Origin of the sequence: Dokdonella soli (assembly GCF_039523175.1) — a bacterium.
In the GTDB taxonomy this organism is placed as follows: Bacteria; Pseudomonadota; Gammaproteobacteria; order Xanthomonadales; family Rhodanobacteraceae; genus Dokdonella_A; species Dokdonella_A soli.
In genome coordinates this window covers 115,344-171,422 of the sequence record NZ_BAAAEU010000008.1, presented here as the reverse complement: position 1 = coordinate 171,422, position 56,079 = coordinate 115,344, and the positions used below count along the sequence as shown (strand labels likewise).

Annotated in this window: 60 protein-coding genes, 1 tRNA gene and 1 pseudogene (2 of these 62 running past the window's edge); 47 read left to right on the top strand and 15 right to left on the bottom strand. The window is 62.8% G+C overall.

Annotated features, from left to right (window positions below; genetic code table 11):
- The 3 genes from ABD002_RS10515 to ABD002_RS10505 all read right to left on the bottom strand — a co-directional run.
- Nucleotides 1–951: the 5' portion of a PAS domain-containing sensor histidine kinase gene (locus ABD002_RS10515; protein WP_343790631.1), read on the bottom strand. 537 nt of this gene lie to the left of the window's left edge; the window shows 951 of its 1,488 coding nt (coding positions 1–951); it begins with the start codon at nt 949–951; its stop codon lies beyond the left edge, outside the window.
- A gap of 261 nt (nt 952–1,212) precedes the next feature.
- Nucleotides 1,213–2,841, bottom strand: a complete 1,629-nt coding sequence (locus ABD002_RS10510; protein WP_343790628.1) for a glucosyltransferase domain-containing protein — start codon at nt 2,839–2,841, stop codon at nt 1,213–1,215.
- Between the two features lie 186 nt (nt 2,842–3,027).
- Nucleotides 3,028–3,609 (bottom strand): DUF4337 domain-containing protein, encoded by a 582-nt coding sequence (locus ABD002_RS10505; RefSeq protein ID WP_343790625.1) that lies wholly within the window; start codon nt 3,607–3,609, stop codon nt 3,028–3,030.
- Nucleotides 3,610–4,199: 590 nt separating this feature from the next.
- Here ABD002_RS10505 and ABD002_RS10500 point away from each other — a divergent pair.
- From ABD002_RS10500 to ABD002_RS10410, 19 genes are all read left to right on the top strand, one after another.
- Nucleotides 4,200–5,219, top strand: coding sequence for a cupredoxin domain-containing protein (locus ABD002_RS10500; protein ID WP_343790622.1), 1,020 nt, complete (start codon nt 4,200–4,202; stop codon nt 5,217–5,219).
- Nucleotides 5,220–5,411: 192 nt separating this feature from the next.
- Nucleotides 5,412–6,431: an amidohydrolase family protein gene (locus ABD002_RS10495; RefSeq protein ID WP_343790619.1), complete on the top strand. Its 1,020-nt coding sequence runs from the start codon at nt 5,412–5,414 to the stop codon at nt 6,429–6,431.
- A gap of 3 nt (nt 6,432–6,434) precedes the next feature.
- Nucleotides 6,435–6,947 (top strand): hypothetical protein, encoded by a 513-nt coding sequence (locus ABD002_RS10490; RefSeq protein ID WP_343790616.1) that lies wholly within the window; start codon nt 6,435–6,437, stop codon nt 6,945–6,947.
- 181 nt (nt 6,948–7,128) lie between these two features.
- A complete protein-coding gene (gene kynU, locus ABD002_RS10485) occupies nt 7,129–8,421 on the top strand; it encodes a kynureninase (protein WP_343790613.1) in 1,293 nt (430 codons plus the stop codon).
- Entirely contained in the window at nt 8,408–9,817 is a 1,410-nt protein-coding gene (locus ABD002_RS10480) for an FAD-dependent oxidoreductase (RefSeq protein WP_343790610.1), read from the top strand. The genes kynU and ABD002_RS10480 overlap by 14 nt, the downstream gene beginning before the upstream one ends.
- Before the next feature lies 1 nt (nt 9,818).
- A complete protein-coding gene (locus tag ABD002_RS10475) occupies nt 9,819–10,319 on the top strand; it encodes a DUF3293 domain-containing protein (RefSeq protein ID WP_343790608.1) in 501 nt (166 codons plus the stop codon).
- 124 nt (nt 10,320–10,443) lie between these two features.
- Nucleotides 10,444–11,097, top strand: a complete 654-nt coding sequence (ccmA, locus tag ABD002_RS10470) for a heme ABC exporter ATP-binding protein CcmA (protein ID WP_343790605.1) — start codon at nt 10,444–10,446, stop codon at nt 11,095–11,097.
- Complete coding sequence (ccmB, locus tag ABD002_RS10465; RefSeq protein ID WP_343790601.1) at nt 11,094–11,777, top strand: heme exporter protein CcmB; 684 nt, start codon at nt 11,094–11,096, stop codon at nt 11,775–11,777. Before ccmA ends, ccmB begins: the two co-directional genes overlap by 4 nt.
- Nucleotides 11,778–11,909: 132 nt before the next feature.
- The gene (locus ABD002_RS10460) at nt 11,910–12,698 is read left to right on the top strand and encodes a heme ABC transporter permease (RefSeq protein ID WP_343790598.1); all 789 of its coding nucleotides are present in this window, start codon (nt 11,910–11,912) and stop codon (nt 12,696–12,698) included.
- On the top strand, nt 12,691–12,867 hold the full coding sequence (gene ccmD / locus ABD002_RS10455) for a heme exporter protein CcmD (protein ID WP_343790595.1): 177 nt from the start codon (nt 12,691–12,693) through the stop codon (nt 12,865–12,867). The genes ABD002_RS10460 and ccmD overlap by 8 nt, the downstream gene beginning before the upstream one ends.
- Nucleotides 12,864–13,316 carry a cytochrome c maturation protein CcmE gene (ccmE, locus tag ABD002_RS10450; RefSeq protein ID WP_343790592.1) on the top strand — a complete coding sequence of 151 codons (453 nt, stop codon included), beginning with the start codon at nt 12,864–12,866 and terminating at the stop codon, nt 13,314–13,316. The genes ccmD and ccmE overlap by 4 nt, the downstream gene beginning before the upstream one ends.
- A 197-nt stretch (nt 13,317–13,513) precedes the next feature.
- Nucleotides 13,514–14,566: a DmsE family decaheme c-type cytochrome gene (locus tag ABD002_RS10445; protein WP_343790590.1), complete on the top strand. Its 1,053-nt coding sequence runs from the start codon at nt 13,514–13,516 to the stop codon at nt 14,564–14,566.
- Between the two features lie 354 nt (nt 14,567–14,920).
- Entirely contained in the window at nt 14,921–17,428 is a 2,508-nt protein-coding gene (locus ABD002_RS10440; protein WP_343790587.1) for an MtrB/PioB family outer membrane beta-barrel protein, read from the top strand.
- A gap of 11 nt (nt 17,429–17,439) precedes the next feature.
- Nucleotides 17,440–18,129 (top strand): c-type cytochrome, encoded by a 690-nt coding sequence (locus tag ABD002_RS10435; RefSeq protein WP_343790585.1) that lies wholly within the window; start codon nt 17,440–17,442, stop codon nt 18,127–18,129.
- Between the two features lie 445 nt (nt 18,130–18,574).
- On the top strand, nt 18,575–20,560 hold the full coding sequence (locus ABD002_RS10430) for a heme lyase CcmF/NrfE family subunit (protein ID WP_343790582.1): 1,986 nt from the start codon (nt 18,575–18,577) through the stop codon (nt 20,558–20,560).
- Complete coding sequence (locus tag ABD002_RS10425) at nt 20,557–21,102, top strand: DsbE family thiol:disulfide interchange protein (RefSeq protein WP_343790579.1); 546 nt, start codon at nt 20,557–20,559, stop codon at nt 21,100–21,102. Before ABD002_RS10430 ends, ABD002_RS10425 begins: the two co-directional genes overlap by 4 nt.
- 149 nt (nt 21,103–21,251) lie before the next feature.
- On the top strand, nt 21,252–21,677 hold the full coding sequence (locus ABD002_RS10420; protein WP_343790706.1) for a cytochrome c-type biogenesis protein: 426 nt from the start codon (nt 21,252–21,254) through the stop codon (nt 21,675–21,677).
- A complete protein-coding gene (ccmI, locus tag ABD002_RS10415) occupies nt 21,677–22,957 on the top strand; it encodes a c-type cytochrome biogenesis protein CcmI (RefSeq protein WP_343790703.1) in 1,281 nt (426 codons plus the stop codon). The genes ABD002_RS10420 and ccmI overlap by 1 nt, the downstream gene beginning before the upstream one ends.
- An 87-nt stretch (nt 22,958–23,044) precedes the next feature.
- On the top strand, nt 23,045–23,287 hold the full coding sequence (locus tag ABD002_RS10410; protein WP_343790577.1) for a hypothetical protein: 243 nt from the start codon (nt 23,045–23,047) through the stop codon (nt 23,285–23,287).
- A 51-nt stretch (nt 23,288–23,338) separates the two neighbouring features.
- Here the strand turns inward: ABD002_RS10410 and ABD002_RS10405 are convergent, their stop codons facing one another.
- From ABD002_RS10405 to ABD002_RS10395, 3 genes are read right to left on the bottom strand one after another with little or no spacing between them, the layout of a single operon-like run.
- On the bottom strand, nt 23,339–23,980 hold the full coding sequence (locus ABD002_RS10405; RefSeq protein WP_343790574.1) for a lysophospholipid acyltransferase family protein: 642 nt from the start codon (nt 23,978–23,980) through the stop codon (nt 23,339–23,341).
- A 10-nt stretch (nt 23,981–23,990) separates the two neighbouring features.
- Nucleotides 23,991–24,938, bottom strand: a complete 948-nt coding sequence (locus tag ABD002_RS10400; protein WP_343790571.1) for a phosphatidate cytidylyltransferase — start codon at nt 24,936–24,938, stop codon at nt 23,991–23,993.
- A complete protein-coding gene (locus ABD002_RS10395) occupies nt 24,935–25,555 on the bottom strand; it encodes a CDP-alcohol phosphatidyltransferase family protein (protein WP_343790568.1) in 621 nt (206 codons plus the stop codon). The genes ABD002_RS10400 and ABD002_RS10395 overlap by 4 nt, the downstream gene beginning before the upstream one ends.
- A 116-nt stretch (nt 25,556–25,671) precedes the next feature.
- Between ABD002_RS10395 and metX the strand changes: the two genes are divergently transcribed.
- The 5 genes and pseudogenes from metX to ABD002_RS10370 form a co-directional block, all read left to right on the top strand.
- On the top strand, nt 25,672–26,772 hold the full coding sequence (gene metX / locus ABD002_RS10390) for a homoserine O-acetyltransferase MetX (RefSeq protein WP_343790565.1): 1,101 nt from the start codon (nt 25,672–25,674) through the stop codon (nt 26,770–26,772).
- A gap of 55 nt (nt 26,773–26,827) precedes the next feature.
- Complete coding sequence (locus ABD002_RS10385) at nt 26,828–27,406, top strand: cysteine dioxygenase family protein (protein ID WP_343790562.1); 579 nt, start codon at nt 26,828–26,830, stop codon at nt 27,404–27,406.
- Between the two features lie 130 nt (nt 27,407–27,536).
- Nucleotides 27,537–27,623 (top strand) — tRNA-Leu (locus ABD002_RS10380).
- A gap of 193 nt (nt 27,624–27,816) precedes the next feature.
- Nucleotides 27,817–29,028 carry a tyrosine-type recombinase/integrase gene (locus ABD002_RS10375; RefSeq protein ID WP_343790559.1) on the top strand — a complete coding sequence of 404 codons (1,212 nt, stop codon included), beginning with the start codon at nt 27,817–27,819 and terminating at the stop codon, nt 29,026–29,028.
- Nucleotides 29,029–29,218: 190 nt separating this feature from the next.
- Nucleotides 29,219–29,350: pseudogene (locus tag ABD002_RS10370) on the top strand (tyrosine-type recombinase/integrase); the annotation flags it as partial.
- 98 nt (nt 29,351–29,448) lie between these two features.
- Here the strand turns inward: ABD002_RS10370 and ABD002_RS10365 are convergent.
- Nucleotides 29,449–29,970 carry a hypothetical protein gene (locus ABD002_RS10365; RefSeq protein WP_343790556.1) on the bottom strand — a complete coding sequence of 174 codons (522 nt, stop codon included), beginning with the start codon at nt 29,968–29,970 and terminating at the stop codon, nt 29,449–29,451.
- A gap of 152 nt (nt 29,971–30,122) precedes the next feature.
- Between ABD002_RS10365 and ABD002_RS10360 the strand changes: the two genes are divergently transcribed.
- The 14 genes from ABD002_RS10360 to ABD002_RS10300 all read left to right on the top strand — a co-directional run bounded on the left by ABD002_RS10360 (nt 30,123) and on the right by ABD002_RS10300 (nt 39,874).
- A complete protein-coding gene (locus tag ABD002_RS10360) occupies nt 30,123–30,329 on the top strand; it encodes a helix-turn-helix domain-containing protein (RefSeq protein ID WP_343790553.1) in 207 nt (68 codons plus the stop codon).
- 237 nt (nt 30,330–30,566) lie between these two features.
- Complete coding sequence (locus ABD002_RS10355) at nt 30,567–30,866, top strand: hypothetical protein (RefSeq protein ID WP_343790550.1); 300 nt, start codon at nt 30,567–30,569, stop codon at nt 30,864–30,866.
- 70 nt (nt 30,867–30,936) lie between these two features.
- A complete protein-coding gene (locus ABD002_RS10350) occupies nt 30,937–31,461 on the top strand; it encodes a hypothetical protein (protein WP_343790547.1) in 525 nt (174 codons plus the stop codon).
- A 661-nt stretch (nt 31,462–32,122) separates the two neighbouring features.
- Nucleotides 32,123–33,388 carry a hypothetical protein gene (locus tag ABD002_RS10345; protein ID WP_343790544.1) on the top strand — a complete coding sequence of 422 codons (1,266 nt, stop codon included), beginning with the start codon at nt 32,123–32,125 and terminating at the stop codon, nt 33,386–33,388.
- A 32-nt stretch (nt 33,389–33,420) separates the two neighbouring features.
- Nucleotides 33,421–33,615, top strand: a complete 195-nt coding sequence (locus tag ABD002_RS10340; RefSeq protein WP_343790541.1) for a helix-turn-helix transcriptional regulator — start codon at nt 33,421–33,423, stop codon at nt 33,613–33,615.
- 29 nt (nt 33,616–33,644) lie between these two features.
- A complete protein-coding gene (locus ABD002_RS10335) occupies nt 33,645–34,046 on the top strand; it encodes a hypothetical protein (RefSeq protein WP_343790538.1) in 402 nt (133 codons plus the stop codon).
- Between the two features lie 772 nt (nt 34,047–34,818).
- The gene (locus tag ABD002_RS19690; RefSeq protein ID WP_379989188.1) at nt 34,819–34,935 is read left to right on the top strand and encodes an HNH endonuclease; all 117 of its coding nucleotides are present in this window, start codon (nt 34,819–34,821) and stop codon (nt 34,933–34,935) included.
- Between the two features lie 319 nt (nt 34,936–35,254).
- A complete protein-coding gene (locus ABD002_RS10330; protein ID WP_343790536.1) occupies nt 35,255–35,407 on the top strand; it encodes a hypothetical protein in 153 nt (50 codons plus the stop codon).
- Between the two features lie 498 nt (nt 35,408–35,905).
- Nucleotides 35,906–36,865, top strand: coding sequence for a tape measure protein (locus ABD002_RS10325; RefSeq protein WP_343790700.1), 960 nt, complete (start codon nt 35,906–35,908; stop codon nt 36,863–36,865).
- A 78-nt stretch (nt 36,866–36,943) separates the two neighbouring features.
- Nucleotides 36,944–37,738 carry a hypothetical protein gene (locus tag ABD002_RS10320; RefSeq protein WP_343790533.1) on the top strand — a complete coding sequence of 265 codons (795 nt, stop codon included), beginning with the start codon at nt 36,944–36,946 and terminating at the stop codon, nt 37,736–37,738.
- A gap of 261 nt (nt 37,739–37,999) precedes the next feature.
- Nucleotides 38,000–38,317, top strand: a complete 318-nt coding sequence (locus ABD002_RS10315) for a hypothetical protein (RefSeq protein ID WP_343790530.1) — start codon at nt 38,000–38,002, stop codon at nt 38,315–38,317.
- 171 nt (nt 38,318–38,488) lie between these two features.
- Nucleotides 38,489–38,761 (top strand): hypothetical protein, encoded by a 273-nt coding sequence (locus ABD002_RS10310; RefSeq protein ID WP_343790527.1) that lies wholly within the window; start codon nt 38,489–38,491, stop codon nt 38,759–38,761.
- A 72-nt stretch (nt 38,762–38,833) separates the two neighbouring features.
- A complete protein-coding gene (locus tag ABD002_RS10305) occupies nt 38,834–39,208 on the top strand; it encodes a hypothetical protein (RefSeq protein ID WP_343790524.1) in 375 nt (124 codons plus the stop codon).
- A gap of 198 nt (nt 39,209–39,406) precedes the next feature.
- Nucleotides 39,407–39,874 carry a hypothetical protein gene (locus ABD002_RS10300; protein ID WP_343790522.1) on the top strand — a complete coding sequence of 156 codons (468 nt, stop codon included), beginning with the start codon at nt 39,407–39,409 and terminating at the stop codon, nt 39,872–39,874.
- An 18-nt stretch (nt 39,875–39,892) separates the two neighbouring features.
- Here ABD002_RS10300 and ABD002_RS10295 read toward each other — a convergent pair whose 3' ends face one another.
- Nucleotides 39,893–40,429, bottom strand: a complete 537-nt coding sequence (locus tag ABD002_RS10295) for a hypothetical protein (RefSeq protein WP_343790519.1) — start codon at nt 40,427–40,429, stop codon at nt 39,893–39,895.
- A gap of 12 nt (nt 40,430–40,441) precedes the next feature.
- Between ABD002_RS10295 and ABD002_RS10290 the strand changes: the two genes are divergently transcribed.
- From ABD002_RS10290 to ABD002_RS10265, 6 genes are all read left to right on the top strand, one after another.
- On the top strand, nt 40,442–40,759 hold the full coding sequence (locus tag ABD002_RS10290) for a hypothetical protein (protein ID WP_343790516.1): 318 nt from the start codon (nt 40,442–40,444) through the stop codon (nt 40,757–40,759).
- Nucleotides 40,760–40,965: 206 nt separating this feature from the next.
- On the top strand, nt 40,966–41,625 hold the full coding sequence (locus ABD002_RS10285) for a hypothetical protein (RefSeq protein ID WP_343790513.1): 660 nt from the start codon (nt 40,966–40,968) through the stop codon (nt 41,623–41,625).
- Entirely contained in the window at nt 41,570–42,346 is a 777-nt protein-coding gene (locus ABD002_RS10280; RefSeq protein WP_343790511.1) for an SOS response-associated peptidase family protein, read from the top strand. Before ABD002_RS10285 ends, ABD002_RS10280 begins: the two co-directional genes overlap by 56 nt.
- Before the next feature lie 63 nt (nt 42,347–42,409).
- The gene (locus tag ABD002_RS10275) at nt 42,410–42,886 is read left to right on the top strand and encodes a hypothetical protein (RefSeq protein ID WP_343790508.1); all 477 of its coding nucleotides are present in this window, start codon (nt 42,410–42,412) and stop codon (nt 42,884–42,886) included.
- A 110-nt stretch (nt 42,887–42,996) separates the two neighbouring features.
- The gene (locus ABD002_RS10270) at nt 42,997–43,584 is read left to right on the top strand and encodes a hypothetical protein (protein ID WP_343790505.1); all 588 of its coding nucleotides are present in this window, start codon (nt 42,997–42,999) and stop codon (nt 43,582–43,584) included.
- 31 nt (nt 43,585–43,615) lie between these two features.
- Nucleotides 43,616–45,289: a hypothetical protein gene (locus ABD002_RS10265; protein ID WP_343790502.1), complete on the top strand. Its 1,674-nt coding sequence runs from the start codon at nt 43,616–43,618 to the stop codon at nt 45,287–45,289.
- Between the two features lie 73 nt (nt 45,290–45,362).
- Here the strand turns inward: ABD002_RS10265 and ABD002_RS10260 are convergent, their stop codons facing one another.
- The gene (locus tag ABD002_RS10260; protein ID WP_343790499.1) at nt 45,363–46,088 is read right to left on the bottom strand and encodes a hypothetical protein; all 726 of its coding nucleotides are present in this window, start codon (nt 46,086–46,088) and stop codon (nt 45,363–45,365) included.
- Between the two features lie 272 nt (nt 46,089–46,360).
- On the opposite strand from ABD002_RS10260, the gene ABD002_RS10255 reads away from it, so the two are divergent.
- Complete coding sequence (locus ABD002_RS10255; RefSeq protein ID WP_343790496.1) at nt 46,361–46,696, top strand: helix-turn-helix domain-containing protein; 336 nt, start codon at nt 46,361–46,363, stop codon at nt 46,694–46,696.
- 22 nt (nt 46,697–46,718) lie between these two features.
- Here the strand turns inward: ABD002_RS10255 and ABD002_RS19685 are convergent, their stop codons facing one another.
- The 5 genes from ABD002_RS19685 to ABD002_RS10235 all read right to left on the bottom strand — a co-directional run bounded on the left by ABD002_RS19685 (nt 46,719) and on the right by ABD002_RS10235 (nt 50,465).
- Nucleotides 46,719–46,961: an excisionase gene (locus tag ABD002_RS19685; RefSeq protein ID WP_379989167.1), complete on the bottom strand. Its 243-nt coding sequence runs from the start codon at nt 46,959–46,961 to the stop codon at nt 46,719–46,721.
- A 50-nt stretch (nt 46,962–47,011) separates the two neighbouring features.
- Nucleotides 47,012–47,740, bottom strand: a complete 729-nt coding sequence (locus tag ABD002_RS10250) for a hypothetical protein (RefSeq protein ID WP_343790493.1) — start codon at nt 47,738–47,740, stop codon at nt 47,012–47,014.
- 40 nt (nt 47,741–47,780) lie between these two features.
- Nucleotides 47,781–48,500, bottom strand: coding sequence for a hypothetical protein (locus ABD002_RS10245; RefSeq protein WP_343790490.1), 720 nt, complete (start codon nt 48,498–48,500; stop codon nt 47,781–47,783).
- 336 nt (nt 48,501–48,836) lie between these two features.
- Complete coding sequence (locus ABD002_RS10240; protein WP_343790487.1) at nt 48,837–49,847, bottom strand: MBL fold metallo-hydrolase; 1,011 nt, start codon at nt 49,845–49,847, stop codon at nt 48,837–48,839.
- A 54-nt stretch (nt 49,848–49,901) separates the two neighbouring features.
- Entirely contained in the window at nt 49,902–50,465 is a 564-nt protein-coding gene (locus ABD002_RS10235) for a TetR family transcriptional regulator (protein ID WP_343790484.1), read from the bottom strand.
- A 179-nt stretch (nt 50,466–50,644) separates the two neighbouring features.
- Between ABD002_RS10235 and ABD002_RS10230 the strand changes: the two genes are divergently transcribed.
- Both ABD002_RS10230 and ABD002_RS10225 read left to right on the top strand, forming a co-directional pair.
- Nucleotides 50,645–52,300 carry a serine hydrolase domain-containing protein gene (locus ABD002_RS10230; RefSeq protein ID WP_343790481.1) on the top strand — a complete coding sequence of 552 codons (1,656 nt, stop codon included), beginning with the start codon at nt 50,645–50,647 and terminating at the stop codon, nt 52,298–52,300.
- Nucleotides 52,236–53,480 carry a serine hydrolase domain-containing protein gene (locus ABD002_RS10225; protein WP_343790478.1) on the top strand — a complete coding sequence of 415 codons (1,245 nt, stop codon included), beginning with the start codon at nt 52,236–52,238 and terminating at the stop codon, nt 53,478–53,480. The genes ABD002_RS10230 and ABD002_RS10225 overlap by 65 nt, the downstream gene beginning before the upstream one ends.
- A 129-nt stretch (nt 53,481–53,609) precedes the next feature.
- On the opposite strand, the gene ABD002_RS10220 is transcribed toward ABD002_RS10225, so the two are convergent.
- On the bottom strand, nt 53,610–56,079 hold the 3' portion of the coding sequence (locus ABD002_RS10220) for a TonB-dependent receptor (RefSeq protein ID WP_343790475.1). It continues 371 nt past the right edge of the window; the window shows 2,470 of its 2,841 coding nt (coding positions 372–2,841); the start codon falls outside the window, past its right edge; it ends in the stop codon at nt 53,610–53,612.

Genomic DNA, 56,079 nt, shown 5'->3' with positions numbered 1-56,079 from the left:
CAAATGCTTGCCGCTGTTCTGTACGGTGCGCAGTTGCTTGTCCTGCTCTTCGGTCAGGGGGCCGGGTAGCTTCATCAGCAGCGTTCCGGTAAAGCCGATGATGGCGTTGAGTGGGGTGCGCAGTTCATGGCTCATGTTGGCGAGAAAGTGATCTTTCGCCAAATTTGCCCGGGCCAGCTCGGCGTTCGAATCCTGCAGTTCTTTCTGGATCTGCTTGCGCTCGCTGATGTCGCGGATCGCGCTCAATACAAAGGCGCTTTCCTCGGTATGCAGCGGACTCAAACTGATTTCGATCGGAAACTCGGTCCCGTCCTTGCGCAGGCCTGACAGGTCGAGGCCCGAACCCATCGCCCGCTTTCGCGGCTGCAGAAAATACTGTGATCGATGGCCGACATGCGCATGGCGGTAACGTTCGGGAAGCAGCATGTCCACGGGTTTCCCGCGCAACTCACCCTCGGTATATCCGAACAGCTTCTCCGCCTGCGTATTCGCCAGCACGATGTAGCCCGTCGGATTTGCCATCACGATGCCATCAGGCGTCGATTCGAGAAGATCGCGGAACCGCGCATCCATCAGTTTCGAATCACGCAGAACCTTGATGTGAGTGACGTCTTTTTCGACAGACAGAATGCGCAATTCGCCAGTATCGGCGTCCACGAATTTCTTCACGGAAACATCCACGTAAACCAGCGAGCCGTCCTTTCTTCGGCGTACCGACTCGCAGATGGCGCCTCCATTCACGATGGTTTCATTGACCATCCGGTGATGTTCATCCGCCTGATCGTCGGGAACGATCAGTTCAACGATCGAACGATCGACAGCCTCCGACGTTGCGTATCCGAAAACTGAGCGCGCGCCATCGCTCCAATGAACAACGTTCCCCAGCGTCGTCCATACGATCACAGCGTCAGGAAGAACCCCCAGCACAAGCGCAGCAGCTTCCGGCTTCATGACTCGTCCCTCCGTAACGACGGCGGCAACAGTACGCAAAGAGCCCCTCTACCGCGCAGTATGCCCCCTTGAGGCGGCATAAAGAAGATTATGCCCCGATGGGATGGGAACAAGGGAACAAAGATAATGCCGAATTGGCCAACCGTATTTGCCGGATGGGTTATTCAGGCGACATCATCATCTTCGAACGCAGCTCGTAAGCGATTATCCAGATCGCCGTTCAGCCGCGTCCACGCGCATCATCGGACGGGCTGCCAGCCATCAAAGGGGAGGCTGGCTTCGGATGTCGTTCGACGGAATGCCTTTGTTGGCACCATCGATGGGAGCGCCGTCCGCAGCACAGCGGTCCGGGTGGACGGAGCGGAAAGCCACCACGATGACGTTGTCGATCACGTACAGACGATAGGCATTGGTGCTGCGCACAACGGGGGCCTGGCAGGTCTTTGCCAGAACCGCGGACGCCAACTGCACCGTCCCGGGATCGGTCTCGAGGCGCATGTCCACGAAATCGGGGATGTAGTACAGGAGGAAGATATGGGTATGGAATTTGTCTTCCGCCGAAATATAGGGCGGAACCAGCGAGCGCATGAGAGGAAATTGCTCGGCGATATGCGTCGTTATCGGTGAATAGCCAGCGGCGCCGTCAAGCAGGACGGAACGGGTGGAGTAGCTCGCTTCGAGCTCTGCGACATCGTCGGCGAGCCGGGTGGCGATTCGATCCTCGTAGTCTTTCTGCTCTCCGAGGGCATTTCCGTAGGCGCTGGCGAAGGAACACATGCCGAGCGCCAGCATTCCGGCGACCGACATGGCCCACTTCTCGGAACGGCGCCATTGCTGGAGCGCTGCGTGCATGACGATCAGCGCCGCCGCCAACAGCGCACCTATACCCACCAGCACGCGCGGCGCGATCAACGGGTTGGTCAGCAGCAGCATGGGACCGAAGACGCAGGCATAAGCAGCCACTGGCAGCAGGAAACTGATGGCGAACAAAACCGCGGTGACCCAGGCTGGCTGCGTGAGACGGGCCTTGACCGCGTAACGGATGCCGATCGCGATGGGAAACAGCGCCAGCAACGCGACAACGGGAGCGAAATACGCCCACCACTGGCCATTGAAGCTGGCGCCGATGAAGTGGGTGAAATCGACAAGGTTGGTCTTTATCAGTGGCAGGTCGTGCAGGCTGCTGATCTTTTCGGTTCTCTGTTTCACCCAGCCGTTGACGTGGATGCCGACGATGAATTGATAGGCCAGCATGGCGACGCCTGCCTGCAGCGCCCGTGAAAGGAATTGCATCATCAGGTCCCGTGGCGTCTTGTCATGGAGCATCGCAAGCAGGAGATCCAGCAGGACAAAGATCAGGAAAACGTTGATGGCCGGTTGGTAGAAATTGAGGCTCGCGAAAAGCGCCAGGATCCCCAGCCACCATTCCCGGCGGCTGTCCTTGAGCGCGACGATCGGAAGCAATGCGAGCAGCAGCGCAAGGCTCATGCTCAGGGCATCGAACTTGTAGGAGAGATTCTCCAGAAAGAAGGGCTGCGCGCCGAGCGGAAATGCCACCAGCGCCGCGACCCAGGGCGAGCGTATCGCGTACCGGCGCGCGATCAATACGCCGATCCATGCGAGGACTGCGACGGCACCGATTTGCGGCAGCGGCGAGATATCGACCAAGGCGTGGTCGTAGCACTGCAACAGTTTCATCAGCAGGGTCGTCAGCGGCCGGCCATTGGAATCCCAGCCGGTGCGACCGATCAGCGCGCGCTTCAGGTCGTCGTTGTAGTAGCGATTCGCACGCAGGATCGGAAACAGGACCAGAAAATAGAGCGCAAGAAGAGTGGCGAAAACGCCGCGTTCGTCACGCACGCGGTCAGAGCTGACGCTGATTGCATTCATGATGGGTCACGATCGGGCGACACGCGATGGCTTGATGGGTACCGGGTTTCAACCAGGTCGCAGCGGTCATCGGGCGCGGCGATGCCGAGCCTGCTGCAGAGCTTAGGAGTTGCGGGATGGCACTGGATGGCGGGCGCCGTGAAGAGATGCTGGCGACGACGTGCTGGCGCCCGCCCGCTTGGCATCCTACCGAAACATCATGTAACCGAATATCGCGCCGCCGGCCAGGCCAAGCAGCACCGATCCGACCCAGACCACGCGCTTGCGCGTCAACGCTGCGACCGCGCCGAGCGCGATCGCGACCTGCAACAGGGCGACCGCTTCGGCGAAGAAATGGTGCCGATGCATCAGGTGATCGGCCTCCGATGACTTCTCGTCGCGCTGCTTTTCCAGTTCCTCGGCGCGCGCCTTGCTCCTGGCCTGGTCATCGGCGAAGCGTTTCTCGCCCACGGCGATCTCGGCGGGCGGTTCTTTGCCGGCGGCCAGCCACGCGGTCTTGCTCGCCTCGCTGATTGCGGTCTTGAGCCCCTTGGCCTGGTAATACGCCCATTGATCCGAGGCTTCGGCCTGCAGGCGCGCGGCTTCGGTCTTCAGCGACAGCGCCTCGTTCGCGGTTCCGCCAGCCTGCAACGAGGAGATGGCGGCGAGCGCGGCGAAAATCGCCGTGGTCAACGCGACCGTGCGCAGCAGCGCGCTCGCCTCATGTTCGAGCTCTTCGTCGATGGTTTCGCGGAGCTTGTCGGTATCGATTTCGATTTCTTCGGGCATGGACGTGTCCTGGGATACGGGCGGAGCCATTGTATGCGCTGAACCGCGGCGGCCCGCACGCGCTTCGACGCGAATTATCGCACCGCAGCATTCGCCTCTCGCTGCCCAGTCGCCGCATGTGCCATCCCCGATGACCAGCCGACGCACGGCCAGCGTCCGCACTATCCTGCTGTAATCTTCGGCTCTCTTTCCCGTGTTTGAAGAGTGCGAGCATGAACAAGCGGCACAGCCAGTTGCCGCTCCCGTGCTCGACAAGCCGACAAGAACCCTGCCCCATCTTGGCCGGACGATTTCGTAGCCGACGCGAACCTTCACGATGTCGGCGGACCAAGACACGGCGCCCTTCCCGCGACGCCGCGAACCGCGACACAGGGAGCGTGCGCGCCCGTTGACAGGGACGGCGTAGAAGCCCGCTCCTCATGCGCTTTAGACACATGGCCCGACCGGTTCTGAATCGCGCTTCGACCTCGCCACGATCCATCGATGGCGAGCTCGCTTGGTCGTTGCTGCCGATTTCCGAATCCCGGCCACCGGCACCACATCCGGCGCCGGCCGAGGTGGCGGCAGGCGAGATGGTCTGAGGAGGCTCTATGAAATTACACGTTGCAACCGCTTTGCTGGGTTTGGCGATCGGCACTACCGCGTCGCCGCTGGTCCACGCTGCACAGTGGCACGCCACGGTGGGCGCGCAGAGCCACGACATGGGAAGGCAGGCCATGGCCTTCCTTCCCAACGAGATCTGGATCCACGCGGGCGACAGCATCACCTGGACGTTCGATGTCGACGAAATCCACACCGTGACATTCCTGATCGCCGGGGAGGTGCGTCCGCCGTTCCCGGTAGGGTGTCCGCCTGGCCCGCCGCCCGGAATCACGCCCGACGGCTCCAGCTTCGATGGCACGCATTGCGTCAACACCGGTCCACTGGTCAAGGGACACACCTACACGGTGAATTTCCCCAGCACGGGCAACTTCAAGCTGGTGTGCCTGGTCCACGGAGACATGACCGGAACGGTGCATGTCCTCGACCCGTCGCTGCCGCTTCCGCACAACCAGGCCTTCTATGACGAGCAGGCGGCCGATGCGGGGCGCGACTTGCTGGCGGACGTCGACCACGGCAGCGATCACGACGATGGTGATCGCACGCAGAACAGTTCCGATCACAAGCAAGCATCGGGACACGGCGTGATCGCGGGCATCGGTGAAGTCTCGGCGACGGCCGGCGGGCACCGGACGCTCTCCGTCATGCGTTTCATGCATGACAAGAGCGTGATCCATGTCGGCGACACGGTCGAGTGGAACAATGCGGACCCGATAACGCCGCATACCATCACGTTCGGACCCGAGCCCACGGACCTGATTCACCCGTCCGGCAGTGTTCCCTTCGCCACGGATGCCGACGGGGCCCTGCACGCCAGCATCAGCTCGCTTTCCGACAACGTGCATTCGGGTTTCATCGTCGCAGAGCCTCAGGAGCGTACCGGTCTTGCCCAGGCGCCGCTCGGCCACACGCGCTTCCGGGTGACGTTCACGCACGCCGGGACCTACCCGTACAAGTGCGCGCTGCATGACAACCTGGGCATGATGGGACAGGTCGTCGTCAAGCCGTGAGCTGAGAAGAGCCCGGGCGCATGCGCCCGATGGTCGATCGCCGGTCAACGGCGGCGATGTCGCGCGGGACTTCGACGGAGTCCCGCGCGGCATGTTCCGGACGCGGTGCAGCCCCGGTCATCAGCGCCGCCTCTTTCTTGTGTGCGCTGCGCCCGACCCATCGCCATCGGCATGCGGTTAAACTCCGTCGACATGCTGAAGATAGACACCCACGCGCACATCCTGCCGCCGACCTGGCCGAACCTCGCCGAGAAATACGGCGACGACCGCTTCCCGGTCATGGTGCAGGCCGAAGGCCGCCACCGCATCTACAAGGACGGCAAGTTCTTCCGCGAGGTCTGGGCGAACGCGTTCGATCCCGAGGTGCGCATCGCCGACTACGCGAAGTTCGGCGTCGACGTCCAAGTGGTGTCGACCGTGCCGGTGCTGTTCTCGTACTGGGCCAAGCCGAGCCAAGCGCTGGAACTGCACCGTCACCTCAACGATCACACCGCCGAACTCTGCCGCAAGTATCCACGCCACTACGCAGGCATCGGTACCGTGCCGCTGCAGGCGCCGACCCTGGCGATCCAGGAGATGGAGCGCTGCATCGACCAGTTGGGCCTGTCCGGCATCCAGGTCGGCTCGCACTGCGAGAACTGGAACCTCGACGCACCGGAGTTGTTCCCGTTCTTCGAGGCCGCGGCCGAACTCGGCGCGGCGATCCTCGTCCATCCGTGGGACATGATGGGCGCCTCGTCGATGCCGAAGTACTGGCTGCCGTGGCTGGTCGGCATGCCGGCAGAGCAATCGCGCGCGGCATGCAGCCTGATCTTCGGCGGCGTGCTCGAACGCCTGCCGAAGCTGAAAGTCTGCTTCGCGCATGGCGGCGGTTCGTTCCCGTACACGATCGGCCGCATCGAGCACGGCTTCCGCATGCGCCCGGACCTGGTCGCGACCGACAACGCGCGCGGTCCGCGCGACTATCTCGGCCGCATCTATTTCGATTCCTGCGTGCACGACAACGCCGCCCTGCGCTACCTGATCGACGTCGCCGGCGTCGACACGGTCATGCTCGGCACCGACTATCCTTTTCCACTCGGCGAGCAGGAACCCGGCAGCGGTATCACCGCGCTCGGGCTGCCGCCTTCCCAGCAGGCCCGGCTGTTCCATGGCACCGCCCTGGAATGGCTCGGCCTGCACTACTCGCGTTTTGCCGACGACACGGAGTGAATCGTGAAGCTGATCCCCTGCCTGCTGGTCCTCATCGCAACGAACGCGCTCGCGCAAGGCAAGACCGACTACACGCTCAACAATGGCCAGGTGCACTTCCACGTGCCGCCGTCGTGGACCGCGATCATGGAAAAGAGCGACGGCAACCCGCAGGCGGTCGCGTTCCAGGTGCCGGATGCCACCGCGCAGGGCAGCGACGATGCCGCCAACGTGACCGTGAAGACGCGCAAACTGAAAGGCTCCGCTGAATTCGCCAGCGTGGTGCAAGAGGAACTGGAGCATTCCAAGGCGCAGAGTGGCTATGAGAAGGACGCCTCGAACAAGGACACTTCGGTCCACCAGTATTTCGTCGTGCGCGGCAAGACGAAGTATCTCGTGCGCGACAGCTTCTACCTGACCAACGACATCGCGGTCGAGGTGCGCTGCCAGCGCCCGCTGCTGGCGGCGACACCGGCGGCATGGAACAAGGAATTTGACGGCTCGTGCGATAACGTCGTCGCCTCGTTGAAGCAATAACATCCCAGCTCGTCATCCCGGCGAACGCCGGAGGTGCCTTTCAACAGCCGCAGGCTGGTCATCCAGCGTCTTCTCTGTTGCGAGAAGGGAACTGGATGACCAGCTTCGCTGTTGTAAAGCGTCTCCGGCGTTCGCCGGAATGACGACCAAGGAATCTTTCCTGTCGTGGCACTGATTTGACATGACCCACAACAATTTCGCTGCCGCGGAAGCGCTGGCGCTGCAAGGGGACGCCGCTGACCCGCTCGCCGCATTCCGCGACGAGTTCCTGATCCCTCGCAACGCCGACGGCTCGGATCAGGTCTACCTGTGCGGCAATTCGCTCGGCCTGCAGCCGCGTGCGGTGCGCGAGGCCCTGATCCAGGAACTCGACGACTGGAAGAACCTCGCCGTCGAGGCGCATTTCAAAGGCAGGCACCCGTGGATGCCGTACCACGAGTTCGTGCGCGAGGATCTCGCCGCGTTGGTCGGCGCGCTGCCGCACGAAGTCGTCGCGATGAATTCGCTGACCGTGAACCTGCACCTGATGATGGTCAGCTTCTACCAGCCGACCGCCGATCGCTCCGCGATCCTGATCGAAAGGACGGCGTTCCCGTCCGACCATCACGCCGTCGCCTCGCAGATCCGCTTCCACGGCTTCGACCCGGCCACCGCACTGATCCAGCTCGAAAGCGACGCCAACGGCGTGATTTCCGACGCTTCGATCCTGCACGCGATCGAGGAACACGGCGACCGCATCGCGCTCGTGCTGCTGCCCGGCGTGCAATTCCTGAGCGGCCAGGCCTTCGACCTGGCCGCGATCACGAAGGCGGCGCACCTCAAAGGCTGCCGGGTCGGCTTCGACCTCGCCCACGCCGTCGGCAACCTCGATCTGCACCTGCACGATGTCGGTTGCGATTTCGCGGTCTGGTGCAGCTACAAGTACCTCAATTCCGGCCCCGGCGCGGTCGCCGGCTGCTTCGTGCATGAACGCCACGCGCGCTCCGGATTGCCGCGCTTCGCCGGCTGGTGGGGCCACGATCCGGCCACGCGCTTCCAGATGCGTCCGCAGTTCCTGCCGGCGACCGGCGCGGACGGCTGGCAGCTCAGCAATCCACCGATCCTGGCGCTTGCACCGGTGCGCGTTTCGCTGGCAATCTTTCGCCGCGCAGGGATGACCGAACTGCGCAGGAAATCGGAGACGCTCACCGCGTACTTCGACGCGCTGATCCGAGAACACGCCTCAGACGTGCTCGACATCGCCACGCCGCACGAAGCGGAGCGCCGCGGCTGCCAGCTCTCGCTGCGCGTGAAGGGCCCGCGCGAAGCCGGCCGCTCGCTGCACGACCACCTGCATGCGTCCGGCATCATCGTCGACTGGCGCGAGCCCGACGTGATCCGCGCCGCACCGACGCCGCTCTACAACCGCCATATCGACTGCCTGCGTTTCGTGCGCGCGGTGAAGGATTGGGCCACGCACCATGCGCAAACCTGACGCAACGATCATCGGCGGCGGCCTGGTCGGTTCGCTGCTCGCGACCCTGCTCGCCCAGCGCGGTTTCTCCGTCGATGTGTTCGAGCGCCGGCCCGATCCGCGCAAGGCCGGCTACGCGGGCGGACGCTCGATCAATCTCGCGCTGGCCGAGCGCGGACTGCATGGCCTGCGTCTGGCCGGACTGACCGACGAAGTGATGCGTCTGGCGGTCATGATGCGCGGGCGCATGGTGCATCACCGCGACGGCCACACCGAGCTGCTGCGCTACGGACGCGACGACAGCGAGGTGATCTGGTCGATCAGCCGCGGCCGGCTGAACATCGCGCTGATCGACGCGGCGGAAAAGGCAGGCGCGCGTTTCCATTTCGACCGCCGCCTCGAATCCGCGACCTTCGACCCGAAGGTTGTGCTGCGCTTCAGTGACGACGCAGCTGGCGGCCTGCATGAGCACGTCGCCGCGTTCGCGATCGGCGCGGACGGCGCGGGGTCCGCACTGCGAGCAGCGATGAATGCGGTGCAGCCGCTCGGCGAGCGCATCGAGGAACTTGGTCACGGCTACAAGGAACTCGAGATCCCTGCGTTGCCGGACTTTCGATCGATTGCGCTGCCTGCCGCCGCAGCGGCAGCGCTTGCCCGCGGCGAGCGCTTCGCGATCGAACCGAACGCGTTGCATATCTGGCCGCGCGGCAACTACATGTGCATCGCGCTGCCGAACGCCGAAGGCAGTTTCACGGTGACGCTGTTCCTGCCCAGCCAAGGTGATCCGAGTTTCGCAACCGTCGCGACGCCCGCGGCGGCGCGTACCTTGTTCGCGCACGATTTTGCCGATGCGTTGCCGCTGATCCCGGACCTCGAGCAGGACTTCGGCGCGAATCCGGTCGGCGTGCTCGCGACCCTGTATCTCGACCGCTGGCATCTCGACGGCCGCGCACTGCTGGTCGGCGACGCCGCGCACGCGATCGTGCCATTCCACGGCCAAGGCATGAACTGCGGCTTCGAAGACGCCGTCGAACTGGCCGACCTGCTCGCCGCGCATCCTGACGACGCGGCATCGACGTTCACCGAGTTCGAACGCCGGCGTCGCCCGAACGCCGAAGCGATCGCCGCGATGGCGCTGGAGAACTATGTGGAAATGCGCGACTCGGTCGCCGATGCCGGCTTCCTGCTGCGCCGCGAGCTCGGCCGCACGCTGGCCGAACGCCACCCGGACCGCTTCGTGCCGCGCTATTCGATGGTCACCTTTACGCGCATGCCCTACGCGCAGGCGTTTGCACGCGGCAAGGTGCAGGATGCGCTGCTGCGCGAGCTGACCGAGGGTCGGCAGCGTATCGACGAGATCGACCTCGTCCATGCGGACGCGCTGGCGCGGGACCGCCTGACTCCGCTCGCCGGCTGACATGCCGGACAGCGAATCGCCCGACCGCATCCACGCGTTGATCGCGCTGTATCGCGCGACGCAGTACGACGTAACGCTGCCGGATGGCCGCGTCGCAACGCTGCGCATCGGTGAATCCGCGCCGTCCGCGCTGCGCGACTGGATCGGCGCCGATCGCGTCGCGACCTTCCTGACCGCCTGCAATCCACGCTCCCAGTCGCTGCCGCCGGACCACAACGAACGTCGCCTGGCGGCGCTGCGTGTGCGCCTGCACGCACTCTCCTGCCGTTTTCTCGAAGGCGTCGGGCATTTGCCTGGAGACTGGCAAGAGCCGAGCCTGCTGGTGGCGGGCACGGACCTCGCGGTCGTCGATACGCTGGCGCGCGATTTCGAGCAGAGTGCCGCGGTCAGGGTCAGTTGCGATTGCCCTGCAGTCCTGCGTCTCTACCGCGCGGAATGGCGCGCAGCGATCACCGCCGAGGCCGATCTCGAGTGGGCTGCCGACACCTTGGAAGCCCGTTGACGGCGCCGCTGCTGGTCCATCCCGGCCGGAGCAGCCTCGTTCTTTGACGCACGGCGATGCGTCGTGCCATGCGACGATTCATTCATGGTATCGCCGCGCGCATGCCGCTAGCATTGCGCGCCTCATGCCCACGACTCCATACGATCGCCCCGCCCTGCTCGAAGCCCACGGACTCGCGTTCGCGCGCAACGAAGAGCCGATCTTCGGCCCGCTCGACTTTGCGCTGCACGCCGGCGAGGTCGTCTTGATCGAGGGCGACAACGGCGCCGGCAAGACCACGCTGCTGCGCGTGCTGTCCGGCCTGCTGGCGCCGAGTTCGGGCGTGGTCCGCCTCAACGGCGAGCCGCTGACGCTGGCACGGCTGTCGCCGCAGGTCGCGCTGCTCAGCCATCAAGCCGGACTCAAGCCGGAACTGACCGCGCTGGAAAACCTGCGTTTCGCGGCGGGCCTGCATGGCCTGCGCCCCGGCATGTCACCGATCAGTGCGCTGGCCGGCGTCGGCATGGACGGTTACGTGGACGTGCCAACGCGCCAGCTCTCGGCCGGACAGAAAAAGAGAGTCGCGCTTGCGCGCGTGCTGCTCGCGCCGGTCGGGCTGTGGCTGCTCGACGAGCCCTATGCGAACCTCGATCTGGATGGCATCAAGCTGGTCAATCGCCTGCTCGAAAACCACGCGAACCGTGGCGGCGCGGCGCTGATCACCTCGCATGGCGCATACGCCTACACCTCCGGCACGCCGCGCAGGATTCCTTTGCGATCACAACAGGGCGACACATGAAACCCGGCACGACGACGGCGGCCTGCGCTGCGCTGATCCGCCGCGACCTGACCCTGATCTGGCGTCGCCGCGGCGACGCGCTGAACCCGATCCTGTTCGCGCTGATCGTGGTCGCGCTGTTCCCGCTTGCGCTTGGCCCGGAACCGGAAAACCTGCGGCGGATTGCCGCGGGCGCGGTGTTCGTCGCGATCCTGCTCGCCGGCCTGCTCGCGCTGGACACCCTGTTCCGAAGTGACTACGAAGATGGCTCGCTGGAACAACTCGTGCTGTCGCCGCATCCACTATCGCTGCTGCTCGGCTGCAAGATCGCGGTGCACTGGCTGACCACCGCGCTGCCGCTGATCATCCTTGCGCCAATGCTCGGAGAACTGTTGCACCTCGCCGAACCGCTGCGCTGGCTGCTGCCTGCCGCCCTGTTGCTGGCAACGCCGCTGCTCAGCCTGATCGGCGCGGTCTGCGTCGCGCTGACGGTCGGCATGCACCGCTCTGGTATGCTGCTCGCGCTGCTCGTGCTGCCGCTCTACATGCCGGTGCTGATCTTCGGCGCCGGTGCCTGCAATGCAGCGCAAGCCGGATTGCCGTACCTCGCGCCGCTGCTCTGGCTCGGCGCCGCCCTGGTGCTGGCGCTGGTGATTGCGCCGCTCGCGTGTGCTGCGGCGCTCAGGATTTCGCTGAGTTGATGTTTCTCACACGATCGGTAATTCCATCCAGCCGTTCGTGCTGAGGTATCGAAGCATGAACGGCGTCGCGCAACCGCCCGCCCTTCGATACCTCAGGGCGAACGGTTGGGGTGGTTCAATAATGCTGACCCGATGAATCCATTGATCCTCTGGTTCCACAAGATCGGCTCGCCGCCGACGTTCTACCGCATCGCCGGCGCGCTGGCGCCGTGGTGCTACGGCATCGCGCTGGTGCTCGGCGCGATCGGCTTGTACGGCGGCCTCGTGCTCGCGCCGCGCGACTATCAGCAAGGCGACGCGTACCGGATCATCTTCATCCATGTGCCCTGTGCGTGGATGGGCCTGTTCGCGTACTTCTTCATGGCCGCGAACGCGTTCGTCGCACTGGTCTGGCGCATCAAGCTGAGCGAGATCCTCGCGATGGCGAGCGCGCCGGTCGGTGCGGCGTTCACCTTCATCACGCTCGTCACCGGTTCGCTGTGGGGCAAGCCGATGTGGGGTGCCTGGTGGACCTGGGACGCGCGGTTGACTTCGGAACTGGTGTTGCTGTTCCTGTACCTCGGCGTGATCGGCCTGTACGCCGCGATCGAGGATCGTCGCCAGGCCGCGCGCGCGGCTGGCTTCCTCGCGCTGATCGGCGTGGTCAACCTTCCGATCGTGCATTTCTCGGTGAACTGGTGGAACACGCTGCACCAGGGCTCGACGGTACGCCTGATGGGTCCGTCGAAGATCGATGCGGCGATGCTGTGGCCGCTGCTGACGATGGCGATCGCGACCCATCTGTGGTTCTTCGGCACCCTGCTGGTGCGCACGCGTACCGGCCTGCTCGAACTCGACGGCGGCAAGGACTGGGTGCGCGCGATCGCGCTGGATCAGGCCGTGTCCGCGGACGCTGCGCGCAAGGAGACGGCGCATGGCTGAATTTCTTTCGATGGGTGGCTATGGCAGCTACGTCTGGCCGGCCTATGCGGTGTTCTTCATCGTGCTCGGCATCGATGCACTCGCGCCGCGCATGCAGCGTCGCCGCGTGCTCGCCGAATTGCGCGGCCGCATGAAACGCCGCCAAACACGCAACGGGAGCGCAGCATGACGCCGACCCGCAAACGCCGTCTGATCGTGATCTCGCTGGTGCTCGCCGCGGTCGCGATCGCAGCCGGCCTGACCGTGCTCGCACTGCAGCAGAACATGACCTATCTGTTCTCGCCGAGCGAGGTCGAGGCCGGGCACGCGCCGGCCTCGGCGCGCTTCCGCCTCGGCGGCGTCGTGCTCGAGCATTCGATCAAGCGCGCCAGCGATTCGCTGAAGGTCGACTTCGTCGTCACCGACCGCTTCAAGGACATGCCGGTCGAGTACACCGGCATCCTGCCCGACCTGTTCCGCGAGGGGCAGAGCATCGTTGCGACCGGTGCGCTGCAGGACGGCCACTTCGTCGCGACCGAAGTGCTCGCCAAGCACGACGAGACCTACATGCCGAAGGAAGTCGCCGACGCGATCGCGAAGGCGAAGCAGGCGCACAAGGCGAAAGACGGCTCGCCGTGATGCCAGGCATCGCGGCCACCGCGAGCGGCCGCACGCACGCCGGCCACGCCAGTTCCTGAATCCGGACAATCGTACTAAGCTGCCGAGGCGGCGGTATCGAAGGGATGTCCGGGAAAGCTCGGACAGGGCGCAACCTTTCGTGCCTCGATACCCCACATACGACGACAGACTTGGCGTGAGGCTCGGGGAGCGGACCTATGCGCGTGCGGGGATTGGGACCGTCAACCATCCTGTCGATCCTGCTGCTGTTCGTCGCACAGGGCGCGCAGGCGCAGCAGACCCGTGAGGAACTCTCGAGGTCACTGCCGGCCTCGAACCTGTCCAATGACGACGTGAATGCCAGCAGGAGGACCTTGCTGGCCGCGCCGGGCTTCGCCAATGCCAGGGTCGCGGACAACCCGCACGCACCCGGCGCGACAGCGGTCGGCGAGAAGACCTGCATCGCCTGCCACCAGCTCGAGAGCGAACACTTCACGCACACCCTGCACGCGCTCGGCCTGCATGTCGCGAACAAGGCCGACTCGTCGATTCCGGTCTGCGAGACCTGCCACGGTCCCGGCTCGGCGCATGCTCAGGCGCCGCTGGCCAAGGGACTGATCATCGGCTACACGAAGGACTCCGGCACGCCGATCGCGGTGCAGACCGGCGCCTGTCTCACCTGTCACCAGGGCGGCCCACGCGATCACTGGACCGGTTCGGTGCACCAGCGCAACGGCCTGTCCTGCAGCGACTGCCACAACCCGATGGCGAAGTTCTCGGTCGAGGGCCTGATGGCGAAGGCCTCGATCAACGACACCTGCGCGCAATGCCATCAGGGCATCCGCCTGCAGTTCAACCGGCGCTCGCACATGCCGCTGCCGGAGGGGCAGATGAGCTGCGACGACTGCCACAACCCGCACGGTTCGCTAACCAGTCCGCTGCTGAAGACCAACACGGTCAACGAGACCTGCTACCAGTGCCACGCCGAGAAGCGCGGCCCGTTCCTGTTCGAGCACGCGCCGGTACGTGAGAACTGCCTGAACTGCCACACGCCGCACGGCTCGAACCAGAACACGCTGCTGGTCGCGCCGATCCCGTTCCTGTGCCAGCAGTGCCACGTGAACCAGCGCCATCCGAACGATCTGCACACACCGCAGTCGCTGGCGAACGGCGCACATCCGGACGAGCGCATCATGGGCCGCGGTTGCCTCACCTGCCACGCCAACATCCACGGCTCGAATGCGCCGTCGGGGCCGAAGTTCCACGAATAGCGGGCGGAGACTGAGATGCCTGCACAACTGAAAAAGGTCCTGAACGCCACCCGGACCGCTCGTGCTGAGGTATCGACTGCGCGTGCGGGAGCACGCGCGAACAGCGACAAAACGGCAGGACTGCCGTTTTGCACAGCGAAAGCTGCCCGAAGGGCGAAGCGCAGGGATGCGCTGAGTGCACCTGGCCCGGAGGGCGAGCGCCAGAATGGCGCGAGTCACCGCGGGGGACTTGCGACGTCGCCAGTTCGTGAGGGTTCGCCCTTCGATACGCGCAGCGTACCCTCTGCTGAGCTTGTCGAAGCATCAGGGCGAACGGCATTCTTCGGGCCGCTTTTCTGCGCTGCCCTGCTCGCATTGCCGGTATCAGTCATCGCCGACAGCGGCGTCGGCGTCGATACCTGGCGCGCAAACAAGCTCGACCCGACCGCCGGCGCGACGATCAACGGTTGCGACGACCGTGGCACCTCGTGGCTGCTGCCCGGGCAGCGCCGCTCGCCGACCGGCAACCTGTACGCCTGCCCGGCACCCGCGCCGCATCCGGACGAGCACGGCGACTGGCAGTACTACGGCGTGCTGCAAATGGGCTACCTCGGCACCGGCGGCGACGATCGCAATGCGCTGTGGAACCGCTACGTCGACTGGGACAGCAGCCTGATCCTCGGCCTGCTCGACCTGATGTTCGAGCGCCCCGATGACGGCACCTACGCGAACGTGCGCGCGAGCCGGGTCAGCGACGACGACCAGTACTACCAGGCCGTGTTCGGCCGCGCCGGCAGCTACAAGGTGCAGGCGTTCCTGCGCGACATGCCGAACGTGCTCAGCGCCAATGCGAAGCCGATCTGGAATGGTGTCGGCACCAACAGCCTGACCTTGCCGGCGGGACTGACGCCGGGGCGCAGCACGTCGGCCGAAGCCGCCGCGGTCTCGGCGGCGACGCCGGAGCGCACGTTGTCGGTCAAGCGCTCCAAGCAGGGCCTTGGCTTCAGCCTGTACCTGACGCCGCAATGGACTGCCTACGCGGACCTCAGCGACGAAGAACGCAAGGGCGCACGTCCGTATGGCGGATCGTTCTTCTTCAACTTCCCGTTTCCGGCCAATGGCGGTGTGTTCGAAACCACCAAGCCGATCGACGACAGCACGATCAACTTGAACGGCGGTCTGCGCTATGCCGGATCGGTCTGGCGCATGGACTTCGCCTACAGCGGCTCGTTCTATCGCGACCGCTACACGCGCTACACCTTCCAGTCGCCGTTCGGACTCTATCCGGTCGTGCCCGGTGCGGTGTCCGCGCCGCTCTACCAGGGTCAGATGTCGACCGAGCCGGACAACGATTACCACAACCTCAAGGCCACGTTCACGCGCAAGCTGCCGATGAACGGCGAGCTGTCGCTGACCGCCTCGGCCGGTCGCATGAGCCAGAACGACACGCTGATCGCGCCGATCGATTGCCAGGGCGTGTTCGGTCTTGGTCTCGGCGGCAGCCTGCAGCTGGGTCCGAAGAATCCGTTCCTGTACAGCTGCGCAAACTGGAACACGAGCGCCGCGCTGTCGCGCAAGTCCGCCGACATGCGCATCGACACCACGCTGGTCGATGCGCGCGTCGTGCTGCAGCCGACCTCGGACCTGTCCGTGCGCGGCGGCCTGCGCTTCAACCGCGACGACTACCGCAACGTCTATCTCGCCTACAACCCGCTGACCGGCGACTACGGCTACGTCAGCGAGAACGGTACGCAAGGCAGCGTCGTTCCCGGCGAGGTCGGCCTGTTCAATCCGCTCACCGATCGGTCCGCCGTGACCCGCGTGCGCAGCCTGCCGCTCGACATCCAGATCGTCGATGCGAACTTCGGCGCGGACTGGAAACTCGGCGACAGGAACACGCTCGGCGCGACCTTCGCGTTCAACCGCTACGAGCCGACCAACCGTGAACGCCAGCGCATCGATGACAACAGCCTGAAACTCACCTGGGTGAACCGTGCACTGGATTGGCTCACGTTCCGCGCCAACTACACCTACCTGAAACAGACCGGCGACCGCTACAACTACAATCCCTACGACTTCACGTATTCGATCAGCCTGCCCGGATATGTACCACCGCCGGGTGGCACGCCGGCGCACACGGTCGACGCGCTGCGCAAGTACGACATGTCGAGCCGCGACGAGCACAAGCTCGACCTGATGGCGACGGTGATGCCGCGCGATGACATGACGGTCAGCGCAAGCTTGCGCGGCGACTGGAACTCGTACGACGCGCAGATCGGCCGCCAGGCCTACCACACGGTCGGCGCGACACTGCAATGGGAATGGCAGCCTGCGCCTTCGACGAACATGAGCGTCTATGCAGCCTGGGACCGCTCACAGCTGCGCCTGGCGAACGTGCAGGATCAGGGCGATGGCGCCGGCGTCGACCCGCACCTCGGCGGCTCCACCAACTACGCACTCAAGGGTCTGTGGTGGGAGCGCGACACGCAGCGCGATTACTACGCCGGCGCCACCTTGAACCACCGTTTCGGTCGCGTGCGTCTCGACGCAAGCTGGAACTATCTCTACTCGCGCGGCCTCGATGCGTTCGCCTACGCGGGACCTTCCGCGCTCGCGTATTTCGTCGACTCCTTCCTCGTGCCCGGCAATGCGTTCCCACCGATGATCTATCGCGTGCAGTCGTTCACGTTCGGTGTCACCGTTCCGATCGTCGAGCGCGTCTCGATGCGTCTGTTCGATTACTACGAGCGCGGCCACGTCAGCGATTGGCACTACTTCGGTTTCGGCAGCGGCCTCGCCTACGACCACCGCGTCTACACCGATGGCGGTCCGCAGAGCTACCGCGCGAATCTGGTCGGCCTGCTCGTGAACGTGCAGCTGTGAGGGAGCGAACCATGACCTCCGCGACCCGATGCTTGTCCGTTTGCCTGCGCGCTGGGGTGCTGCTGCTCTGCGCCGATAGCGCCGCGCTGCATGCGACCGACTGGATCGATCTGCGTGGTGCCACGCCGGTGCATGGCGACGCCGCGGCGGGTGCGAGCAAGGCGACCGTCTGCGTGGCTTGCCATGGTCCGAACGGCAACGCGATCGTTCCGGCATTTCCACGGCTCGCGGGCCAGCACGCAGATTACCTGTACTGGGAGCTCGTGAACTTCAAGCGTGGCACGCGCCCGCAATCACCGATGACTGCGCAGGCGGCAAACCTCAGCGAGGCCGACATGCGCGACCTTGCCGCGTACTTCGCGGCGCAGGCACCCACGGCGGATGCCGCGCCCGCCTCCCCATCGGACCGCGGCGAGGTGCTGTTCCACAACGGCGATCCCGCTCGCGGCATACCGCCCTGCCAGGGCTGCCATGGGTCCGACGCCAGCGGAATCGTCGATGCCCGATTCGGTAGCTGGCCCTCGTTGCGCGGCCAGCATGCGGACTACGTGGTCGCACGGCTCCGCGACTATCGCGACGGCAAGCTCACCGACTCCAGCAACGACTTCGTGATGCGCGGCGTCGCCGGCACGCTCGACGACGAATCGATTGCGGCGTTGGCCGCCTGGGTCGCGTCCTTGCCGCCGACGGCCGCGCACTGAGAGGCTGTGAAAATATCCGATGCCACATCGAATCGGTCCGGCTTCGCACAGTATGGAAATCGGCTGGGCTGCGCTCCCTCTCCCCCAACGGCATCATCGTTGGGGGAGAGGGTTGGGGTGAGGGGGCGGCGCTCCATGCGGGACGTGCCATCGCCGTACATGCTGGCGCCTTCATCGAAGCACCCCTTGTAGATGCCCACGAAAATAGCGGCCTCGTACAGCTTGCGGTCTCGCCCCTCACCCAACCCTCCCCCCAAAAACAGGGAAGCCGTTTTTTGAGGAGAGGGCTTCCGGTCGCGCGGTGGGCGACTATTCCGCCGGCCCTGCTGCGTCGATGCCGGGCCAGCAGCACTGGCGCGAACATACGCCGCAGCCGCACGAGGTTCTGTCACCCGGCCATCTCGCGTAATCTACGCAGTCTGCTCGCCTTTCCCGCATCGCTTCAATGATTCCCGAACTCGGTCAATTCGCGCTGATCCTCGCCCTGCTGCTCGCCGCCGTGCAGTGCGTGCTGCCGATCCTCGGCGCACAGCTCGGCAATCGCGCGCTGATCGCGGTTGCGCGGCCCGCGGTTACCGGGCAGGCCGTGTTCGTCGTGCTCGCGTTCGCGATCCTGACGTATGCGTTCGTGACCCAGGATTTCTCGGTCGCCTACGTCGCGCAGAACTCGAACTCGCTGCTGCCGTGGTACTACCGCTTCTCCGCGGTCTGGGGCGCGCACGAGGGTTCGCTAATGCTGTGGATCCTGATCCTCAACGTCTGGACCGTCGCGGTCGCCGCGTTCAGCCGCAAGCTGCCCGATGATTTCATCGCGCGCGTGCTCGGCGTGCTTGGCTTCATCAGCTTGGGCTTCCTGCTGTTCACGGTGCTGACCTCGAATCCGTTCTCGCGTGAATTGCCGATGCCGCTGGACGGCAACGATCTCAATCCTGTGCTGCAGGATCCAGGCCTGATCATGCATCCGCCGATGCTCTACACCGGCTATGTCGGTTTCTCGGTCGCGTTCGCGTTCGCACTGGCCGCGCTGATCGGCGGCGAGCTCGACGTGCGCTGGGTGCGCTGGGCGCGGCCGTGGACCAATATCGCCTGGGCCTTCCTGACCCTAGGCATCGCGCTGGGGAGCTGGTGGGCGTACTACACGCTCGGCTGGGGCGGCTGGTGGTTCTGGGACCCGGTCGAGAACGCGTCGTTCATGCCGTGGCTGGTCGGCACCGCGCTGATCCACTCGCAGGCGGTCACCGAGAAACGCGGTTCGTTCCGCGCCTGGACCCTGCTGCTGGCGATCTTCGCGTTCTCGCTGTCGCTGCTCGGCACCTTTCTCGTGCGTTCCGGCGTGCTGACCAGCGTGCATGCGTTCGCGAGCGATCCGAAGCGCGGCCTGTTCATCCTGGCCTTCCTCGCGATCGTGGTCGGCGGTTCGCTGCTGATCTACGCGCTGCGGGCGCCGAAGGTCTCCGGCGGCGAACCGTTCGCCGCGGTGTCACGCGAGACCCTGCTGCTGATCAACAACCTGATGTTCACCTGCGCCGCCGCGATGGTGCTGCTCGGCACGCTGTACCCGATGCTCGGCGATGCGCTGAATCTCGGACGCATCTCGGTGGGCCCACCCTACTTCGGCTTCATGTTCGTGCTGCTGATGGCGCCGGTCGTGCTGTTGATGCCGTTCGGGCCGTTCCTGAAATGGCGCAGCGGCAACTTCGGCATGGTGATGCGCGCGCTGCGGCCTGCCCTGCTCATCGCACTGGTCGCGGCGGCAATCGCGTGGCTCGTCGCACACGAACTGCCGTGGAAGGCACTGCTCGGTGCCGCCGCGTCGATCTGGGTCGGCCTCGGCATCCTGCTCTTTGCGCTCGTGCGCTGGCGCAATGCGCCACGCGGTCGACGCTACACGCCGGAGATGCTCGGCATGATCTGCGCGCATTTCGGCGTTGCGCTGTTCGTCGCCGGCGTACTCGTCGTCGAGGCAACCAGCGTCGAGAAGGACATCCGGCTTGCGCCGAACCAGAAAGAGACGATCGGCGCGCTCGATTTCCGCTTCGATGGCGTCGACAAGACCCAAGGGCCGAACTACATCGCCGACCAAGGCACGATCAGCGTGCTCAAGGGCGACGCGGTCGTCGCGACCTTGCATCCGCAGAAGCGCACCTATGCGCGCAACCAGCAGGTGCAGACCGAGTCCGCGATCGATCCGGGCCTCTTCCGCGACGTCTATGTCGCGCTCGGCGAGGCGGTCGGCGACGACGGCGCCTGGGCGGTACGCGTCTACGTGAAGCCATTCGTGCGCTGGATCTGGCTCGGCGCGCTGCTCATGATGCTCGGCGGCTTCATCGCGGCGGCCGATCGGCGTTTCCGCACGCTGCCGGAACTGGAAGCGCAGGCGTCGCGCGCGCCGGTGCAGCCCGACGCGACACCCGCCAGGGCAAACGCATGAACGCGCGCCTGCTGCCCTTCGCCGGCTTCGTGCTGGTGCTCGCCCTGCTCGGCTTCGGCATCTGGTGGAGCGGACACCACGATCTGCGCGAAGTGCCCTCGCCTTTGATCGACAAGCCCGCGCCAGCCTTCGCGCTGCCCGTGCTCGACGATCCCGAACGTATCGTCAGCAGCAAGGACCTCGCCGGCGAACCCTACCTGCTCAACGTGTTCGCAAGCTGGTGCTTCGCCTGCCGCGACGAGCACCCGATCCTGATGGCCGAAGGCAAGCGCCTCGGCATCAAGCTGGTCGGCTTCAACTACAAGGACGAGCCGGCCGATGCGAAGCGCTGGCTCGCGCAATACGGCAATCCCTACGATATCGTCATCGCCGATTTCCCCGGCAATGTCGCGATCGACTTCGGGGTGACCGGCGCACCGGAATCGTTTCTCGTCGATGCGAACGGCGTGATCCGCTACAAATACATCAGCCCGATCACACCCACGGTGATCGCGAACGAACTGCTGCCGCGTATTGCTGCGATGCAGAAGGGAGTTCGATAGCGATGCTCTGGCGAAATTCCTTCACTCGTGCAGCACGACTTCATTCCGTTCGTGCTGAGGTATCGAAGCATGAACGGCACGAAGCGGGACGCGGCAAGCGTTCGCCCTTCGATACCTCAGGGCGAACGGCATGGGTGTTCGGCTTGCTCATGGCACTGGCCTTGTCACCTCTCGCATTCGCTGCCGTCGACCCACTGCCATTCAAAGACCACGCGCAGGAACTGCGCTTCCAGGCGCTGACCAAGCAGTTGCGCTGCCTGGTCTGCCAGAACGAAAGCCTCAACGATTCCAGCGCACCGCTCGCCGCCGACCTGCGCCGCGATGTGTTCCAGCAGATGCAGGCCGGCAAGAGCGACACCGAGATCAAGGCCTGGCTGACCGCTCGCTACAGCGATTTCGTGCTGTACGACCCGCCACTGCGCGGCGGCACCTGGCTGCTCTGGTTCGGGCCACTGCTGGTGCTGCTCGCGGGCGCGAGCGCGATCTTCGTGATCGTGCGTCGCCGTGCGAAGGCAGCGGGCACATCCGCGCCAACGAGCGTGCGACCTGCAAGTGACGTCGAGGACGACTGGTGATGACGATCTTCCTGGCGTGTGCGGCGCTGATGGTCGCCGCCGCGCTCGCGTTTGTCCTCGTGCCCCTGCTGCGCAACGCGCGGACCGCGCAGGGCGCCGATGCATCCGCGCGTCGCTTGCGCGCTCTGGATGAGGCGCTCGCTGCCGGCGTCGTCGACGCCGGTGAATACGCGACCAAGCGCGCCTCGCTCGCCCAACCGGTAACGAGTCCCACAACGGCGCGGCCCTCGCGCGCGAGCTTCGCCGCGCTGCTGCTGGTCGCACTGCTGCTGCCCGCGTCGGCGCTGCTGCTGTACCGCTTCGTCGGCACACCGCAGGCGCTTGATCCGGCGAACCTCGCCGCCGACGTCGCGGCGGCGCATGGCGATCGCGGTCCCGAGATGGAACAGGCGATCGCGATGCTGTCCGCACGCCTCAAGGAACACCCGGACGACGTCGAGGGCTGGGCCCTGCTCGGCCGCGCCTATCAGGCGACCCATCGGATCGATCAATCACTCGACGCGTTGCGGCACGCGCATGAGCTCGCCGCGGACAATGCCGCGATCACGGTCGAATACGCGCAGGCGCTGGCGCTCGCGGCGCCCGGTCATCGCATCGAGGGGGAGTCGCGCAAGCTGCTCGAGACTGCATTGAACGCCGACGCGCAGAACCAGCGCGCACTCTGGCTGCTCGGCATCAGCGACTATCAGACCGCGCACTACGACGCGGCGATCGCGCGCTGGAATACGCTGCTGCCGCTGCTCGCCGAGAACTCCGATGTTGTACGGAGCGTGAAAAAGCAGATTGCGGAAGCCGAGGCGCGACGCGACGGCAAGGCCCTGCCTGAGGCTGCGAGCATGCCGGAAAGCGCGAGCGCGCCGACGGATGCGCGTCCATCCGTTGCATCAGCGGATACCCGAACTGACAGCAATCCCGCAACGACGGCCGCGAACACCGTGCGCCTGACCATCCGGGTCGCGCTCGATTCGAAACTCAAGGATCGTCTCGATCCCGAGGCGACCTTGTTCGTGTTCGCGCGCGCCGCGAGCGGTCCGCCGATGCCTCTGGCGATCCAGCGACTCAAGGCGGGCCAACTGCCGCTGACGGTCACGCTCGACGAGAGCATGGGCATGCTGCCGACGATGAAGCTCTCGATGTTCCCGCAGGTGGTGGTAGGGGCGCGCGTCTCGAAATCCGGCAACGCGATGCCGCAGAGCGGTGACCTGCAGCGCCTGTCGGCTCCGCTCGATGTGCACCGCACGGAACCGATCGAACTGACGATCGATCAGGCGATTCCCTGAGAACGCCGGTACGTCCGATACAGGGGCATTCCATCCACGGATTTACGCCCCAGGACCAGTAGTCGTCCCCCGCGCTGAGCGCGGCGGATGCGTCATGGCGCCGACCAGCCGACCGAAGGGCCTGAACTGGCGCTGGCTGGCCGTGTGCCGGTCAAGGTCACCAACGAAGGTGGGCCGATTCGCATCGGCGATCTGCTGGTTGCATCGCCCACGCTCGGCCGGGCCATGCGCGCACAAGGCTCGCCGATGCCGGGCACGGTGATCGGCAAGGCGATGCAGAACCTGGATACGGCCGCCGGCACCATCGTGATGCTGGTGATGCTGCACTGATCCGAGCGAAGTGCGGAGCGCCGTTGCGCGGAACCACGCAACGGCGCCGCCTCACGACCACTCCGCGAGTGGCTCCTCGTGCGCAAGCGCCGCCATCGCGGTGCGATAGCTCTCCATGAACGCCGCACGATCGCCGCTCCAGCGCAGCGGTTCGCCGACGAAGATGTCGACGAAGAACGGCACGATCATCCATTCGCCCTTTGGCAGCGCTTTGCCGAGGCCATGTGTGAACACCGGGATCATGGGCACGTCGGGACGGCGCTCGGCGATGCGCGCAAGGCCGGTCTTGAACTCGGCAAGCTGTTCGGGCTCCCCGCGCGATCCTTCCGGAAAGAACACCAGGATCTCACCGCGTTCCAGCGCGGCGGCGACCGGCGCAAGCAGATCGTCGTGCAGATGCTGGCGCTGACGGTTCAGCGGCACGATGCCGACCACGTTCAACGCGAACCACGCGAGCAGCTTGTTGCGCAGGAAATAGTCGGCCGCGGCGACCGGCCGCACACGCGGCAGCAGGCGCAACGGCAGCAGGCTGATCATCGCCATCGCGTCGAGATGGCTGTTGTGGTTCGCAGCGAGGATCGCCGGGCCCTTCGTCGGCAGGCGCTCGCGATGGCGCACGTTGAGGCCGAGCACGAACAGCACGACCAGGCGCACCAGCACGCCATAGAAGAAAAGCCGCAGCAGATAACTCATCGGGCACGCGCTAAAAATAGAAGTACGCCATGAAGTGGAAGAACAGCGGGCCGGTGAACAGCAGGCTGTCGATGCGGTCGAGAATGCCGCCATGGCCCGGGATCAGCGAACCGGAATCCTTGACGCCGATGTCGCGCTTGACCGCCGAGATCGTGACGTCGCCGAGGAAGCCGCCAAAACCGATCATCAGGCCGACCGCGATCGAATGCAGCGGCGTCAGCGGCGTCAGCATCGGCGCCAGGAAGAATGCAATCACCGTCGTCGTCAGCACGCCGCCGATCAAACCCTCGACCGTCTTCTTCGGGCTCACGCTCTCGATGACCTTGCGCCGACCGAGCGTGCCGCCCCAGACATACTGCAACACGTCATTCAACTCGGTCAGCAGCACGACGAACAGCAGCAGCGCGGCGCCATGCGCGGCAACCGGCTTGCCCTCGGGCAGCACCAGCAGATAGGCCAGATGACTGAGGCCGAACACCATCGTCATCAGGCCCCAGTGGATCGTGCCGGCCGCCCGCAGGAAATCCCTGGTTTCGCCGCGCAGCACCATGCGCGTCGCGATCCACAGGAACGCCCAGACCGGAATGAAGATCAGGAACAGGTTGTACCACTCGCGCCAGACCCAGACGTACTGGATCGGCACGCACAGGTACGCCCAGAACAGGACACGACGATCCGCGCGGCGGGTCGGTATCAGCGAGAGATACTCCTTCAGCGCCAGGAACGACAGGATCGCGAAGAAGCCGATCGCGATATTGCGCGAGAACGAGATCGCAACCGCGAATACTGCAACCAGCGCCCACCATGAGCGCACGCGCGCGGCGAGTTCGGCGTGACGGTCCGCGGTGTCGCCGCGACGCATGATCGCGACGATGACCGTGGCGACAACGAGCAATGCCACGATCGCGGCCAGCGTCCACAGCACGTTGGGCGGAATCCACAGGTGCAGGCTCGTCATGCGTTGCCCTCCTTCGCGCCGACTTCGGCGAGCGCATGGCGTGCGCGATTGACGATCGTCAGCACCGAGAACCCGACCAGGGTCCAGAGCAGCCAACCCAGCCATGCGCCGGACGGCGCACCCAGGCCGAGAACAAGGCCGAGCGCACCGAACATGAAGGCACGATCGCTCTTGCCGAACGGCCCGTCGTAGCGTCGGCTCGCGCCGATCTGCACGCCGACCACGCCGATCATTTCGACGACGATTGCAAGCACCACCAGCACGACCAGTGGTACGGCAGGAAATTCCGGCCGCAGCGCCAGAGGCAGGTACATCGCCGCATCCGCAACCACATCGCCGAGTTCGTTGAGGATCGCCCCGAGTTTCGAGGCCTGCCCGTGTTCGCGCGCCAGCATGCCGTCGATCGCGTTCAGCGCCATGCGCACGAACAGCGCAAGCGGCAGCAGCAGGAGCACACGATGGCCCGCGCAAAGGAACAGCGCTGCGCCCACCGCGAATGCGAGCACGACTGCCGCGACCGTGACCCGATTTGCGGTAACGCCCGAGCGCGCAAGCGTGCGCACCAGCGGCCGCAGCAAACGCTGAAACGCCGGCTTCAACTGATAGATGCTCGCCATCGCCCCCGCTCCGCTCTTCCCTTGAACCTAACCTACCAGATGCCGCAGCCGAGGACCGACTTGGCGAGGTCGCGAGGTACCGCTACATTGCGGCTCCGTTTCTGTGCCGATCGCTCATGTCCGACGCCCGCCGATGGTTCGCCCTGTCCTCGCCGTTCCCGATGAAACGCGGTGGCGAACTCGTCGGTGCGCACCTCGCCTACGAAACCTGGGGAACGCTCAGCGCAGAACGCGACAACGCAATCTTCATCCTGACCGGGCTCTCGCCGAGCGCGCATGCGGCCTCAAATGCGGACGATCCGTCGCCGGGCTGGTGGGAGGACATGATCGGCCCCGGCAAGTACATCGACACGAACCAGTGGTTCGTGATCTGCGCGAACACGCTCGGCAGCTGCAAGGGGTCGACCGGTCCAGCCGACACCAATCCGGCGACCGGGCAGCCCTATCGCCTCGACTTTCCGGAATTGACCCTCGAGGACGTCGCCAACGCCAGTCACGAACTCGTGCGCAGCCTCGGCATCGAACGGCTGGGCTGCCTGCTCGGCAACTCGATGGGCGGCATGAGCGCGCTCGCCTATCTCGTGCAGCATCCCGGCAGCGTGCGCGCGCACATCAGCATCTCGACCGCACCGCAGGCGCAACCGTTCGCGATCGCGATCCGCTCGCTGCAGCGCGAGGCGATCCGCCTGGATCCGAACTGGAACAACGGCCACTACGACGACGCGCACTATCCCGAAGCCGGCATGTCGATCGCGCGCAAGCTCGGTGTGATCACCTACCGCTCAGCCATGGAATGGGTCGGTCGCTTCGCGCGCATCCGACTCGACTCGGAACAGCGCGAGGAGGACCCGTTCGCGGTCGAGTTCCAGATCGAGTCCTACCTCGCCGGCCACGCGCGCCGCTTCGTGCGCAGTTTCGATCCGAACTGCTACCTCTACCTGTCGCGAGCCAGCGACTGGTTCGACCTGGCCGAGCACGGCACCGGCGGCGTCGAGGCGGCGCTGAAGCGCATCGATGTCGAACGCGCCTTGGTCATCGGCGTCGAAACCGACATCCTGTTCCCGCTCTCTCAGCAGCAGCAGATCGCCGACGGCTTGCGCGCGAACGGCGCCACCGTCGATTTCGTCGCGCTGGACAGCCCGCAGGGCCATGACGCCTTCCTCGTCGATATCCCGCGCTTCGGCGCCGCCATCGCAGGCTTTCTGGCCACGCTGTAGAATCGACTCCCCGAGAACGCCGCCACGGCGGTGTGTTTCCAGCCGAGACAACCTCATGCTTTCGCTTGAATTCCCCGGAGCACGCCAGCTGATCGATGCGATCGATGCGGCCGTCGCGCTCCCCGATCAGGCCGCCGTCACCGACTCGTTGCGCCATGCGCTGTGCCGGCTGATCCGCGACCCGCACGTGCGCCTGCCCGATTGTGTGTTCGAGCGCGAGAACGACCACTACGCGCGACGCGAGCTGTACCGCAGTGACGAGCACGGCTACAGCGTCGTCGCGATGACCTGGGGGCCCGGCCAAGGCACGCCGATCCACGACCATGCCGGCATGTGGTGCGTCGAGGGCGTCTGGCAGGGTTTCCTCGAGATCACTCCGTACGAGCTGATGGAATCAAAGGACGGCCGCTACCGCTTCGAACCGCGCGGCACGATGAACGCAGGCGCCGGTTCAGCCGGAAGCCTGATCCCACCGCACGAGTACCACACGATCATGAATCCGAGCGACGATGCGATCGCGGTTTCGCTGCACATCTATCGCCGCCCGCTGGACCTCTGCTCGAAGTTCTACCCGGCCGACGCCGGCTGGTATGTGCGCGACAACTGCAAGCTCGCGCTGGACGACACTCACTGAACCGTAGGAGCAGCCCGCGATGCCTTTTTACCGCACAAAGACAAGGCATCGCGGCTGAAGCCGCTCCTACAGGATTGCGCGTGATTGCCTTATACTGCGCGACCCGCGCGGCCGACCGCCGCGTTGATGGGCCGAAGTGGCGGAATTGGTAGACGCAGTGGACTCAAAATCCACCGCCCTTAAAAGCGTGCGGGTTCGAGTCCCGCCTTCGGCACCAATCTAGTGTTTCGCAACGTTCCACTGAATCCCGTAGAGTACACGACAAGCTAATAAACCCGCCAAAAACGCGGGTTTTTTTACGCCTGGCGTCCGGGTTAGTCCTGTTGCGTTCCGCTCCAGCAAGCGTGCAATGTGAGTAAGATTTGAGTAACTTGGGTGCCACTAACGTGGCCTGACCGGAAGTTACTCACATGCTGACCGACGTCAAACTGCGCACCCTGACCCGCCGCGAATCTTTGTATCGGGTCGCCGATGGTGGCGGCTTGGCGATCGAGGTTCCACCAGCCGGAGCGCTGCGCTGGCGCTTCCGTTATCGCTTCAACGGCAAGGCGAAGATGCTGAGTTTCGGCACCTATCCAGACGTAAAAGCGAGCGAAGCCCGGAACCTTCGCGATGACGCACGCCGGTTCCTTCGCCAAGGGATCGACCCGAGCGCGCAGCGACAAGAGAAGAAAAGGACTCCGGCCATCGTGCCGGACGCGCAGACCTTCGGCGCCATCGCTCGCGAATGGATAGCGCGGCAAGAAGTCGCTGACGTCACCGCGAACAAGAACCGCTGGATCATGGAGACGTTCCTGCTTCCCGACCTCGGCAACCGCCCTATTCGCGAGATCACCTCGCGCGAGTTGCTGATAACGCTTCGCAAAATCGAGCGGACCGGCAAGCTTGAAACAGCGAAGCGCGCGCGCGTGAAGGCCGGCCAAGTCTTTCGCCATGCCATTCTCGAAGGGCTGTGCGAGAACGATCCAACCCCGTCGCTGCGCGGCGCATTGAAGTCGCCCAGGCCGAAACATCACGCCAGCATCACCGACCCGGCGAGGGTCGGCGAGCTACTTCGTGCGATCGACGGATTCAGCGGCCAGCAAGTGACCCTGTACGCGCTCAAGCTCGCGCCGCTGGTGTTTGTAAGGCCAGGGGAGCTTCGGCACGCGGAGTGGTCTGAAATCGATCTGGATCGCGCCATGTGGCGCATCCCCGCCGCACGCATGAAGATGAACAGCGCGCATCTTGTGCCGCTATCGAAGCAGGCCGTCGCGTTGCTCCGCGAGCTGTTCGAGATCACGGGCGAAGGTCGCCACGTGTTCCCTGGAATGCTTTCGTCGTCGCGACCGATGAGCGAGAACACCGTCAACGCTGCTTTGCGTCGCCTCGGCTACAGCAACGAAGAAATGACGGGCCACGGCTTCCGCAGCATGGCGGCTACCCTATTGAACGAGCAGGGTTGGAATGCCGACGCAATCGAGCGCCAGCTATCGCATGCCGAATCGAACAAGGTGCGCGAAGCCTACACACACGCGGCGCAATACTTGGACGAGCGCGTGCGGATGATGCAGGCCTGGGCGAACTATCTCGACGGTCTGCGCAGCGGTGCCGTCGTTGTCCCCTTCCGGCGCGCTGGCTGACGTGCGAGCAAGCCTCGCCGGCAAGCGTGCGGGCAGGCTATGCGAAGTCCGGCAAGGCGCGGCATGTCCCGCTGAACAGCGAGGCCTTCGCGGTGTTGAAGCGGTTGGAAGAAGCAGGAGCCGGATGGACGCCTGTTCAAACTGATATGCGCCGCGAAAGCCTGGGGCGCACTCATGGCGCGCGGCGAAGCTCGAAGACTTCCGCTTTCACGACCTGCGGCACACCTTCGCATCCAAGCTCGCCACGGCCAGCGTCGACCTCAACACTTCGCGCGAGGTGCTCGGGCATGGCGACATCGCGATGACGATGCGTTACGCCCACCTAGCGCCGGAGCACAAGGCCGGCTGTCGAAACGCATGTCCCACCCCGCGCGATGCCAAAACTACGGCTAGTGCGCGGCTCTTTGCGCGGTGCGCTCGCTACCTGTTTGCAACTAGTTCCGACAGCCCAACACTAGCCAGCTCTTCGCGGCTAAGTGGAAGGAGCGGGCGTGCGCCTTCGGAGGCGGCAACAAGGATCGGCTTGAGAAACTCCCACCGAGGAAGGATCGCGCGCATCTTGAACGAGTTTGCCGAGTGAACGTTTGTTGCGTCTGTCCACAGTTCAGGCGTCTCGACTAATACACGAAACATTCGGTCATCGCTAAAGGTCGCAAGCGACGGATAGATGAAACCCAATGTGATCAACCTTTCCAGTTCGCTCGACAACCACAGCTCGCTTAGGACTTTTTCTAACGAAATTGGCGTGCCCGCATAGTTACGAACCGTCTCTCGACGGAACGATTCCCAGATACACCACTCCGCCACTCCGGCAACAGGCCGCCGCTGTTCTCGCCCAAGAAGCTCCAAGCCGTATTTCGTGCGCTGATCCAGCCGAATGGAAAGCGCCTCCGTCTTCCGTTGCGACCTTGGCTCCTTGGGGGTTCTCGTCTGCGCGCTCATGTCCGCTCCTGTATGCCAATGAATTCTAACAGCCTGCCACTTGCATGCAATAGAATTCTATGCCAGAGTTCTAGTGTGATTCATTGAGTTTCAATGAATGTCAATGTTTCACGTGAAGCAATTGTCAGCTGCAACACAGCCGCGAGGAACCCATGAGCAAGAACATCGAACATCGGCTCGCCTACACCATCGAGGGAGCCTGCGAAGCAACCGGCCTGACGCGTACGCGCATCTATTGCGCTATCGCGGATGGCTCCCTCAAAACCTTCAAGGCGGGTCGCCGGCGCATGGTGTCGGCTAAGGCGCTAGAGGCCTTCATCGCTGCGCTAGAGCAAGGCGAAAGGAGGGCGGCTGCATGACCGCCACTGTTGATGTCCGGGCGGGGATCTGCTGCGGGGGCACGAAATGATCGCGCCAGACACCGGAACCATCGTTCACCAGATAGGCGTAGGCGCCGAGTCGCTCTACGCCCAAGTCCATAGCTGGCCGCTCTCCCCCATCCGCGAATCTCAGATCAACGGCGTGGCGCGAAGTCTCGTCGGTCTGCAAAGCCTATTGGTCGCCCTACGCCGCCACATTCAAACATCGGAGATCTCATGAGCATTCCAGGTATGCAAGATTTGATTGTCGCGGCCAGCGACTGCGAGGACATGGCGCGCATAGAGTGTGCCGCCGACAACGTGCTTCCCAACCTGCTATTCGGCATGAGCGCCATTGGAAAGCTGATATGGCATGCGCACACGCACGGCAACGAACCCGTCGAACGTGAGGACATGGCCAATGTTGGATGGCTGCTGCATTCGCTCAGCGAGCTTGCAGACCATGTGATGGTCCTACGTAGCGACACCAAATCCCATATCAGTGAAGGGGAAGCCCGACTCGGACGCGCGGCCTGATCGCGAGCACGTGGGCTGAAATCAGCAGGCTGCGCCAGCACGATCCATGCTGGCATTGCCGAGGGACGCAATGGCAATCAATCCGAAGAAGCGATCGAGGTACGTGGGGCGCAGAAAAGGCATGCCCTTCCTCCAGCTGCACCATCACATCATCGATTCGCTGCGGTTCGCCGCGCTCAAGGGCTCGGCGCTGAAAATGCTGATCGACCTTGCAAGGCAATACAACGGAAAGAACAACGGCGATCTATCCCCGGCCCTCCTTCGCAAGTCTGGTCGATGGAAGAGCGAGGACACGATGCGGTATGCGCTGGAATACCTGCTCGAACACGGCTGGATCGTGAAAACGAAACAGGGCGGCATGGGCATTGGCTGCAATCTGTATGCGATCACTTGGTGGCCGATCGACGAGTGTAACGGTAAGCACGATTACCCCGTCGAGCAGGTCGCCTCGAACCTATGGGCCAAAAAAACGCCACACCGGATTACGGAGACTAAAACACCGGATTCCGGTGCTAGCGAACCGTCGAATTGCTCAATTGTTGACCACCTAACACCGGAATCCGGTGCTAAAACGGCCATTTCAAAGGCCGCCTAACACCGGAATCCGGAGACCTTTATATATATCTACCAGGTACTAGGGGGTTTTGTGGACGGTCCGCAGTTGTCTTTCTGCTTCAAATCTCTTGCTCCAAAGGCCGGCGGCAAAAATTCGCGCGCTGGAAAACCCGGAAGAAACCCGCCGGGTTTGCCGGCTTGGGCTGGCAGCGTGGATGAAGTGCTTGCGCTGGCGATGAAGACGGCGGGCTGGAACAACCGGACGTGTCCGCCACAGCGCGCGACGCTCGCCGGCGGATGCAGCCTGATAGTGCTGCCAGCGAACTTGTGGCGCCCACGATGCGGGCCACGTCCGCGGCCGGTATGCGCTCCAATCCCGTTCCGCCGAGCTGGCTAGGTCCGTGAACAGACGCTAGCGAATCTGAAGCGAATCGTTGAACGAAGCGTGCACGGACCGTCAGGAACGCGACGTCACGGTGACGTCACGCGTTAGCGCGCGTTAGGCCCGCGCAGGTTGGCAGGACGTCAGCACGGCAAACCACCTGATGCGTTCGCATTGCGTTCGCATCGCAATGCCGTCAACCCCGGCGCAATGCGCAGTTCGATGAATGTTCGCGAGGATTCGCGAGGCCCGGGCGAACCAAGGATAACCCGAAGGACAACCACGCATGATCGACGGCGGACGGCCTGAGAGACAGAGTATGACGCTGGAGCGCATCCGCGCCACTTCGCGGCAATGGGCAGCTATCGAGACCGCCACTCGCATGCTCGCCGCAGCGCTCGGCTACGGGAGCGGCTGGCGATCCGCCTACTACACCGCGGTCGACGAGGATACCGGCGAGGAGTCCGAGGGCGCGGTTTTCATCGCGCAGCCTACCGGCAAGCCGCTGCACAACCGTGTTGTTCACGAAGAGCGCGACTACAAGCTGCGGCGAGGGAAAAAATGGAGGGTCGGTTCTGCTGTCGCCGTTCCGGGCGCCGCGCCGAACCCGGCAGTGCTGGCGGCATTGTCGTTCGCGACGATTGATACGCGGAAGGTGGCGCTGCTCGCCGCCTATGCTACCGACGCGACCGAACTGCCGCATGCCTTTGCTATTGCGCGTGCGCTGGGCGTGGGAGACAACGCCGTGTCGCATGCCTGGCGGCGACTGATCCGCCGACCGCCTGCGACGGATGAAGTGGCCAGGATGTACGGCGTCGCGCGCGACGAGTTTCGCCGGCATGTCCGGATTGCGGAGGCGTTCCTGATTGGCCAGCTTGCGGCAACATCGCTCCAAGTGCTGCGCGTGCTCGGCCAGCGACCGCAGCCTCTGCGGCCGCCTGCTTTGGCCGCCGTCCCGATCGATCTTTCAAAGAAGCAGAAAAGAGCGTATCGACGGCCGAAGCCCGCACCTGCGCCGTGCGTCGTGTTCGGGCCTGATTCGCCGCAGGCTCTGGACGCGCTCGAAGTGCGGCACCGCGGCGGATTCGCGCCCTGCACCTTGATCGAGGCCGATCCTGAGCACAACCCGGCATTTCGGTGCGCGGCCAAAAAGCCTCAAGCATGGAAAACGCCGCTAGCGCGTGGCGTGATATTCGACAACGGATGCTCTCGCGGCGAGATGCTGTCAGTCGAGAAAGAATCCGGCGTAGCGCTGACCGATTCAGAACGGCGACCGCGCGAGACCTGGCGGCCGCTCGCCAACATTGGCCAGTTTCACGTGGAGCGCTACGGGTTTTCCATCCCCGCGCCCATTGTCCCGAGGTCGCCCTATGTAAATAGGGGAGCAAGTAAGTCGAGGTATCCCGACCCTCCGGGGGCAGTTTCACCATTTTCCACGGCGGATCACGGTGAACCACCGGGAGTCACGGCGATCGAGAGTTCACCGCTCAGGCTATGGCCGGGTTCAATGAGCGCTCACGCACAACTCACTGAAGACTCACCACCTGAAAGGAAGCCCGAATTTTTTTGCCCATTGGATTCTTAACTGCATTCATTCCATACCAGGAGGCATTCGCTATGGATCGTCGATTTGAACGCGCACCGCAAGTAAGGGCGCGCATTGGTATCTCGCAGGCAACGTTGTACCGCTGGGTCGCTGCCGGCCAGTTCCCAGCCCCCGTACGCCTTCACACCCGAACGACGGCATGGGCCGCCGACGAGATCGACCGCTGGATGGCGCAGCGGATGGCTGCGCGGAAACAGGCGGCCTGACCGATCCACCTCACCATCGGAGTCAGCAGATGAGCCAACCCAGTGCCGCAGCACCAAACCCCATCGCGCAACTAGCGCTCATGGGCCACCAGATCGAGTTTTTCGAGCGCGCCAACTCCATCGCCAAGGGCATTTGCCGGATGCAGACCGACATCAGCCCTGAGGCGACCACATTCCTCAAGGCACACACGTTGGCCTTCCTTGGGGAAATTGGAGCCATTGAGGCGATCGTCGCGTGCGGCGGCGTGGTCGCCCAGTATCAAAGGCCAGACGCACCCGCCCAGGCACCGCCGTTGCAGGCATTGCAGACGCCGTTGCAGGTTTCGCCAGAAGCCAAGCCGAACCGTGCCGCTCGCCGGGCGCAGGCCAAGTGGAAGGGCGAGAACGGCATCAAACCAGACGGCGGCGTAGCGCCCACGAGTGCAGCCTGATGAGCAAGTACGGACGCTAGGACAAGCGGAAGTTCTCGACTTACAGCAAGACGTGGCGCACTATCCGCCAAGCCGTGTTGTCTGGCGAGCCGTTATGCAGAGCATGTAGCCTGATAGGCAGGATCACTCCAGCAACTGATGTCGATCACATCGACGAGGACAGCTGGAACAACGCCCTCGACAACCTGTAGCCCCTCTGCAGGTCGTGCCATAGCGCCAAGACAGCGGGGCGAGCGAACAAGGGCTGCGACGTTGATGGCATTCCGTTCGCGATGAGGCTGCCAAGATGAAGCAGCAGAGCTTCGTCGCCTGCGTCGGTTGCGGGATAACCGGCCTCAGAAAGCATCGATCGTGGGATCACGCGGGAACGTATTGCAGCCGGTAGTGCTACCGGCTAGCACGCACGCGCGTCTCCGTGGAGGTGCGTGGGCTGACAGCTATCGGCGCCGCCACGAGAGCGTAGCTGGCAAGACTGGCGGCCGCAGAGGAAAGGACGATCCGGACTTGCCTCGACTGCCATATCCAATTCCGGCAGCGCACTCGCTTCGGACCTCGCGATAAACGATGCCTGGAGTGCGCCCAGAAGCAGCATGCAAGCGACCAAAGGGCAGTCAAGTCCGCGAGCCGGGCAATTAGGCGCGGTGCCACGGCCGGCCAGACGGACAAGATTGATCCGCTTATCGTCTTCGAGCGAGCCGGCTGGAAATGCGGAATGTGTGGCATAGCGACCCCTATCGAGCTGAGGGGTTCTACCTAGCGAAACGCACCATAGCTGGATCACGTCATTCCGCTATCGCTCGGAGGCACTCACACATGGCACAACACGCAGTGTTTGTGCCGGTCTTGCAACGTGTCCAAAGGGGCAAAGAGACTGCTTGAGGGGGTATAGGCCATGAAATCTCTAGGTTCGCCTGACCGACATACGTGGGCTTCCCAAACTTCGCGCATCTCCAATTCGTCGGACGAGGTATGAAATGGCACGACATAGGCTACCCTCGGCAAAAGCGGCAGTCGCAGGCTCCGCGCTGATTCATCCGGGGAGGTTCGCAAATCGCAAGTCTCCCAAGGGTATGCGCCCGCTTGGCGCGCCCTATCCGAGCATGACGGCCAAGTAGCAAGAGGCTTGGAAAGAATACGGCTCAGAACTTCCCTGGCTGAACAGCTCGCACCGCCCGCTTCTCCGCCTCGCCTGCATCTGGACCGCCAAGATGGATGAGGCTGAGTTCGGAGTGTCTGCCACGCAGGCGCTTAGCTCGATCCTGTCCAAGCTCGGCGCAACGCCAGTCGACGAAACCAAAGTGAACCATGACGACGGCGAAGAAGAGGATCCGCTAGACCGATTCTTCTGCAAACCCAACTGAGGCGCGCTGCAACGGCAATGGCCGGGGGTATGGGGACGAAAATCTCTAACGCTCGTCCAACGACATACGCGATGGCCACTGAGCTTCGCTAAATCGAGACAAATCGCCACGCGCGTGCGCGCGCGAGGAACGCACAGCAGGTCGCAAGAATCCATATAGGGGCAAGTGAACATGAGCGGCTTTGGCGAGCTAGCAATTACGATTGGCGCGAATACCGCCACGCTTTCGAGCGATCTAGACCGCGCGGTCGGGATGACGCAGAGTGCGGTCGCTAACATCAACGTCGCGATCAACAAGGTAGGAAGCGGGTCCGACTTCAGCGGCGTCTCGTCCCAGGTCGCAGCATTGCAGGGCTAGTTCGCCAGCCTGCAAGGCGTCGTTGCCAGCGTCTTCGGCGTAGGGCTCGGTACGGGCGCAGCCCGTCAGCTCATGGACGTTGCCGATCAGTACCAGAACGTCACCAATCGCATCCTGACGACCAGCTCCAGCACGGAATAGCTGGTCGCGATCCAAGATCGCCTGTTCTCGATCTCGCAGGAAACCGGCCGCGCGCTGGACGACACCGCGAAGATTTACCAGCGGCTTGAGCAAGTCATCGAGGGAACCGGCAAGTCGCAAATCGACTCGCAGGCGCAAGCGCTCGCGATCAGCAAGACGCTCAATCAGGAAATGACCATTTCCGGCGCGACTACGGCAGAGGCCACGCGCGCAATCACGGATATGGTCCATGGCATGGCTGGTGGCGTGCTGCAAGCGCGTCAACTGCGCATGATGATGCAGCAGATGCCGGACCTGGCCCGCGTGCTGGCGGAAGGTTTGGGAACGAACGTGAAGGGCTTGGAGGCGATGGTCCACGCCGGCCTGCCCGTGGAACAAGTGTTGAAGGCGCTGGAAAACGAAGCGGGCAAGGTGGATGCCCGATTCCAGGACATGCCCAAGACCTTCGCGCGCGTCTGGACCGAGCTTAGCAACGCTGTCGAGCAATACATTGGCCGAGCGTCTCAGGCCGGCAGCGTGTCGGGACTGGTCAAGGATGCGATAAGCGGGCTTGCGCGCAACATCGATACCGTGGCGACGGCCGCGGAGCTGGCTGGCGGGGCGATGGCGGCCTGGCTCGGCGGTAAGGGCCTGCAAACGATCAGCGGGATTGCATACGTCCTGCGCGACGCTGTAACGGCTCAGGGCGCGTACAAGACGGCAGCGATGGCCTCCGCTGAGGCGGACATTGCGAACGCCGCAGCGAAGCAACAGGCCGTCGCCGCGACTGTCGCCCGCATCGATTCCAACCTTGACCTCGCGCAATCGGAATTGCAGCTACAACGGGCCGCCGCCGCTCGCCTGATGGAAACGAACGCGCTCGCCGAAGCAGACATTGCCTTGCTCCCGGTGGGCCAGCGCATTGCCGAACTGGAAAGCCAGATCGCGGCCGGAATGCTGCGCGCGGCCTCGGCCGAGTAGGCGGAGACGGTTGCAACGAATGAGCTGGCGGTAGCAAAGCAACGCCTTGTCGTTGCGCAAGCCGAAGCGACTGGCGCAATGGGCCTATTCGCACGCGCCGGTGCCGGCCTGTTCGCCATGATCGGAGGCTGGCCCACGGTCATTCTCGCGGCTGGCGCGGCGATCTATTACCTCGCAACGCGGCAGAACGATGCCGAGAAGGCGGCAGATTCGCTTAACAAGGCATCCGATCAGTTGGCCGGATCTCTGGACCATGTAACGGATTCCTCGCTACGTCTAGCGCAGACCAAGGCAGATGAGGGAATCAAGGCGCTAGAGCAGGCGCAGACGCGTGCGGCTGACGCATCAAAACAACTTGCTGACGCGCTCAAGTACAACGTCGCGCATTCGGACGCATTGGCGTTTGCTGCAGTACGTGCGGCGGATGATGTTGACAAGCTGACCGCTGCCAGCGAACGACTGAACAAGACGCTGGCAGCGGCATCCATCGCCAAGCAGCTCGACGAACAATTCGCGCTGTTTCACAGCATGACGCAGACCGGGCTTGCTGATATCACCGCCTATTCGGACAAGATGGCGGCGCACACGGCCAAGCTTAGGGAGCAGGTTGAAACCTACGGCAAGGGCAAGAAGGCTGTAGAGGAATATGAGCTTGCGCAGGCAATTGCAGCACGAACGCAGGGAATGAACGAGAAGGCTGCGGCATCAACTGCGGAAGCCATGCGTCAGCAGGCCGCAGAGGCCGTGTCATTGCAGGGACGGCTTGATGCGTTGTCGGCTGCCCACAAGGGCGCGAGCGGCGCGGCCCGCGAGCATTCGCAGGATGAGGCTACCCTAACTAGCATCCTTCAGAAAGCCGCTGCGGCTATCTAGAAGGCGGACGGCCTGGCCGCATCTCTCGCCGAGGGATTGGCCGGCCCCTACTTGGCGGCGCAGAACAAGTTCAACAAGGAAGTGAACGACTTTGAGACGGCGATGGTTGCCGCAAACACCGAGCTTGTGAACGGGGTCATCAACTAGGACGCGTACAACAAGAAGATCGCCGAGTACACGTAGGGCGAGCAGGATGCCGCGAAGGCTGCTGACGACACCGTGCAGGCGCTGCGTGAAAAGAACGACATCATCGATCAGTAGGTGACGAAGCTCCAAAGCATCATTGCGTCAGGTCAGATGCTCGGCCCAATGCAAAAGGCTGAGCTTGAAACCGACAAGGAGATCGCCAGGGCTCTGAAAGAGGGCCACGACCTCTATGGCGTGCATATCACCGACCTCCAAAAGCTGACGGATGCGCTGGCGAAACAAAAGCCGGATCTGCTCGCTATCAATGCCGCGATCATTGCCAACGAAGCGGCCATCAAGAATGTGACGAAGGCTCAGGAGGAATACCAGCGCATCGCCGAGTCCGGCCTGACATCGCTTACCGACGCGTTCGGCCAATTCTTCACCGGCTAGATCAAATCCTGGCACGACCTCGGCCAATCGATCATCGGCACGGTCAAGAACTTCATCGCGCAGATCATTGGCGAATACCTCAAGCTCAAAGTGCTGGGGCCGCTCGTATCGTCCCTATTCGGCAGCGGGAACGCCTACGGGTTTTCGTATGGTGGCGTGGCGCAGGCCGGCATGAGCCTGCTAAGCGGTGGATCCGGCTCGCCGAATTTCACTTCGACGGCCAGTGGCGGAACGGCGAACAGCCTGTTCGGCGACGCAACCAGCATCTACGGAGCTGGCAAAACGCTATGGCAGGGATTCAGCGGCGGCATGGGGAATATCGCCACGGATTTCTGGGCGGGTAACTCCGGCTCCGTGATGAATGTCGGCGGCATGGGCGTGAACATGCCTTACGGCGGCACGTCTGTCCCCGGATATGGCGGCTACGGCTCGGGGTTCGGATAGGCGCTGGGCGTCGCAGGCGGCATCTATGCCGGCTACAACGAATTCCAGAATGCGGGCGGTGGCGCGGCTGGCTTGGCGGGCGGCGCTGCCTACGGTGTTGGCACCTACTTTGCCGGCGCAGGATTGGCGGCGGGCGGCGCTGCGATGGCGGGCGGCGCCACCCTCGGCGCCGGCGCGGCGGCTGGCATGGCCGCCATCCCCGTCGTCGGATGGATCGCGCTCGCTGCAATGGCGGTGGACATGCTCACGGGCGGCGGCCTGTTCGGAACTGCCGGCAAGGTCCAGGGCGGCGAAGCGGGTCTGAATGTCACCAGCTCGGGCGCTACCGCGACGGAAGGGCTGTCCATCAAGGGCAAAAAGCCGCTGTTCGGCGGCTCGTGGTGGGACTGGAAAACGGTCGATCCGAGCCAGCAGGCGAAGGATGCCGCGACGGCGTTCTATGATTAGCTGAAATCGGGCGTTACCGCATTCGCCAAGCAATTCGGAGAAACGGCCGCAACGGTTGTAGGCGGCACGTTCAGCGCCAAATTCGACAAGAACGGCAAGCTGACGGGCGATACCACGTCCGTTGTACTCGGCCAGACCTACCATAACGAAACGCAGGCGCAGTTCGCCGAGCGGTTACAGGCGGATAGCTTCCTCGCCGTGCTCGACAAGATGGGTCTCGGCGCGTCGCAGTTCGTCTCCAAGTTGCAGGGCAACGCGGATGCCTTGTTCAAGGGCGTGCAGGACTTCGCGGGCGCTGCGCAGGCGGCCAACACCGACCTGAAGAACGGCCTGCATTTCCTCGCGTCGCAATCCGGCACGACGCTGGTTAGCGTGATGAAGTTCGTGGAGGGCCTGCAATCGGCCGGCGAGTCGCTGACGCAGACGTATGCGCGTCTCGCCGCCGCACAGAACGCGTACGACAAATTCACGGCGCAGTTCAAGCCGGCGGCCACCTACGTTGACAACTTCGAGGCGGGACTCGCGAAGATCAACGACACGATGAAGGCCAATATCGACCAGGCGAACGCCTTGGCGAAGGCCGCGGGAGCGGAAGGGGCCGCAACCTCCGATCTCGTCAACATCCACCAGCAAGCCGCGAACCAGATGGCGGCGCTGGTGACGTAGCTCGAAGCGTCCGCGCAATCACTGGCGTTCTCGCTCGGGCTGACCACGCAAGGCAGCCTGTCGGAAGTCAGCGCCGAGATTTCGCGCCTGCAAGGCTTGGCTGGTCACGCGACCAGCTCGGTGCAATCGTTCGGCAGCGCGATGCAGTCTGCGGCGCAGAACGCGACGGCCGCGATTGCGCTGCTGCTCGGCAACCTGTCGCCGCTGAACGACGCGCAGAAACTGCAAATCGCCTTGCAGGGGTAGATGGCCGGCACGGTCACGCCGTCGCAGGTGCTGACAATCGGTCGCCAGCTCTACGCCAGTAGCCAAGCTTATGTGGACCTGTTCAATCAGGTCTAGGCGATCGGCGACCATACGCAGCACGCCGGAGGCGCTGGCGCAGGAGGTTCTAGCAGTAGCAGCAGCTCGTTCACGGCCGCGGATCAGGCGCGGCTCGATGCGCTGCTCAAAGAACAGGCCACCCTTCAAGCGGCGGCGACCCTGACTCAGTACCAGACGCTCGCGCAGCAGATCGCGGAGATCGCCGCAGCCAAGGGTGAGACGGTCCAGCAAGTCATCAAGGACATGGGCGTCAAGCAGGCCGACATTGAAAAGGGCTTGGGCATCAAATCGGATGCCGATTTTGCAAAGTACATGGCGGCGATCCAGAAGCAGACCGATTCCAGCGGAAACAACACGAAGTCGATTGTGCAGGAACTCAAGGACGGCTTCATGCGTGTAGTTGCCGCGATCAATGGTCAAGGTCCGGGCACTCCGACCGGACACAGCACGCACGGCATCAATAGCAGCAATGCCGCCGCGATCGGCTCGGCCATCGGTGACGCGCTCAACCGCCGCTTGAACAGCAACATGCCACGCAGCAGCCGGGGGGCTATCGCATGACGAAACGTTACACATTACTGACCGAGATCACGCCGCGCCGATCACGCTGTACGCCGACTATTGCGGCATCGATGGGCCAGGCTTCGAGCTGTGCCACGCCTCGAAGGAGGAGGAGGCGTGCGAGGTGGTAAGGATGTGGGTGCGTTTGGGAGATCGACGAACGTTGAACTGAGCTGCGCTCGAAATCGTCACGGGTCGAATGAGCGATGCGCTATGATCGCTGTCAGGCGACCTTGTTCCGAGGATGCCGCAAATCGCGCGCTGTGCGCCTGCCGACATCCTCAATCAAGGAAGCCATGAAGAGCCGCACTCGCTTTCTCGGCCTCGGCCTCGGCCTCGTCGCCGTGTTTCACACCATCGCCGCCAGCACGCCGGGAAATCTGATCCCGAATGGCGACTTCGCGACGTCGATAGCAGGCTGGACATGCGCTAGCGCATGCTCCTGGAGCGGCTCGGGAGCAACCGGCGACGGCACCGGCTCGATTGCATTTCCTATGGCCAGCGATGCGCATATCACCAGCAGCTGCTTCAGGGTCACATCGCAGATCAAATACAACATTGGATTTCAGGCATTGGATGCAGTCGGACCGACTGGAGACGACTTCGAGATGACCTGCATGACCTACCGCGACACGAATTGCATGACGGGGGACTCTGCGGCCCCCGCGGTTACCCAAGTGTACTACGTCGGTGATGGTGGACCACCGACGTGGCAGTCGTCCTACCAATGGAGTTTCATTACCGCGGCAGACGCCCAATCGGCCAATTGCAGCATTGGCGCAGGTTATTACGGCGGCAACACGGCCTTCGATGAAATTTACCTCGCCCTCCCAGACCCGATCTTTGCGAACGGTTTCGATAGCTGAGCGGGGTGTTCTGGCTCGGCGGCTTTCCTTTAGTTGGCGTGTCTCGCCCTCTGCTTCGTGCGTTGCGCTCGCCGTTCGTGATCAACCAAAGATTGCGGACGGCCAAAGTCCGGGGAGACAATGCGCGGGCAGCGACCGTGACGGCTCGCACGAAGATTCCCGCATCTTCCCCGGCTGGTACGCCCCCGTGATGATCGTCGAGAACGGCCGTCGCGTCGTGAAGCTAATGCGCTACCAATGTCGCCCAGCGGGCAAGCCATCATTCAACGACGTCAAGCTGCCGAGCACATACAACGCGCGAAGAGATAGCCTGGGTGGCTACTGGAAAGATCTTTTCGGATACTCACACGGCACCATCGTCGCGAACGCCTTTTTTGAGAACGTTAGCCGCTATGCGATGGAACACCGCGACTTGGCGCCGGACGGGAAGGAGCAGAACGTGGTCCTGGAGTTTCGGTCGAGACCTCAGCAAGACATGCTGATCGCTTGCTTGTGGTCGCATTGGACCGGAAGGGACGAACCGGATCTCCTTTCCTTCGCTGCGATCACCGACGATCCGCCGCCCGAAGTTGCTGCCGCTGGGCACGACCGCTGCATCATTCCGATCAAGTCCGAGCATGTTGATGCCTGGCTGAATCCGGATCGGTCAAACCTCGCCGCTCTATACGCAATACTCGACGATCGTGACCGGCCGTACTATGAGCACCGATTGGCTGCTTGAGTTCCAAGACGACATGCGATCTTCATTCTGGATTTTTCAAATTGCCGCGCCACGGGAGGAGTCATGAGATACGCGATCATCGTCGCCGCGCTTTTCCTATGCCACGCGGCAATCGCACGCGAGCCGTACATCACCTATGACAAGTTCGAGGGTGTCACCAAGATAATCGGTGGGGCACCGCAAAAGGAGGGCTCGCCCGGGCTGACATTCTTAGCCGTGGTCAAGAACAAGAAGCTACGAGAGTTGACCATGGGGGTCGATTCCAAAAGTGACGAGTGGAGGTACCTCAAGTGTCGCTCCCTCGCCTGGCTGATCAACGGCAAGAGAGTTGTCGTAGGTGAACCAGAGTACGACGGTGATGTTGGCTACAAGGGCGTCTACGAACACCTTTACGTCAATCTGTCCCGCCACCTACTTCAGCAGATGTCAGTCGCCTCGTCTATCGAATACAAAGTCTGCAACGACGAGATTGCGGTGACTGACGAAGGTCTTGAAAATATTCAAGACTTTGCGTTATCCGTGGATGATGCCCTAAGGTGATGAAATGGCCGCGACGCTAAACTGCCAGCCTGAATAGCTGGCGGCCTGAGACAACCATCGATCCCGCTGGAGGCGCTGGCCCCAAAATGTCGACAAACGATGTCTTTAGGTTGGCCACCCTAATTCTTGCGAGTTTCGGCGGCGGCGCTGTAATCGTGATTGGTCTCGCCACCTGGCTGGGAAATCTCTGGGCGAGCCGAATACTTCAGGCAGAGAAGGCCGCACTCGATGCAAAGCTTGAATCCTTGCGACATGAAATGCGCATTGTCAAATCGGCGTACGAGCACCACCTTGATCTGATACTCGACTATTACTCGATGTTCTATAGACACTATCGTCTCTGCCAGCGCACGGCGAGAGCCGATGCGCGCAAAGAAGAGCCTGACGGCAAGATGGTTGAAACGAAAGATGAGTTCATGGTTGAGCTTCGGGAGATTATCAACGAGTGGGCGTCTCGTGAGGGACGGATTCGGTTGCTCCTCCCGGCCACGCTTCTAGCGCTCCATGAAGAGGCAATCGGGCGATTCAATGAATTCAACCGCGCCGTTGCTGATTTCACATCGAGCGAGCCATCTCCACGTAAGAAAGAACAGGTATTCATTCAAATCGAGGACACAAAATCCAAGCTGGAAGCGGGTCTCCGTGAATTTTTGCGGACTGAGAGCCTGCTGAAGGAGATGGGCCGTCCTTGTGAATGACGCACCTCGAAAGGCGGCCAGCATAGATGCGATGATGGCCGCACTCAGTGCAAGCGCCGCTGCAGTGTCCAGATTTCCGCAGGTATGTGAGTTGTTGGACGCGATTTCGGATGGCAACTCGACCGTTGTTGAAGCGCTTCGAATCGCCTTCGGTCTCTATCTTAAGCGCCCACACGATTTCGGCACTGAGGGCCGATTTGAGAACTTGGAGGGCGTCAGCGACGCTCAGGTCGCTCTTTGGTCGCACGCTTTTGCCCTATCCACCGAAGCGGTCCTTATCGCGCGTCTGGGCGATTTAGTTTGGGAGCGTCGCTTTCAGCCGCGACCAGATCGTGCTGCACGGCATGCAATTGCGGCCTATCTGGAATTGGCTGATCGTTGGGATGGACTGGAGGGCATGCTCTGCGCAGCCCGAGCATCTGAGCTCGCCCGGGCGCTGCGCGATAGGGACCTGACCACCGACGCATATGCGCTTGCGGGACGGCAATTCAATCGGACGATTGACGATATATCTCGACCCGGTGTGTCCATGGGATACCTGAGACTTCTCGTCCACGCGCCTAGTGAATTCCGACCTGCTGACCTATCTCAGCGAATCGTAAGGGCAAAGGCGACGCTAGGAGCTACCACTTACTTGTATGAGGCGGTTCTCGACCTCGAACGGCTCCTTGCGGCCGGAGACCCCGCCCGGCTCCGCGCCTTGCAAGTCGAGCACGCGCAACGTCTAGCGGAAGACGCCGATGGAACGGGGCTCGCTTCGCTACTTCATTTGCAGCGCGCCAGCGTAGTTGCGGAGCATCTGCCGGAGATTCGGGGGCCTCTGCTGCAAAGGATTCGCGCTATCGACCTTGCCACTGTGGGATTCAAGGAGATTAGGGCATTGCAGCCCGTCGACGAGATGGCAGTTCGGCGAACTCAGGAGGCGTTCTTGGCGGCACCCACTTGGTGGGAAGCAATTGGGCGCCTACTCCAAAGAGCGTCGCCCTCGGGTGACGATGCAGCAAACCGGGGACTTGCCCGGGACCTGTTGGGTAGGAGTCTTCTTGGGAACATCGCGACACAACTATCTGTCGACCCAGAGACGAACCAGGCGCGCCCCGTGGAATCTGAGCAGCAGCGATTCGATCAGCAGCTCGGCGAAATCGAACGATGCGCAGTCCAGCTCGACGCGACGTTTCTCGTCGAGCCAGTACTTCAGTACCTTCCAGTCAGATTTACGATCGAACCCGCGGAGCTTCGTAGCGCGCTCCTTGCCAAGAATGCGAACGCCGCCGCGTCAAACCTGGTTGCGGATTCGCTTCTGCATTGGTGGGAAGGTGCCCCGCCGATGGCTGTAGCGATGATGCTGATCCCTGCGATCGAATCGCTCGCTCGCTCATGTGTGGAGTCGGACGGCGGAGTAGTGTTAGACATTGCAACGGCGGAACAAAGAGGAGGCTTCAGACCGCTTGGAGATCTCATCCAAGCAATGCAAGGGCGCGTCGACGAATCATGGCGGCGCTTTCTTGTTTGCGCCCTAGTGGGGGAGCACGGCATCAATCTGAGAAATCGTCTTTGTCATGGCCTCCTACTGGATGCATCTCATGCGGATGTCGCTGTTCTGGCTTTAGTCGCCATGTTCTTGGCCGTAGCCTCGCCCGTCGCGATGCAAGATTCGTCTGACGCGAAAGAGGCCGGTGGTGAGCGCAATCCGGACAAGCACTGACGATCTCTCGCGGTGATCACTACTACATGCCGTCTGGTCGACGGAATCCGCAGTACCACATGGAGCGGGTCATCTATTGGCGGGCCCAATGCCATACAAGCCGGGCCGCGAGTGTCAATGGCGCGCAAATGGCGACGAGGTAGGGAAGGAAGCTATCCGAGAAAACACGTTTCGTCCCAAGCGCCACCAATGTTGCACGGGCGACCACTCTCCACCTGTCGCGGGCCAGCCACGGCGCGGCGGCCGTGGCAGCATCTAAAGCTCCGTTGCCTGCACTAAGGATGTTCGCTACTGGGGACCTATCCTCGTTGACTACGAAAAAGCTCTTAAACGTTGACAGAAATGTTTGCCCATCGAAGTCGAAGACAACATGCGGCATCGCGAGCACTTCATCGAGCTCGTCCAGTTGCTCTCGCAGCTGCTTTGACTCACTTGGGTTGAGCTGTAGTCTCCCGGCATCTCTTTCTTGCGCTCGATTTTCCAAGTAAATCTTTACGGCCAAAAGCCGGCGTCGCGTGAATTCTGCAAACGTCCGAGACCGATAAATTGCTGCATCCACGTCGGCGCGGAGGTCATGAATCGCGCCCTGCGTCGCAAGCCAAAATCGCCAGAGAAAATACGCCCAAAGCACAGCCGCGCCCCAGAGCAGAACTCCCGGTCTCGCAAGCGTGACCGCGCCGAAGAGTGTGCTCGACTCCGGCTTTAATTGGCCACCCGCCAAGTTGTAGAGAATGGCGCCGATCGAAATCGCGTATAGATCGCGGCGTTGCTTGTCGGCATCCGAGCTAGGAGCAGCCATTGCGTACTCTCGCGACGTAGGCTATGGGAGGGCCTTCACAACGGTATTCTCACACGAAGGTCGAGAGCGCTGTCGCCTGCAGACCACGAACTAGTTTGACAGGTGGATCAGCAGCCTTCAGAAACTCGCCGACCACGCTGGATCTTCGGGACAGACTCGGGATCGGCGAAATGATTCAACTCGTCGCGCGAAAGAGTCGGGCGCGGAGAGCGCAGCCGCTATGGCGGCGACGATCACAAGCACATTGCCGAAATGCAGCTGGGAGGCAAGACTTGAACGACACACTATCCCTTGCCGAAGCCGCCGCGTATCTCAAGCTCGGCCGCGACTCCACAAAGGCGCTGTTCAGCAGCGGCCAACTGCCGGGCGTTTCTTTGAACCAGAAGCACACTGTTTTCCGGCGCGTGACCTTGGACGCCTACCTGCGCGACCTGGAAATCAAGCAAACCGCCGAGCGCCGCAAAGTCGCCGAGGCGATGGCTGCGCGGAAAGAGGACGGCGCGGCTAGGCCGCGGCGTAAGTATCGCGCGCGGATCGACCTGGCGCCCTATGAGCGAGCCGCTGGCATTCTCGATAAGCCAGTCGTTGCCGCGCCGGTCGAAGTCTGATTCGCGCATCTCGGTTTGATCGCTATGCTTGCCGTCTGCGGCCAGCGCCAATCCTGTCCACTAGGCGCGGACGCACGCGAAACATCTCCTCAGACACATACGTTGCATCGGGCTCAACAAAGTAGGTCCGCCCATGCTTGTATGGCCTCGGATGAATGCGAGCATCCCTCGCCCAGCGCCGCAAAGTTCCTATGCTTGGAGCCGCGTCGCCGTATAGCCGCTCGGCCCATTTCTCAAGCGTAAGTAACTTATTTGGCTCAGACATGGAGATACATCCTGGTTAGAGAATGCGCTTACGAATCTTGCTGTCAGTCTCTAGTGCCATGCATGCCATATCCAGCGCGATAGCTGGACCAACGCTGCGAGCACCGCGACAACGATGGGCAGAATTCGATCCGAAAACGCATGAAGACGGAATGCGGCGTGCATGAGGGCTCGCCGAAGTATTGCGTTGCGCACAGCGCCTTGCCACGGAAGTTCGCCATCGATCATCTTCCAAACTGAATCCGGAAACGTGAAGAAGTTCCCGGCTTCCGTTCCATCGGATCGTGCGTAACGCACATGATTCAAGGAGCGCGCATATGAACGGCCATCGAGAAGATATGTGGCTCCATCCCTGGCCAGCCCATCGCACTGAGTCGCAATGTTGAGTCGCTCCTTCCGGTCGGCAGGACTGTTCGGGGCCCAGTCGCTGGGCGTAAATCCTTCGATACCTTCTTTTGCGCGCTTGGCAATGAGATCAAAGACCGCGTGGCAATATTCTTTGTATCGCCCGGATGTTTGAATCGTGGAGTCTACGTCGTCTAGAAACGACAGCCATATCGGGCGCGCGGCGAGCCAGAACCGCCAGAGAAAGTAGGACCACATCATCCACGCGCCGACCCAAAGCACCCATACACGATTGACATGGATTGAACCGAACAGTGTGCTCGTCGATGTATCGAGAGATCCGCCCGCGAGGTTGTATACCAGGAGCCCCAGAGAGATCGCATAGAGATCGCGTCGCCGCCTATCGATGTCGGGCTTATCGGGTTGCTCAGGCATCGCTTGCCCCTTTCTTCGCGGGTGGGCACTTACTGCTACTTCAACTCAACGGTATCGAAAGATATCCACTTGTCAAACTGTCCCAGTAAATCCCGGCGCCAGTGTCGTACTCCTTGACCTGGGCTTTGAAATATTCGCTGTCCGAGTCAAAAAGGGTGAATCGAAGATTGTCGATCGGTGCTAACTGAGGCTCGGTCTCTAGTCGAATATCAAGCGAATACTCGCCGCGCTCCCACACAAACTGCTCAGCAAAAAGCTCTTCAAAGGGCTCCGCAAAACTTTCTGGGGCTCGAACAATTCTGTCTGGTCGGCCATCACCGCTGACCTTCAAGGCGGTAATCGATTCAACCAATGGATGGAGGGCATTTCGATACCGCTCTTCACGGGTCCGCGTTGCTTCACTCGCAAACGTTACCGTATGCGCCCACTCATCTCCGGGCTTGAGCTTGAATGCCAGTAGCAGCGATGAGGCCTGATCGCCGGAGTTCTCAAAAAATGCTGATCCAGGAAGCGTGCACACGAGCGTTCCATCACGAGAAACAACGGCAGACATCTTCTTGATTTTTACTTCCCGCCCCCCGGTATTCTTGATCGAAACGTGAACTCCGATCCACGGGTTACCTACCCGGTGCCCGATATTGATCCTTTGGTGAAATCCGACTTCCAACCTTTTCGCCTTGAACCACGTCCGCACCTTCGGGCCTACGGAAAATAGTAGGGCGACTGCTGCTATCAGCATGTTCAAAAACTGCCAAGTCATCCCACAACCCCTTCCTTGAAAGTTGTGGAATAGATACCCCGCCCGACGATACGTCAACAATTGCGCGCGCCAGTCTGCGCACCTTAGCCGCAAATCTGGTGTAATCGTCTCGGCAAATCCCGCCGAATCCCAGGCGGTGATGCCGGTATCAGTCCGGTGGCCAGCATCGTTGTTCTGTGAGTAACGGTGTGAGTAACCCTGCGACTTCGAGTCGTGAAACCGTTGCGGCTACTATCGCTGCGAGTCCCGCCTTCGCACCACCCTCCTGATTCACACCCTTTCAGGCGAACCCGGAAATCGCTTCCGGGCCACCATCGCAGCGATCGGGTTGGCTTTTCAGGTGACGTCCACGGCCGCTGACCGGCCAGCCGACGTGCTCCGCTTGCGGCGACGCCACAGCCAACGAGCGCCGAGCACCAGCGCCACCACCGCAGCAAGCATCGCGCCTCCCAGCAGCATCAGCACGCGGTTCTGGTTCATCAGGATGTGGATGCCGCGCTGGCCATAGAAGCCGTTGAAGCCTGCGACGACTTCGGGCAGGTCGAGCAGATCCTGCTTGGAAAGCTGCAGGGACCGCTCGTGTGGGTGATACGCATCACCGAAGAAGGTATTGCCGCCTTCATCGAGTTCGATGTGTCCGCCGAGCACGTGACTCACGGGCCGGTCCTTGACGAAGTCGGCGACACGGCGCGCACTCACAAGATCCGCACCGGTATCCTCGATCAGCAGCCGGCCGGGCAGCAGGAAATCTCCAGAGAAGAACAGGCCGGTCTGTCGATCGTAGTAGACGACATGCGCCTGGTGATGTCCCGGCGCAGGCATCACGTCGACGATACGGTCGCCGAGATCGATCTGCGCGATTCCGTTGGGCCACAGCGGAAAGCCGAAATACTGCTTCACATGGTCGACGTCGGTGGGGACGACTTCGACGTTTGGCTGCGACTGGAATTGAGTATCCCCTGCACGATGATCCAGATGACCGTGCGTATGTACGACGACCAGAGGCAGCTTCGAAGCTCCAGCGCCCGCGAGCAGCGACAGCACGGTCTGTGCGAGCGGCATCGTCTTCGGATCGGAGACGTCTCCCGTATCGATCAGGAGCGCCTTGCCCGAGCCCACGAGCAGGTATATGAACGGCCCTTCGTAGGTTGCGCACAGACTCTGGCGCAGGATGAAGGTGCGCTCGTTGTACGCATGCACTTGCAACGGTGGCGGCGGATTCCTAGCGCAATCGGCGGCGCCTTCGTTCCAGTGCACGTCCATCGACCCTGAGGCGACTTGCGCGCACGCCCCGAAGGACGCGAGCAGGAATGTTGCCGAAAACGCATACGAAGCAAGCTTCATCATGGTTTGACGTCCGGGTAGTCGAGGCGATGGATTTTCCGATTGATACTTCGATTTCTATGAGCGGCTCGCATACGCGTCCCTGACGATCTGGATGAATCGATCGAGAGTCTGTGTGGTGCGCTTGCGATCGCCGGTGCTCATGAGCTCGATGAACAAGCCATCGAACACGGCGCCGTACAACGTAGCCTGGGCTGGACTTCGCTCCGATGCAGACATGGCCGCCAATGCAAAATCCATCCATCTTTGGGCGTTGCGCTGCAGGTATTGCGCATACGTCGCCGGGTTTTGAATGGCCAGGATCTGCAGTTCATACAGCAGCTTCAGGTACGCGTAGTTTTCCTCCGCAATCGCCCAGTTCCAGAACAGCTTGAGCGGCGGTTGGGCACTCTTGTCCTTCGATGTCCTCTCCAGCAGCCGGGAGAAGGACTGCCGCACATGCACCTGCATCGCCTCGAGCACCTCGGCGAGCAATCCTTCCTTCGATCCGAAGTGGTAGATCAGCAAGCGGGCGCTGGTTCCGGTTGCTGCGGCGAGAGGGCGCAACGAAAGATCGGCCAGCCCGTTTTCGAGCAGATAGGTGATCAGCGACGCAATCAGTTCGTCTTTTCTGCCGCGCATGAAACGTACGTTACATGAAACGATCGTTACACGTCAATTCAGGCCACTGCTGGCAACCGGCGGCGCCATCGCATTCGGCTACGACAGCCGGCACGCGACGTCCGCTCTCATGGCGCAAGATCTAAACCCTCGCCGGCACGCACCGCATCTGAGGAGCCCGACTATCGGGAGAAGTCTGGATGAACAGCCGCCTCGCTTTGCCGATGCCGACGATTCCGATAGACCGCTCGCCCGAAAGCGGTGAATCGCGGCGACAAGCCGCGGAAACCACCGAGGCCACCGCCCCTGCGCACCTTGCGCGGCGGCTTTCACTCAGGCGTGTTCTCGCCGTCGGCCTGGTGTTCTTGCTCGATGGCTCGGCCGTCGCCGCGGATCGGTTCGATGCCATTCGGCAGTCGATCAGGACGCTGCTGACGCAGCGGCAGGTGCCATCCGTTGCCGTGGCGGTTGCCCGGAACGGCCGCATTGTCTGGGAAGAAGGTTTCGGCTGGGCGGATCGCGAGAAACGTATTCCGGCCACCGCCGACACGATGTACTCGCTGGCCTCGGTCTCCAAGCCGCTGACGGCGACCGCGCTGATGACGTTGGTCGGAGCCGGCAAGGTCGACCTCGACAAACCGGTCAACGCCTATCTCGGGAGCGCCGGACTTCGCGCACGAATCGGCGACGCGAACGACGCGACCGTGCGGCGAGTCGCCAATCATTCGTCCGGCCTCGCGGAGCACTACCAGTTCTTCTACGCGAACGAACCTTGGCGCCGTCCGCCGTTCGACGAAATCCTGCGGCGCTATGGCGATCTGGTGACGCCGCCCGGAGAGCACTACCAGTACTCGAATCTCGGGTACGGCATTCTCGACTACGTGATTGCCCGCCAGGCCGGCAAATCGTTCGCCGACTACATGCGGGAAGACGTCTTCCTTCCACTCGGCATGACCCGAAGCGCGGTCGGCCCCGCTCCCGGCGTTGTGCAATTCGAAGCCGTCCGTTACGGCCACGACGGCCTGCCGATTCCGCTCTACGAGACCGATCACGATGGCGCCTCGGCTCTCTACGCAAGCGCCCACGACCTGGCCCGGTTCGGCCTGTTCCATCTGAAGGCGCATCTTGCCGATCAGAAAGCGATTCTGCCGGACTCGCTGATCGACGCCATGCACGAGCAGACCATGGACGAAGGCAACGGGAGCGGCTACGGCATCGGCTGGGAGATCCGCCACGATTCCGGCTACGCGATCATCTCGCACGACGGCGACATGCCCGGCGTTCGAACCGAACTGCGGTTGGTTCCGTCGGAGCGTCTGGTGGTGGTGGTTCTGTGCAATGCGGAAGACCGCATCGCCCCCATGGTCGCGGACCAGATCATGGGTGCGACGCTCCCGAAGTGGAAAGCGCCGGCTCGCCGGCCGGAATCGCCCAGCGCGAAATTCACGCCTCCGCCCGATTTGGTCGGCCTGTGGGAAGGCAAGGTCTTCACTTACCAGTCGGAGGTTCCGATCACCGTTCAGGTGCTGGAATCGGGCGACATCAAGATCCGGCTGGCGAATCAGCTGGAATCGCTGCTCAATTTTCCACGCTACTCGAAGGATGGATTCCTGCGCGGCGTGACGACCGGAAGCCTGGAGATCGATGACGCCACGCGGCGCCCCTATGTCCTCGGTCTGAAATTGAAACTGCGCAGCGGAAACGTGCTCGATGGAGCGATCACCGCAAGAGCGGACGAATCCAGCGTGATGCCGACGCATGGCCTGTTCCCATCCGTTGCGGGCCAACCGCGTGCCGAGCGCGTCCAGAGCCGGGCTTTCGTATTGGCCCAATGGACTTCCCTCATCAAGCAATAGATCTCCATCGATGCGCGGCCCCTTGCCCCTTGTTCGGCATATGCCCCGACCCACAGGAGATGTCATGAAGAACACCGTCAAGCTGCTCGCCGCCGCGCTGTACGTGCTCGCGGCCAGCGCATGCACGAGCGCTCCGGATCGATCGAATACCGTCGCCCGGCGCGAACAGGAAATTCGTTCGAGGCTCGACCGCGATGTGCCGAACCTGCTCGCCGCCTACGCCATCCCGAGCGTATCGATCGCTCACGTGGAAGCGGACAAGCTCGTGTTCGCGGCGGCATACGGATCGCAAAGTCCGGGTATCCCCGCCAATACGAAGACGCTCTACAACATTGCATCGTTGAGCAAGCCGATCTCCGCGGAAGTGATCCTGCAAGCCGCGTCACGCGGCCAGTTGACGCTGGACGAACCGATGTACCGGTACTGGGTCGATCCCGATATCGCCAACGACGAGCGCAGCAAACTGCTCACACCGAGGCTTGCGCTCAGCCACCAGACGGGTTTTCCCAATTGGCGATCACAGACGGGCCGCGTGCTCACGTTCAAGCGTGCGCCGGGGGAGGCCTTCGGATATTCCGGTGAAGGCTATGAATACGTGGCACGTTTCACCGAGAAGAGGACAGCCACCGACTTCGAAGCGCTGGCGCAGAACCTGGTATTCGACCCGATCGGCATGAAGGAGACGGCGTATACCGAGCGCCCCTGGTTCGACGGCCGCATCGCGGCGCCGATGGATGCCCAAGGCAAAGCACTGAAGCCCCAGCTCACACGCAAATGGGTCGCCTCTGACATGATCTACACGACCGCGAGCGACTACGCCCGCTTCATGCTGAGCGTGATGCGCGGCGACCGCCTGGCCAAGGGCCTTGCGAATGAGCGCAGCCGCGTGCAAGTCGTGGAAAGATCCGCGAAGTGTTCAACGAACCAGGCTCCTGGCTGCCCCGACGAAGCGGGATTTGGTCTCGGATGGGAAGTGTTCCGGATCGGCGGAGAACTCTTTCTCACGCACGATGGCTCGGACCCCGGCGTCTCGACCTTCGTCTACATCAACCTCACGAAGCGCAACGGAACGGTGATCCTCACGAACAGCGCGAACGGACCCAGGATCGTGCTTCCGATCCTGGACCTGCTGGGCGCGGACCCGGTCTTCGTCGAGTGCACGCGACGCGAGACCTGCTGAAGACACGAGCGTTGCGAAGTCCCGGTCTCTGCCGGGGCCTCGCTTGTAGGCGACTCTCGCAACAAGCCCGCATCCGTGCGGGCTTGTTCACATTGCCTGCGCGATCGATGAGCGCGCGAAGGGAATCGATCAGAACTGGAAGCGTACGCCGGCGAGCAGCGTCGTCTCGTAGAACTCGCGCTGGGTCGGTCGATTCTGTCCCGGCCCCTCGGTGAACTTCAGTGGCGTGTTGGTGAGGTTCTTTGCGGCGAAGTAGACAGACGCCCACTCGTTCACCTTGTAGCTGCCGCCAAAGTCCAGCGAGAAGCGCGGCTGCGAATACACGTCGGTCGCGAGGGATCCGCCGATCGCGAAGATGTTCTTGCTCGTGTAGTACGCGGCGAGATTCAGATCCAGGCCGCGGTAGTCGTAGCTGAGGCCGAGATTCGCCGTGTTCTTCGAGGTCGACGGCAGCATCGTGAAATCACCGTTGCGAATTTGCAGGTGTGAATCGACATACGTCCAATTCGCGCGTACGCCGAGGCCGCTGAACGGTTCCGGCAGTTGGTGGAACTTCTGCTCGTAGTTGAATTCGAGCCCACGTGCGTACGCAGAGTTGATGTTGTCGAATGTGAACACGTGCGCCGGCCCGACGAAACCTGCAAAGAGGCCGTTGTTCGGGAACAGTACCGTGGTTTGCTTGTTGACGATGTAGTCGCTGAGCGCCTTGTTGAACAAGCCCAGCGAAAGGATGCCGCCGTCGTCCAGGTAGTATTCCAGTGCGACATCGATGTTGTCGCTCGTGGTTGGCTTGAGATTCGGATTGCCTTGTGTCACCGAATCCGCGCCCGGATTGATGTTGATCGACGCAGACACCTGACTGAAGCCGGGCCGCGCGATCGTCCTCGAATAGACCGCTCGCGCGACCAGGCTCGGTGATAGTTCGAGGCGTGCCTGCACGGTCGGGAAGAAATTGTCGTAAGTGCGCGACGCGATACTCGGTGCGACGCCGGTCAGGTTGCCGTTGCTGTCCGTCAGCACCGCGTTGGCACCGTAAGTCGCATCGGTGCGCTCCCAGCGCACGCCGGCGAGCACGCTGAGCTTATCGGTCGGTGTGAACTGGTATTGGCCATACGCTGCGTAGACGTTTTCCTTGTCGTGAGTCGACCCGAGCGCGTCGGTCGCCGCGTCGACCAGCGTATTCTCGGGAAACAGGCTGGAGTTGCCGAGAAACAGCTTGCGCATGAAGTTGTAATCGATGTTGTAGCCGTTCTGGTAATGGTTGTCATAGAACGACACTGGCTGACCGCCGATTGCGTCGCCCAGAGGCACCGGCGGCACGCTCGCGTAGCTGAAGCTGCCGATCTCGCCATGGCGGCGGCGTAGTCGCGCGCTGACCCCGGTCTTGAAGTTCTCGCCATCGCCCGCGAAGAAGCTCGTCGGAATCGTCGCGTTGGCCACGCCCGACCATTCCTGGTCATGCGAGTTCTGTTTACCGTTTCCAAAACCGGTGAGCACGTAGTTGGCAGGGTCGGACGGATTGATGGGGGCACCGACGTTGAAGCGCGGGAAATTCGGATTGCTGGTGTTGTCGTAGGCGACCGTAGCGGCATTCGGATTGCCGAATGTGCTGTTGTAGTCGTATGGCGCGTTGAAGCTGCCGATCGTCAGTGCAGCGCGGTAGTCGAGCGTCCACGACGGAAGATGGTTCTCGCCGCCGAGCGCAAGCACACGCGTGTCGATGATCTCCTTATGGTCGCGCAAGGTCTTGTTGAAGGTCACTGCCGGGTCGATGAAGCCGTTCGCATTCGCCGGATCGGGGCTGACGTTGCCGGAAAAGTTGTACAGCAGGCGCTGGCGATTCACGGTTTCCGTGTAGCCCGCGTCGAAGTAGCGCACGTACCAGCGGTTGTCGGTGTTCGGTTCGAAATCCAGTTCGCCACCGTAGCCGATACGGCGGCGGTGGTAGCGGTAGTAACGCTGCTCGAATGCGGCGAACGCCTTGTCCGGCACGGTCGGCTGCTGATCGACGTAGGCGGCTTCGATGTCGTCGACGTTGCGATGATCCTCGTACCACGCCGCCGTGCCGATGAAGCTGAAAGGCTTGTAGGCTGAATCACCGAAACCGAAGCGGCCGCCGCCTGATATCTGGAAATCCTTGATCGGAGAGTTGCGAAGCGTCTCGAGGCCGGTGCCCAGGTGACCGTCGAGGTAATAGTCCTTCGCGGGCGGCACCTGCTTCGGCGTGATCTCGATCGTACCGCCGAGCGCTTCCGCATCCTGCTCGGGAAGATTGGTCTTGGTGACGGTGATCGCGCCGATCAAACCGGCAGGGATCGAGTCGAAAGCGACGGCGCGACCGCCGCCGAGCGGCGATGCCGTGTTCGTCGGCGGAATGCGCACGCCACCGAACGTGGTGCTGTTGAGGTCGGCATCGAGGCCACGGATATTGACGAAACGCCCCTCGCCGGTATCGGTTTCGAGCGAGATGCCGGGAATGCGCCGCACCGCCTCGGCGGCGTTGACGTCCGGCAGCTTGCGGATCTCTTCGACCGGCCGGATGTCAATCAGGTTCGGCGCATCCTGCTGCGCCGCGCGCGCCATCGCTGTCGGCGTCACC

Bases quoted from the DNA above. Each gene is read 5' to 3' on its own strand.
- ABD002_RS10510 (WP_343790628.1), bottom strand. From the start codon at position 2,841: ATGAATGCAATCAGCGTCAGCTCTGACCGCGTGCGTGACGAACGCGGC.
- ABD002_RS10505 (WP_343790625.1), bottom strand. From the start codon at position 3,609: ATGCCCGAAGAAATCGAAATCGATACCGACAAGCTCCGCGAAACCATC.
- ABD002_RS10500 (WP_343790622.1), top strand. From the start codon at position 4,200: ATGAAATTACACGTTGCAACCGCTTTGCTGGGTTTGGCGATCGGCACT.
- ABD002_RS10495 (WP_343790619.1), top strand. From the start codon at position 5,412: ATGCTGAAGATAGACACCCACGCGCACATCCTGCCGCCGACCTGGCCG.
- kynU (WP_343790613.1), top strand. From the start codon at position 7,129: ATGACCCACAACAATTTCGCTGCCGCGGAAGCGCTGGCGCTGCAAGGG.
- ABD002_RS10480 (WP_343790610.1), top strand. From the start codon at position 8,408: ATGCGCAAACCTGACGCAACGATCATCGGCGGCGGCCTGGTCGGTTCG.
- ABD002_RS10475 (WP_343790608.1), top strand. From the start codon at position 9,819: ATGCCGGACAGCGAATCGCCCGACCGCATCCACGCGTTGATCGCGCTG.
- ccmA (WP_343790605.1), top strand. From the start codon at position 10,444: ATGCCCACGACTCCATACGATCGCCCCGCCCTGCTCGAAGCCCACGGA.
- ccmB (WP_343790601.1), top strand. From the start codon at position 11,094: ATGAAACCCGGCACGACGACGGCGGCCTGCGCTGCGCTGATCCGCCGC.
- ABD002_RS10460 (WP_343790598.1), top strand. From the start codon at position 11,910: ATGAATCCATTGATCCTCTGGTTCCACAAGATCGGCTCGCCGCCGACG.
- ccmD (WP_343790595.1), top strand. From the start codon at position 12,691: ATGGCTGAATTTCTTTCGATGGGTGGCTATGGCAGCTACGTCTGGCCG.
- ccmE (WP_343790592.1), top strand. From the start codon at position 12,864: ATGACGCCGACCCGCAAACGCCGTCTGATCGTGATCTCGCTGGTGCTC.
- ABD002_RS10445 (WP_343790590.1), top strand. From the start codon at position 13,514: ATGCGCGTGCGGGGATTGGGACCGTCAACCATCCTGTCGATCCTGCTG.
- ABD002_RS10435 (WP_343790585.1), top strand. From the start codon at position 17,440: ATGACCTCCGCGACCCGATGCTTGTCCGTTTGCCTGCGCGCTGGGGTG.
- ABD002_RS10430 (WP_343790582.1), top strand. From the start codon at position 18,575: ATGATTCCCGAACTCGGTCAATTCGCGCTGATCCTCGCCCTGCTGCTC.
- ABD002_RS10425 (WP_343790579.1), top strand. From the start codon at position 20,557: ATGAACGCGCGCCTGCTGCCCTTCGCCGGCTTCGTGCTGGTGCTCGCC.
- ABD002_RS10420 (WP_343790706.1), top strand. From the start codon at position 21,252: ATGGCACTGGCCTTGTCACCTCTCGCATTCGCTGCCGTCGACCCACTG.
- ccmI (WP_343790703.1), top strand. From the start codon at position 21,677: ATGACGATCTTCCTGGCGTGTGCGGCGCTGATGGTCGCCGCCGCGCTC.
- ABD002_RS10410 (WP_343790577.1), top strand. From the start codon at position 23,045: ATGCGTCATGGCGCCGACCAGCCGACCGAAGGGCCTGAACTGGCGCTG.
- ABD002_RS10405 (WP_343790574.1), bottom strand. From the start codon at position 23,980: ATGAGTTATCTGCTGCGGCTTTTCTTCTATGGCGTGCTGGTGCGCCTG.
- ABD002_RS10400 (WP_343790571.1), bottom strand. From the start codon at position 24,938: ATGACGAGCCTGCACCTGTGGATTCCGCCCAACGTGCTGTGGACGCTG.
- ABD002_RS10395 (WP_343790568.1), bottom strand. From the start codon at position 25,555: ATGGCGAGCATCTATCAGTTGAAGCCGGCGTTTCAGCGTTTGCTGCGG.
- metX (WP_343790565.1), top strand. From the start codon at position 25,672: ATGTCCGACGCCCGCCGATGGTTCGCCCTGTCCTCGCCGTTCCCGATG.
- ABD002_RS10385 (WP_343790562.1), top strand. From the start codon at position 26,828: ATGCTTTCGCTTGAATTCCCCGGAGCACGCCAGCTGATCGATGCGATC.
- ABD002_RS10375 (WP_343790559.1), top strand. From the start codon at position 27,817: ATGCTGACCGACGTCAAACTGCGCACCCTGACCCGCCGCGAATCTTTG.
- ABD002_RS10365 (WP_343790556.1), bottom strand. From the start codon at position 29,970: ATGAGCGCGCAGACGAGAACCCCCAAGGAGCCAAGGTCGCAACGGAAG.
- ABD002_RS10360 (WP_343790553.1), top strand. From the start codon at position 30,123: ATGAGCAAGAACATCGAACATCGGCTCGCCTACACCATCGAGGGAGCC.
- ABD002_RS10355 (WP_343790550.1), top strand. From the start codon at position 30,567: ATGAGCATTCCAGGTATGCAAGATTTGATTGTCGCGGCCAGCGACTGC.
- ABD002_RS10350 (WP_343790547.1), top strand. From the start codon at position 30,937: ATGGCAATCAATCCGAAGAAGCGATCGAGGTACGTGGGGCGCAGAAAA.
- ABD002_RS10345 (WP_343790544.1), top strand. From the start codon at position 32,123: ATGACGCTGGAGCGCATCCGCGCCACTTCGCGGCAATGGGCAGCTATC.
- ABD002_RS10340 (WP_343790541.1), top strand. From the start codon at position 33,421: ATGGATCGTCGATTTGAACGCGCACCGCAAGTAAGGGCGCGCATTGGT.
- ABD002_RS10335 (WP_343790538.1), top strand. From the start codon at position 33,645: ATGAGCCAACCCAGTGCCGCAGCACCAAACCCCATCGCGCAACTAGCG.
- ABD002_RS10330 (WP_343790536.1), top strand. From the start codon at position 35,255: ATGGATGAGGCTGAGTTCGGAGTGTCTGCCACGCAGGCGCTTAGCTCG.
- ABD002_RS10320 (WP_343790533.1), top strand. From the start codon at position 36,944: ATGGGCCTATTCGCACGCGCCGGTGCCGGCCTGTTCGCCATGATCGGA.
- ABD002_RS10310 (WP_343790527.1), top strand. From the start codon at position 38,489: ATGAGCCTGCTAAGCGGTGGATCCGGCTCGCCGAATTTCACTTCGACG.
- ABD002_RS10290 (WP_343790516.1), top strand. From the start codon at position 40,442: ATGGGCGTCAAGCAGGCCGACATTGAAAAGGGCTTGGGCATCAAATCG.
- ABD002_RS10285 (WP_343790513.1), top strand. From the start codon at position 40,966: ATGCGCTATGATCGCTGTCAGGCGACCTTGTTCCGAGGATGCCGCAAA.
- ABD002_RS10280 (WP_343790511.1), top strand. From the start codon at position 41,570: ATGAAATTTACCTCGCCCTCCCAGACCCGATCTTTGCGAACGGTTTCG.
- ABD002_RS10275 (WP_343790508.1), top strand. From the start codon at position 42,410: ATGAGATACGCGATCATCGTCGCCGCGCTTTTCCTATGCCACGCGGCA.
- ABD002_RS10265 (WP_343790502.1), top strand. From the start codon at position 43,616: ATGATGGCCGCACTCAGTGCAAGCGCCGCTGCAGTGTCCAGATTTCCG.
- ABD002_RS10260 (WP_343790499.1), bottom strand. From the start codon at position 46,088: ATGGCTGCTCCTAGCTCGGATGCCGACAAGCAACGCCGCGATCTATAC.
- ABD002_RS19685 (WP_379989167.1), bottom strand. From the start codon at position 46,961: ATGTCTGAGCCAAATAAGTTACTTACGCTTGAGAAATGGGCCGAGCGG.
- ABD002_RS10250 (WP_343790493.1), bottom strand. From the start codon at position 47,740: ATGCCTGAGCAACCCGATAAGCCCGACATCGATAGGCGGCGACGCGAT.
- ABD002_RS10245 (WP_343790490.1), bottom strand. From the start codon at position 48,500: ATGACTTGGCAGTTTTTGAACATGCTGATAGCAGCAGTCGCCCTACTA.
- ABD002_RS10240 (WP_343790487.1), bottom strand. From the start codon at position 49,847: ATGATGAAGCTTGCTTCGTATGCGTTTTCGGCAACATTCCTGCTCGCG.
- ABD002_RS10235 (WP_343790484.1), bottom strand. From the start codon at position 50,465: ATGCGCGGCAGAAAAGACGAACTGATTGCGTCGCTGATCACCTATCTG.
- ABD002_RS10230 (WP_343790481.1), top strand. From the start codon at position 50,645: ATGAACAGCCGCCTCGCTTTGCCGATGCCGACGATTCCGATAGACCGC.